At 61.6% G+C, this 56,811-nt stretch carries 52 protein-coding genes, 1 tRNA gene and 6 pseudogenes (1 of these 59 only partly in view); 28 read left to right on the top strand and 31 right to left on the bottom strand.

Annotation, left to right across the window (positions count from 1 at the left end; genetic code table 11):
- Nucleotides 1-120 precede the first annotated feature (120 nt).
- On the top strand, nt 121-1,326 hold the full coding sequence (locus HYG82_RS38865) for a mechanosensitive ion channel family protein (protein ID WP_179263225.1): 1,206 nt from the start codon (nt 121-123) through the stop codon (nt 1,324-1,326).
- Between the two features lie 84 nt (nt 1,327-1,410).
- Here HYG82_RS38865 and HYG82_RS38860 read toward each other — a convergent pair whose 3' ends face one another.
- Both HYG82_RS38860 and nadA read right to left on the bottom strand, forming a co-directional pair.
- The gene (locus HYG82_RS38860; protein WP_179263223.1) at nt 1,411-3,033 is read right to left on the bottom strand and encodes an L-aspartate oxidase; all 1,623 of its coding nucleotides are present in this window, start codon (nt 3,031-3,033) and stop codon (nt 1,411-1,413) included.
- A 2-nt stretch (nt 3,034-3,035) separates the two neighbouring features.
- Nucleotides 3,036-4,169 (bottom strand): quinolinate synthase NadA, encoded by a 1,134-nt coding sequence (gene nadA, locus HYG82_RS38855; protein ID WP_179263221.1) that lies wholly within the window; start codon nt 4,167-4,169, stop codon nt 3,036-3,038.
- Between the two features lie 205 nt (nt 4,170-4,374).
- On the opposite strand from nadA, the gene gfo6 reads away from it, so the two are divergent.
- Nucleotides 4,375-5,445, top strand: coding sequence for a D-xylose 1-dehydrogenase Gfo6 (gene gfo6 / locus HYG82_RS38850; protein ID WP_179263219.1), 1,071 nt, complete (start codon nt 4,375-4,377; stop codon nt 5,443-5,445).
- A gap of 377 nt (nt 5,446-5,822) precedes the next feature.
- Here the strand turns inward: gfo6 and HYG82_RS38845 are convergent, their stop codons facing one another.
- The gene (locus tag HYG82_RS38845) at nt 5,823-6,806 is read right to left on the bottom strand and encodes an LLM class flavin-dependent oxidoreductase (RefSeq protein WP_179263217.1); all 984 of its coding nucleotides are present in this window, start codon (nt 6,804-6,806) and stop codon (nt 5,823-5,825) included.
- Between the two features lie 311 nt (nt 6,807-7,117).
- On the opposite strand from HYG82_RS38845, the gene HYG82_RS38840 reads away from it, so the two are divergent.
- Both HYG82_RS38840 and hmgA read left to right on the top strand, forming a co-directional pair.
- Nucleotides 7,118-7,516, top strand: coding sequence for a hypothetical protein (locus tag HYG82_RS38840; RefSeq protein WP_179263215.1), 399 nt, complete (start codon nt 7,118-7,120; stop codon nt 7,514-7,516).
- A 113-nt stretch (nt 7,517-7,629) separates the two neighbouring features.
- Nucleotides 7,630-8,856, top strand: coding sequence for a hydroxymethylglutaryl-CoA reductase (NADPH) (hmgA, locus tag HYG82_RS38835; RefSeq protein WP_179263213.1), 1,227 nt, complete (start codon nt 7,630-7,632; stop codon nt 8,854-8,856).
- Nucleotides 8,857-8,992: 136 nt separating this feature from the next.
- Here hmgA and HYG82_RS38830 read toward each other — a convergent pair whose 3' ends face one another.
- Together HYG82_RS38830 and HYG82_RS38825 are read right to left on the bottom strand one after the other, a co-directional pair.
- A complete protein-coding gene (locus HYG82_RS38830; protein ID WP_179263211.1) occupies nt 8,993-9,517 on the bottom strand; it encodes a DUF5817 domain-containing protein in 525 nt (174 codons plus the stop codon).
- Between the two features lie 98 nt (nt 9,518-9,615).
- On the bottom strand, nt 9,616-9,948 hold the full coding sequence (locus HYG82_RS38825; RefSeq protein WP_179263209.1) for a DMT family transporter: 333 nt from the start codon (nt 9,946-9,948) through the stop codon (nt 9,616-9,618).
- A 130-nt stretch (nt 9,949-10,078) separates the two neighbouring features.
- Between HYG82_RS38825 and HYG82_RS38820 the strand changes: the two genes are divergently transcribed.
- Both HYG82_RS38820 and HYG82_RS38815 read left to right on the top strand, forming a co-directional pair.
- Nucleotides 10,079-10,420 carry a cupin domain-containing protein gene (locus HYG82_RS38820; protein WP_179263207.1) on the top strand — a complete coding sequence of 114 codons (342 nt, stop codon included), beginning with the start codon at nt 10,079-10,081 and terminating at the stop codon, nt 10,418-10,420.
- Nucleotides 10,421-10,493: 73 nt separating this feature from the next.
- Nucleotides 10,494-11,861: pseudogene (locus HYG82_RS38815) on the top strand (NRAMP family divalent metal transporter).
- Between the two features lie 57 nt (nt 11,862-11,918).
- On the opposite strand, the gene HYG82_RS38810 reads toward HYG82_RS38815, so the two are convergent.
- Both HYG82_RS38810 and HYG82_RS44365 read right to left on the bottom strand, forming a co-directional pair.
- Nucleotides 11,919-12,077, bottom strand: coding sequence for a hypothetical protein (locus HYG82_RS38810; protein ID WP_179263205.1), 159 nt, complete (start codon nt 12,075-12,077; stop codon nt 11,919-11,921).
- A 291-nt stretch (nt 12,078-12,368) separates the two neighbouring features.
- On the bottom strand, nt 12,369-12,497 hold the full coding sequence (locus HYG82_RS44365; protein ID WP_284145007.1) for a hypothetical protein: 129 nt from the start codon (nt 12,495-12,497) through the stop codon (nt 12,369-12,371).
- Nucleotides 12,498-12,673: 176 nt separating this feature from the next.
- Between HYG82_RS44365 and HYG82_RS44710 the strand changes: the two are divergent.
- Nucleotides 12,674-12,793: pseudogene (locus HYG82_RS44710) on the top strand (DUF7509 family protein); the annotation flags it as partial.
- Between the two features lie 20 nt (nt 12,794-12,813).
- Here HYG82_RS44710 and HYG82_RS38805 read toward each other — a convergent pair.
- Together HYG82_RS38805 and icd are read right to left on the bottom strand one after the other, a co-directional pair.
- Nucleotides 12,814-13,257: a GNAT family N-acetyltransferase gene (locus HYG82_RS38805; RefSeq protein ID WP_179263203.1), complete on the bottom strand. Its 444-nt coding sequence runs from the start codon at nt 13,255-13,257 to the stop codon at nt 12,814-12,816.
- 235 nt (nt 13,258-13,492) lie between these two features.
- Nucleotides 13,493-14,755 carry an isocitrate dehydrogenase (NADP(+)) gene (gene icd / locus HYG82_RS38800; protein WP_179263201.1) on the bottom strand — a complete coding sequence of 421 codons (1,263 nt, stop codon included), beginning with the start codon at nt 14,753-14,755 and terminating at the stop codon, nt 13,493-13,495.
- Nucleotides 14,756-15,624: 869 nt separating this feature from the next.
- On the opposite strand from icd, the gene map reads away from it, so the two are divergent.
- Nucleotides 15,625-16,521: a type II methionyl aminopeptidase gene (gene map, locus HYG82_RS38795; RefSeq protein WP_179263199.1), complete on the top strand. Its 897-nt coding sequence runs from the start codon at nt 15,625-15,627 to the stop codon at nt 16,519-16,521.
- A 124-nt stretch (nt 16,522-16,645) separates the two neighbouring features.
- On the opposite strand, the pseudogene HYG82_RS38790 reads toward map, so the two are convergent.
- Nucleotides 16,646-16,845, bottom strand: a pseudogene (locus tag HYG82_RS38790) (DUF7835 family putative zinc beta-ribbon protein).
- Nucleotides 16,846-17,098: 253 nt separating this feature from the next.
- Between HYG82_RS38790 and HYG82_RS38785 the strand changes: the two are divergent.
- A complete protein-coding gene (locus HYG82_RS38785) occupies nt 17,099-17,638 on the top strand; it encodes an HIT family protein (protein WP_179263197.1) in 540 nt (179 codons plus the stop codon).
- 136 nt (nt 17,639-17,774) lie between these two features.
- Complete coding sequence (locus tag HYG82_RS38780) at nt 17,775-18,185, top strand: cupin domain-containing protein (protein WP_179263195.1); 411 nt, start codon at nt 17,775-17,777, stop codon at nt 18,183-18,185.
- Between the two features lie 24 nt (nt 18,186-18,209).
- Here HYG82_RS38780 and HYG82_RS38775 read toward each other — a convergent pair whose 3' ends face one another.
- Entirely contained in the window at nt 18,210-18,446 is a 237-nt protein-coding gene (locus HYG82_RS38775) for a glutaredoxin family protein (RefSeq protein WP_179263193.1), read from the bottom strand.
- A 146-nt stretch (nt 18,447-18,592) separates the two neighbouring features.
- Between HYG82_RS38775 and HYG82_RS38770 the strand changes: the two genes are divergently transcribed.
- A complete protein-coding gene (locus tag HYG82_RS38770; RefSeq protein ID WP_179263191.1) occupies nt 18,593-19,072 on the top strand; it encodes a redoxin domain-containing protein in 480 nt (159 codons plus the stop codon).
- Between the two features lie 34 nt (nt 19,073-19,106).
- Here HYG82_RS38770 and HYG82_RS38765 read toward each other — a convergent pair whose 3' ends face one another.
- The 4 genes from HYG82_RS38765 to HYG82_RS38750 form a co-directional block, all read right to left on the bottom strand.
- Nucleotides 19,107-19,472 carry a helix-turn-helix domain-containing protein gene (locus HYG82_RS38765; protein WP_179263189.1) on the bottom strand — a complete coding sequence of 122 codons (366 nt, stop codon included), beginning with the start codon at nt 19,470-19,472 and terminating at the stop codon, nt 19,107-19,109.
- A 145-nt stretch (nt 19,473-19,617) separates the two neighbouring features.
- Entirely contained in the window at nt 19,618-20,871 is a 1,254-nt protein-coding gene (locus tag HYG82_RS38760; RefSeq protein WP_179263187.1) for a tRNA (N(6)-L-threonylcarbamoyladenosine(37)-C(2))-methylthiotransferase, read from the bottom strand.
- 132 nt (nt 20,872-21,003) lie between these two features.
- Nucleotides 21,004-21,351 (bottom strand): DUF7471 family protein, encoded by a 348-nt coding sequence (locus HYG82_RS38755; RefSeq protein ID WP_179263185.1) that lies wholly within the window; start codon nt 21,349-21,351, stop codon nt 21,004-21,006.
- Nucleotides 21,352-21,666: 315 nt separating this feature from the next.
- Nucleotides 21,667-21,822: a hypothetical protein gene (locus tag HYG82_RS38750; protein ID WP_179259078.1), complete on the bottom strand. Its 156-nt coding sequence runs from the start codon at nt 21,820-21,822 to the stop codon at nt 21,667-21,669.
- Between the two features lie 164 nt (nt 21,823-21,986).
- On the opposite strand from HYG82_RS38750, the gene HYG82_RS38745 reads away from it, so the two are divergent.
- Together HYG82_RS38745 and HYG82_RS38740 are read left to right on the top strand one after the other, a co-directional pair.
- Nucleotides 21,987-22,583 (top strand): HdeD family acid-resistance protein, encoded by a 597-nt coding sequence (locus tag HYG82_RS38745; RefSeq protein ID WP_179263183.1) that lies wholly within the window; start codon nt 21,987-21,989, stop codon nt 22,581-22,583.
- Between the two features lie 82 nt (nt 22,584-22,665).
- Nucleotides 22,666-23,685 carry an LLM class flavin-dependent oxidoreductase gene (locus HYG82_RS38740; RefSeq protein WP_179263181.1) on the top strand — a complete coding sequence of 340 codons (1,020 nt, stop codon included), beginning with the start codon at nt 22,666-22,668 and terminating at the stop codon, nt 23,683-23,685.
- An 11-nt stretch (nt 23,686-23,696) separates the two neighbouring features.
- Here the strand turns inward: HYG82_RS38740 and HYG82_RS38735 are convergent, their stop codons facing one another.
- The 7 genes from HYG82_RS38735 to HYG82_RS38705 form a co-directional block, all read right to left on the bottom strand.
- A complete protein-coding gene (locus HYG82_RS38735; protein ID WP_179263179.1) occupies nt 23,697-25,391 on the bottom strand; it encodes a bacterio-opsin activator domain-containing protein in 1,695 nt (564 codons plus the stop codon).
- A complete protein-coding gene (locus HYG82_RS38730; protein ID WP_179263177.1) occupies nt 25,388-25,852 on the bottom strand; it encodes a response regulator in 465 nt (154 codons plus the stop codon). The genes HYG82_RS38735 and HYG82_RS38730 overlap by 4 nt, the downstream gene beginning before the upstream one ends.
- A gap of 629 nt (nt 25,853-26,481) precedes the next feature.
- Nucleotides 26,482-28,686 carry a type B DNA-directed DNA polymerase gene (locus HYG82_RS38725; RefSeq protein ID WP_179263175.1) on the bottom strand — a complete coding sequence of 735 codons (2,205 nt, stop codon included), beginning with the start codon at nt 28,684-28,686 and terminating at the stop codon, nt 26,482-26,484.
- A complete protein-coding gene (locus HYG82_RS38720; protein WP_179263173.1) occupies nt 28,683-28,997 on the bottom strand; it encodes a DUF8156 family protein in 315 nt (104 codons plus the stop codon). Before HYG82_RS38720 ends, HYG82_RS38725 begins: the two co-directional genes overlap by 4 nt.
- A complete protein-coding gene (locus tag HYG82_RS38715) occupies nt 28,997-29,701 on the bottom strand; it encodes a hypothetical protein (protein WP_179263171.1) in 705 nt (234 codons plus the stop codon). Before HYG82_RS38715 ends, HYG82_RS38720 begins: the two co-directional genes overlap by 1 nt.
- 148 nt (nt 29,702-29,849) lie before the next feature.
- On the bottom strand, nt 29,850-30,029 hold the full coding sequence (locus tag HYG82_RS38710; protein ID WP_179263169.1) for a VOC family protein: 180 nt from the start codon (nt 30,027-30,029) through the stop codon (nt 29,850-29,852).
- 83 nt (nt 30,030-30,112) lie between these two features.
- Entirely contained in the window at nt 30,113-31,177 is a 1,065-nt protein-coding gene (locus HYG82_RS38705) for a Cdc6/Cdc18 family protein (RefSeq protein WP_179263167.1), read from the bottom strand.
- Between the two features lie 1,823 nt (nt 31,178-33,000).
- Here HYG82_RS38705 and HYG82_RS38700 point away from each other — a divergent pair.
- The 11 genes from HYG82_RS38700 to HYG82_RS38650 all read left to right on the top strand — a co-directional run bounded on the left by HYG82_RS38700 (nt 33,001) and on the right by HYG82_RS38650 (nt 45,070).
- Entirely contained in the window at nt 33,001-33,483 is a 483-nt protein-coding gene (locus HYG82_RS38700; protein WP_179263165.1) for a DUF6789 family protein, read from the top strand.
- A 120-nt stretch (nt 33,484-33,603) separates the two neighbouring features.
- Complete coding sequence (locus HYG82_RS38695; RefSeq protein WP_179263163.1) at nt 33,604-33,825, top strand: ZIP family metal transporter; 222 nt, start codon at nt 33,604-33,606, stop codon at nt 33,823-33,825.
- Nucleotides 33,826-34,034: 209 nt separating this feature from the next.
- Nucleotides 34,035-34,838 (top strand): chemotaxis protein CheW, encoded by an 804-nt coding sequence (locus HYG82_RS38690; protein ID WP_179263161.1) that lies wholly within the window; start codon nt 34,035-34,037, stop codon nt 34,836-34,838.
- Nucleotides 34,839-34,972: 134 nt separating this feature from the next.
- Nucleotides 34,973-35,335, top strand: a complete 363-nt coding sequence (gene cheY / locus HYG82_RS38685; RefSeq protein ID WP_179263159.1) for a chemotaxis protein CheY — start codon at nt 34,973-34,975, stop codon at nt 35,333-35,335.
- Nucleotides 35,332-36,573, top strand: coding sequence for a chemotaxis-specific protein-glutamate methyltransferase CheB (gene cheB / locus HYG82_RS38680; RefSeq protein WP_179263157.1), 1,242 nt, complete (start codon nt 35,332-35,334; stop codon nt 36,571-36,573). The genes cheY and cheB overlap by 4 nt, the downstream gene beginning before the upstream one ends.
- Complete coding sequence (locus HYG82_RS38675; protein ID WP_179263155.1) at nt 36,566-40,264, top strand: chemotaxis protein CheA; 3,699 nt, start codon at nt 36,566-36,568, stop codon at nt 40,262-40,264. The genes cheB and HYG82_RS38675 overlap by 8 nt, the downstream gene beginning before the upstream one ends.
- Before the next feature lie 34 nt (nt 40,265-40,298).
- Nucleotides 40,299-40,904, top strand: coding sequence for a chemotaxis protein CheC (locus tag HYG82_RS38670; protein WP_179263153.1), 606 nt, complete (start codon nt 40,299-40,301; stop codon nt 40,902-40,904).
- Nucleotides 40,901-42,160 carry a chemotaxis protein CheC gene (locus HYG82_RS38665; protein WP_179263151.1) on the top strand — a complete coding sequence of 420 codons (1,260 nt, stop codon included), beginning with the start codon at nt 40,901-40,903 and terminating at the stop codon, nt 42,158-42,160. Before HYG82_RS38670 ends, HYG82_RS38665 begins: the two co-directional genes overlap by 4 nt.
- Nucleotides 42,157-42,672: a chemotaxis protein CheD gene (locus HYG82_RS38660; RefSeq protein WP_179263149.1), complete on the top strand. Its 516-nt coding sequence runs from the start codon at nt 42,157-42,159 to the stop codon at nt 42,670-42,672. Before HYG82_RS38665 ends, HYG82_RS38660 begins: the two co-directional genes overlap by 4 nt.
- Complete coding sequence (locus HYG82_RS38655; protein WP_179263147.1) at nt 42,669-43,571, top strand: CheR family methyltransferase; 903 nt, start codon at nt 42,669-42,671, stop codon at nt 43,569-43,571. Before HYG82_RS38660 ends, HYG82_RS38655 begins: the two co-directional genes overlap by 4 nt.
- A 149-nt stretch (nt 43,572-43,720) precedes the next feature.
- Nucleotides 43,721-45,070 (top strand): putative sodium/potassium/calcium exchanger, encoded by a 1,350-nt coding sequence (locus HYG82_RS38650; protein ID WP_179263145.1) that lies wholly within the window; start codon nt 43,721-43,723, stop codon nt 45,068-45,070.
- A 47-nt stretch (nt 45,071-45,117) separates the two neighbouring features.
- Here HYG82_RS38650 and HYG82_RS38645 read toward each other — a convergent pair whose 3' ends face one another.
- From HYG82_RS38645 to HYG82_RS38615, 7 genes are read right to left on the bottom strand one after another with little or no spacing between them, the layout of a single operon-like run.
- Entirely contained in the window at nt 45,118-45,903 is a 786-nt protein-coding gene (locus HYG82_RS38645; protein ID WP_179263143.1) for a DUF7289 family protein, read from the bottom strand.
- The gene (locus HYG82_RS38640; RefSeq protein WP_425495366.1) at nt 45,900-46,388 is read right to left on the bottom strand and encodes a DUF7266 family protein; all 489 of its coding nucleotides are present in this window, start codon (nt 46,386-46,388) and stop codon (nt 45,900-45,902) included. Before HYG82_RS38640 ends, HYG82_RS38645 begins: the two co-directional genes overlap by 4 nt.
- Before the next feature lies 1 nt (nt 46,389).
- Complete coding sequence (locus HYG82_RS38635) at nt 46,390-46,818, bottom strand: hypothetical protein (RefSeq protein ID WP_179263141.1); 429 nt, start codon at nt 46,816-46,818, stop codon at nt 46,390-46,392.
- Nucleotides 46,812-47,453 carry a DUF7288 family protein gene (locus HYG82_RS38630; RefSeq protein ID WP_179263139.1) on the bottom strand — a complete coding sequence of 214 codons (642 nt, stop codon included), beginning with the start codon at nt 47,451-47,453 and terminating at the stop codon, nt 46,812-46,814. Before HYG82_RS38630 ends, HYG82_RS38635 begins: the two co-directional genes overlap by 7 nt.
- A 4-nt stretch (nt 47,454-47,457) precedes the next feature.
- Nucleotides 47,458-48,012, bottom strand: a complete 555-nt coding sequence (locus tag HYG82_RS38625; RefSeq protein ID WP_179263137.1) for a DUF7287 family protein — start codon at nt 48,010-48,012, stop codon at nt 47,458-47,460.
- A 1-nt stretch (nt 48,013) separates the two neighbouring features.
- Nucleotides 48,014-50,080, bottom strand: coding sequence for a type II secretion system F family protein (locus HYG82_RS38620; RefSeq protein WP_179263135.1), 2,067 nt, complete (start codon nt 50,078-50,080; stop codon nt 48,014-48,016).
- A complete protein-coding gene (locus HYG82_RS38615) occupies nt 50,077-54,066 on the bottom strand; it encodes an ATPase, T2SS/T4P/T4SS family (protein ID WP_179263133.1) in 3,990 nt (1,329 codons plus the stop codon). Before HYG82_RS38615 ends, HYG82_RS38620 begins: the two co-directional genes overlap by 4 nt.
- A gap of 465 nt (nt 54,067-54,531) precedes the next feature.
- Here HYG82_RS38615 and HYG82_RS38610 point away from each other — a divergent pair.
- The 3 pseudogenes from HYG82_RS38610 to HYG82_RS38600 form a co-directional block, all read left to right on the top strand.
- Nucleotides 54,532-54,915 (top strand): annotated as a pseudogene (locus HYG82_RS38610) (AMP-binding protein); the annotation flags it as partial.
- Between the two features lie 99 nt (nt 54,916-55,014).
- Nucleotides 55,015-55,224 (top strand): annotated as a pseudogene (locus tag HYG82_RS44705) (AMP-binding enzyme); the annotation flags it as partial.
- An 89-nt stretch (nt 55,225-55,313) separates the two neighbouring features.
- Nucleotides 55,314-55,631: pseudogene (locus HYG82_RS38600) on the top strand (acyl-CoA dehydrogenase family protein); the annotation flags it as partial.
- 484 nt (nt 55,632-56,115) lie between these two features.
- On the opposite strand, the gene HYG82_RS38595 reads toward HYG82_RS38600, so the two are convergent.
- Together HYG82_RS38595 and tatA are read right to left on the bottom strand one after the other, a co-directional pair.
- Nucleotides 56,116-56,188, bottom strand: a tRNA-Arg gene (locus HYG82_RS38595).
- A gap of 17 nt (nt 56,189-56,205) precedes the next feature.
- Nucleotides 56,206-56,505, bottom strand: coding sequence for a twin-arginine translocase TatA/TatE family subunit (gene tatA / locus HYG82_RS38590; RefSeq protein ID WP_179263131.1), 300 nt, complete (start codon nt 56,503-56,505; stop codon nt 56,206-56,208).
- Between the two features lie 284 nt (nt 56,506-56,789).
- On the opposite strand from tatA, the gene HYG82_RS38585 reads away from it, so the two are divergent.
- Nucleotides 56,790-56,811, top strand: partial view of a redoxin domain-containing protein gene (locus tag HYG82_RS38585; protein ID WP_179263129.1) — the 5' portion only. The gene runs 458 nt beyond the window's last position; 22 of the gene's 480 nt are visible here — the first part of the coding sequence; the start codon lies at nt 56,790-56,792; its stop codon lies off the right edge, out of view.

The raw sequence follows: 56,811 nt of genomic DNA, 5'->3' as shown, positions 1-56,811 counted from the left end.
CGAGAATAAAGGAACCGTTTGCGCTGACCCCAGACCCGCCTGTTCGATCCGGAGACAATCGTGTAATATTGACAGTTATTTTTCAGAAACTATTACTTCGTCCATCCGCCTTCTTCTGGTATGAATGCGGTTCTCCTCGACCTACTCACGCGGCTCTTCGATGGCGTCCCCGGCTGGCAGGCGACGATTTTGCTGGTCGGCATCTCCCTTACCATTGCGGTCGCGCTCGAGGTCGTCGTACTCCGAACGCTGCTTCGATACACCAGTCGGACGAAGACGCAGTACGATCACATCCTCGTCGAGGAGCTTCGGTTGCCGATCGTCGTGACGGCCGCGCTGACAGGCGTCTATCTGCTCACGCAGGTCCCCTCTATTACCGAAACCGTCCTCGTGACGGGCGATCAGCTCGAAATCTTCTTCGGAAAGCCCTCACTGTCCGTCATCATCATCGCGTGGGCGTTGGCCTCGAACCGGATCGTCAACCGATTCGTCGAGGAGGTAAAGGACAAGGGTTCGCGGTACGACTTCGCTCCCGTCTTCTCGAACGTCTGGACACTGATCGTCTTTGCGGGCACGATAGCCACCCTGCTGTCGCTGTGGGAATACAGCATCTCGCCGCTGCTCGGGGCTGCCGGCGTCGCTGGTATCGCGGTCGGATTCGCAGCCCGGGACACCGTGGCTAACTTCTTCGGCGGGATTGCGCTTTACTTCGACGATACCTACAAGCTGGGTGACTACATCGAACTGGATTCCGGCGAGGCGGGCACCGTCGTCGAGGTCGGTATCCGATCGACGACGCTCATGACGCGCGACGAAGTCCTCGTCACGGTCCCCAACTCTGTCCTGAACGCCGCGAAGGTGATCAACCAGTCCGCGCCCCAGCGCCGAAAACGCCTCGCGGTCCCGATCGGCGTCGGATACGGGACGGATATCGACGCATTCGAGGAACTCGTCCTGGAAATCGCGGCCGACGAATCGCTCGTTCTCGATTCACCGAAACCCCGGATGCGGTTTCGGGCGTTTGGCAACTCGGCACTCCAGTACGAACTCCTCTGCTGGGTGGCTGCGCCGACACGTGCGGCCAGAGCCACGCACGAACTCAACAGAGCGATGTACAAGACCCTGACTGGGGCGGAAATCGACATTCCGTTCCCCCAGCGCGAGATCCACATCTCGAGCGGGGAGGTGACCACCGAGTGGACGGACACGACCGCCGAAGAGGCGGACGTGACCACCGAGTGGACGGACACGACCGCCGAAGAGGCGGAGTCGACGCAGCCGATTCGCGGCGATGGAAACGAGCCACCGTCGGACCCGCGAGCGTGACGACGGACCGGATACCGTCTGCCACTGTCGAAACGGAAAACACGCAACCGACGGTCAGGATGCGAAAGGAGATCCCACCAGTCCCTAGGCGGGAGGCGCTTCGTCGTCGACGACGTAGTGACAGCCGACCGACTCCGTGTTCTCGCCGGCCGCACGCGCGATCAACAGCGCGGTGACGCTGGCGTTGCGAAGTTCGTAGAGGTCTCGAGCCGTTCTCGTGCGGATGTAGGCGTCGACCTCTCCCTTGAGCCGCCGGAGGACGGCGCTCGCTCGGGCGATGTCGTCGGGATTCCGCTCGAGACCGAGATGCTCGTCCATCGTCTGTGTCAGGCGCGTGAACTTCTCCGCCGCGAAGCGCTCGGGCAGTTCGGGATCGCGATCCAGGAGTTCGGGCGCTTCGACGACCCCGGGTTCGTAGCCAGTGGCATCCGCGCCCGCCCGGAGGCCCCAGACGAGCCCCTCGAGTAGACTGGTACTCGCTAGACGATTCGCGCCGTGGACGCCGGTTCGGGCGCACTCGCCGACGGCGTAGAGCCGATCGAGGCTCGTTCGCCCGCGGTCGTCGACGTCGATCCCGCCGCAGAGGAAGTGTTCGCAGGGAGCGACGGGGATTTCGTCGCTCTCGATGCCTCGGCTCCGGCATTTCTCGGCGATGGCGGGATAGTCAGCCTCGAACTCGAGGGGGCTCACGTCGAGGACGACCTCGCCGGTCCGTTCGCGCTCGGTCTCGACTGCGCGGGCGACGACGTCCCGTGGCGCGAGATCGCCCTGCGGGTGGTAGTCCTCCATGAACCGCTCGCCGTCGCCGTTTCGAAGGGCGGCCCCCTCGCCGCGCAGCGCCTCGGAGAGCAAGAACGGGTTCTCGCCGGCGTATGCAGTCGGATGAAACTGGATGTACTCGAGGTCCGCGACGTCCGCTCCGGCGAGGGCGGCCATGGCGATGCCGTCGCCGGTGGCGTCGTCGGGGTTGGTCGAGCAACCATAGAGCGCACCGATGCCGCCCGTCGCGAGGACGGTTGCACCGGCGTAAATCGGGTGGCCGTTCGGAGTTTTCTCTCCCGGGCGCTGCCCGTTCACGGCTTCGCCGTTCGCTTCATCGAGGCCCTCACTTCGGTCGCGCCTCTCACCGCTCGAGTCATCCGAGGGGCGTGACCCCTCGCGGTCACTGACCACGCCGTGAACGCGGCCCTCGGCGGTGATCAACTCGAGCGCGGCGGTATCCTGGCGAACCTCGATGCGGTCGTGGTCGTCGACGTAATTCAGGAACGGCCGCAGGATGTGCGTCCCGGTCGCGGCGTCGACGTGGAGAATGCGGTACTCGGAGTGGGCGGCCTCGCGCGTGTAGTCGAGGTCGCCGTCTGATTCGTCGAATCCCACATCGAGGGTGTCGATGAGCACGTCCTCGACCGCGTCGTCGGCATTCTCGACGAGGACGTCGACGGCATCCGGATCAGCGGTGCCATCGCTGGCGTCGATGATGTCTTCTTTCAGCGACTGCGGGTTCCCGCGAGTCGTCGAGATGCCGCCCTGGGCCCAGTCGGTGCTCGCGCCGTCGGGTTTCGTCGCTTTCGTCAATAGGAGGACGTCCGCACCCTCCCTGGCGGCCGCGAGCGCTGCTGCACAGCCTGCGATGCCGCTGCCGACGACGAGGACGTCGATCGTTTCGCCATCGGTCGTGGTCGCCGTGCCAGTATCGGTTTCGGTCATGATCAGATCTCGAGCATGCGATCGAGCGCGACGCCCGCGAGTTCCTTCTCTTCGGGCGCGACTTCGATCACGTTGTGTTCCCGACCCTCGACGAGTTCCTCGAGGACCCAGGCGAGGTAGTTGGGATCGATCTGTCGCATGGCGTTGCAGTCCATGCAGGCGTCGCCACAGAGCGGCAAGACGTTGACCTCGGGGTGCCAGCGCTGGAGGTGGTTCGTGAGGTGGATCTCGGTGCCGATCGCCCAGGTGTCGCCGGGATCTGCATTTTCGATCGTTTCGCAAATCGTCGCCGTCGATCCGGCTACGTCCGCCGCCTCGACGACTTCGCGGCGACACTCCGGGTGGACGATGACCTGTGCATCGGGGTGATCGTCGCGAATCGCTTCGATATGATCCTCGCGGAACCGCTCGTGGACCTGACAGTAGCCGTCCCAGAGGATGATGTCGCTGTTTGCGACCTCGTCGGCGTCCTTGCCTTCGGGGTCCCAGGGATCCCACTCGGCTATTTCGTCTTCCATGCCGAGGCGGTGGGCGGTGTTCTCCCCCAGGTGTTTGTCGGGCAGAAAGAGCACCTTGTCGCCCTTGTCGAAGGCGTACTCGAACGCTCTGTGCGCGTTCGAGGACGTACAGACGAGCCCGCCCTGGCTCGCACAGAACGCCTTCAGGTCCGCGTAGGAGTTCATGTATGTGATCGGGATGATATCCGCATCGGGCGCCGCATCGGTAATTTCGGCCCACGCGCTGTCGACCTGCAGCGCTTCGGCCATCCCTGCCATCGGACACGATGCCTCCATGCTCGGGAGGATAACGGACTGATCGTCGTCCGTGATGATGTCCGCGCTTTCAGCCATGAACGTCACGCCGCCGAAGATCACGTACTCGGCATCCGCCTCGGCTGCCTCCTTCGAAAGCTGATATGAGTCTCCGATGAAATCGGCGTGCTCGACGATCTCCCGTCGCTGATAGTTGTGCCCCAGGATGACGACATCGTCGCCGAGTTCAGAGAGCGCCGCCTCGATACGTTCGGTCCGTTCTTCCTCCTCGAGGTCCCGGTAACGGGGCGGCAGTTGCTCGAGATTGTCGTATTTGAACAGACTCAAATCGGTTTCCAGTTCCGCCGTTTCCATCTTGACCATCTTGCGTCACCTGTGATTGATCGTATGTCAGTCGCGGCTATTGAATAACTTTTTCCTTCGAAGAAGGAGTCTGGGCGAATACCATCGATTGATACGACGATCGAAACGTAGCGGATCGTCTACTACCGGCGACGACAGGTTCTCGTTGACGAGATTCAGGATCACGCTCACTGAGACACATTTTGGCAGAGGACCTACCAGGGGTATGGAACTCGAAGACGCGTTTTCGGACTTCATGCGTCGAGACTGGCAACGCAAGCAGGCTGACGGAACGATCCGACTCGCCGTTATCGGGATCGGTGAATTCGCACGTCAGCGCGCGTTGCCCGCGATCGCGGAGGGAAGCTATTGCGAAACGTCGATGCTGGTCACGGGATCGCCGGCCCGCGTATCGGACGTCGCCAGCACGTACGACGCCGAATACGTCGTCGGCTACGACGCTTTCCTCGCGGGCGATCACGTCGACGCCTACGACGCGATTTACGTCGCAGCCCCGAACGCTCTTCACGGACGGTACGCGACCGCCGCGGCCGAATTCGGAAAACACGTCCTCTGTGAGAAGCCCCTCGAGATCAGCGTCGACCGCGCTCGGAACGTCGTCGATGCCTGTAACGACGCCGGAGTGACGCTGATGACGGCCTACCGACTGCAGACGGAACCGACGGTTCGCCGCACTCGCGACCTCGTCCGCGATGGCGTGATCGGCGACGTCGTCCAGGTCCACGGCGGCTTCTCCCATCCGCTGCTCGAGCATTCGGACCCCGACACCTGGCGACTCGACCCCGAGCTCGCCGGCGGCGGCGCGCTGGTCGATCTCGGGATCTACCCGCTCAACACGATCCGATTCCTCCTCGAGTGCGAGCCGACGACCGTCTTCGCCACCACCCACTCGGCCGGCGGTCCGTTCGCGAACGTCGACGAACACGTCGCGTTCCAACTCGAGTACGAGACCGACGCGACGGCGTCGTGTACGGCGAGTTTCGACGCCCACGCGAGCAGCGCACTCGAACTCGTCGGCACCGAGGGGATGATCGACATCGAGTCGCCGTTCGGGGGCGTCGTTCCCCAGGAGATGACCGTCGAGAGCGGCGACGTACGGATGGAGTACACCGGTCCACGGATCGACGAGGTTCGCGAGGAGTTCGACTACTTCGGCTACTGCGTGCTGACGGGAACCGACCCCGAACCCGACGGCGAAGACGGGCTTGCGGACCTTCGCACCATCGAGGCCGCCTACGAGTCGGCCGATACGGGCCGTCGGATCGACCTCGAGTGAGCGGCCGTTCGAACCGGCCGTTCGAACCAGCCGTTCGAACCAGGTGGTCTCGAGGGAGTTCACGACGTTCTCAGTATCGGTACTGGAACCGCCGTCGGTGAGGCGGTGATCCCGCGGCCCGAACGGCAACTCGCCGAAGCGGGTCAGCGCCGCCCGAATCCAGTCGAACCGGCTACGTCCCAGCCCAGGGTTCGGCCTCGGCCCGTCGATCGGCCTCGATTCGGTGCTGTGTTTCGCCGATGAAATCCGCAAACGACGTACTCGTGGATGGTTCCTCGATGTCCCCCGAACTGTGTCGGGACGGACAAAAACACCGGCCGTGGATTCGCGAGGCCCACGCCCGGACGTGAGCTCGCGTGTTCGCATCGTTTCGGGTGCTAGAGCCGATCCGGTGCGAGCGCTTCGATCGTCATCTCAGTCACATCGTTCGAGGCTGGCTCCGGAACGACGACGATCGGGTGATCGATCCCCGTCTCATCGACGAGCGTCCGGAGTTGCTCGCGCGCTTTCTCGGGCGTTCCGGCGACTCCGAGATCGGTGAGCATGTCGTCGGTCACTGCACTCGCCGCATCCCGTTTATTACCGTCGCGCCAGGCCGCAGCGACTCGGTCCGCTGCATCCGGGAATTTCATCGCGACCGCCCGCCTATACCCCTCGCCGCTCCCGACGTAGTAGGCGATGTGACGGCGCAGGGTTTCGCGTGCCTCCTCTCGATCGTCGCTGACTGCGGACGGGACGTACGGCGCGATCGTAATCTCGGCCGGATCGCGGTCGCGTTCCCGAGCGGCCGCCACGACCTCCTCGAACGCCTCGTCGAGTCGGGAGAAGGGAATGTTGTGGGGAATCCACCCGTCACAGAGTCGGCCGACGACCCGACGGTTGGCCGGTCCGAGACCGGCGTGATAGATCGGTACCGAGACGTCGAGCGGCGGGAACGACGACGCCTCGAGCAACTCGCCCTCGTATTCGACCGGTTCGCCGTCGCCGGCGGTGAACGCGCGAACGAGTTCGATCGTTTCGTGAGCGCGTCGGACCGGCCGGTCGAACGACAACCCGTGGAGCCCTTCGACTGCAGTGGCCGTACTCGTCCCCAGACCGAGTGTGAACCGGCCATCCGACGCGTCCTCGAGCGAGGTCGCGGTCATCGCGAGGACTGCCGGCGAACGCGAATACACGTTCAAGATCGCCGTTCCGATACGGATCTCGTCGGTTCGACAGGCTATTTCCGTCGCCTGAACAGCGGCGTTCGCTCCCCAGAGTTCTCCAATCCAGATGGCGTCGTATCCGCTATCTTCGGCACGAACGGCGACATCTGCGAGAGATCTGTCGCCGAAGCCAGTCACCATGAGTCCGACATCCATACGCCGCCAGTGGATGTCCAGCGATAAAAATGGACTTGCTCGAATGAACAGTTCTCGAGACAGTGGGAACTTCGAACTCGGCGATCCAGCCTCAGCACTGACCGCTGCAATCGAGATGGCGTGACCTCGAGGAGAACCGTCTTTCGGAACCGATCCTGCTCGAGGCAACCCCGACGGTCGATGCGGCGGTGATCCGGGGGTTCCCGTCAAACGGACAGCGAAGACGGTTCGAAAGCACGAAATTCCTGGCACACGTCCGAGATACTGCAACGGAACGCAAGCTTGACCTGTCTGCTCGTTGGCCGACCCGTATGATCGACCGCGAGGGCCGAATCGTCTTCGGATCGTTCTTGCTGTTCGTACTCGTTCAAGCCGTCTCGATCGTCGTCGAACGCCAGTTCGGGTTCGCACGTTACGGCCGACCGCTCCCGTCGCTGTTCCTGTTTGCCGGCGTCGCTGTTGCGCTGCCGCAGCTCTATCTCGTGTTTTTCGAAGACGGTTCCAGTCCCACGCCCCGCAGTAGACTGCGGTTCGCTGCGATCGCGACGGCCGCGTTCGCCGCCGCCTTCGCCGATGGAACCGGCGGAACGCACTTCCCGTTGACTGCGGCGGTCGGAGCCGGCGCGATCCTCGGGCTGCTCTGTTACGAAACGCTCGAGGAATTTCGTTCGTCGGGTGCCGATTTCGCGTTCGAACTGGATGATCGATGATCGGTGATCGGTGATCGGTGATCGGTAATCGGGATTGCTGCACGATGGTCTGCGGTCGTGACCGTCCACGGAAATCAGCAACTGTTAGGGGTCCCCACTGTCTCGATCCATCCATGACAGACCCCGAGGATCTCGCCGAGCGGGTGCACGACGGCGACCTTCGACTTCACGAACTCGAGGAATATGCGGACCACGACGACGCTGCGAAAGCGCGCCGATTGCTCGTCGAACGCGAGACGGGAGCGGAACTCGATGCGATCGGCGACTACGCGTTTCCGGCCGAGCAGGCGGACCCGAACGTCGAGAACATGATCGGGGCGGCGCAGGTTCCGATGGGTGTCGTGGGGCCCGTCGACGTAGACGGCGGCGCGGCAGACGGCGAACACTACCTGCCGCTCGCGACGACCGAGGGAGCGCTCCTGGCGTCGGTCAACCGCGGGCTAGGAATAATACGTGCTGCGGGCGGGGCCGAGGCGCGCGTCACGAAAAACGGCATGACTCGCGCGCCCGTGTTTCGGGTCGACGGCGTCGCCGAGGCCGCCGACACCGTCGAGTGGGTCGCGGATAACCTCGAGGCGCTGCGGGAGGCCGCCGAATCGACGACCAGTCACGGCGAACTGCTCGACATCGAGCCGTACGTCGTCGGCGATTCCGTCTTCTTGCGCTTCGCCTACGACACCAAGGATGCGATGGGGATGAACATGGCGACGATCGCAACCGGCGAGGCCTGCGTACTGGTCGAGTCCGAAACCCCCGCTTCGCTCGTGGCCCTGTCGGGGAACCTCTGTTCGGACAAGAAGCCAGCCGCGGTCAACGCCGTCGAGGGACGGGGACGCTCCGTGACCGCCGACGTGTTGGTGCCCGGCGAGCTCGTCGAGAACCGACTCCACACAACCGCCGACGCTATCGCGGAGGCCAACACGCGCAAAAACCTGATCGGTAGCGCCAAGGCCGGCAGTCTCGGGTTCAACGCCCACGCCGCAAACGTCGTCGGGGCCGCCTTCCTCGCGACCGGGCAGGACGAAGCCCAGGTCGTCGAGGCCGCCAACACCATCACGACCATGGATGCCCGCAAACGCGCCGACGGCACGACCGACCTCTACGCCAGCGTCTCGCTCGCCTCGCTCGAGGTCGGGACCGTCGGCGGCGGGACGAAACTACCGACGCAGGCCGAAGCGCTCGAGATCCTCGGCCTCCGGGGCGGCGGCGATCCGCCGGGCTCGAACGCCGACGCGCTCGCGGAGATCATCGCCGTCGGCGCACTCGCCGGCGAACTCTCCCTGCTCGGCGCGCTCTCCTCGCGACATCTCGCCAGCGCACACGAGGATCTGGGCCGGTAAGTGCCAGTAGACGAGTAGACGATGAGTTCCACGTTTACAACACAGCTCCGCTCGATGCGAAAGTCGAGCGGTGACGTTCACCGAGACACAGTGAGCGACGAGCCGGGGGGAGACATCGACCTCGAGTTTCGTCGCCTCAGAGTAATCGATACCGACCACGGCTCTCACTGACGACCCCACGCCGCATCAGTTTCTCGAGCGCCGTCTCGACGTACTCGGGGGACACCCCGCGCTCGCCGGCGTACGCGACGATTTCGTCCTCGGTCGGCCGGTCGAGCGCCTCGAGAGATCCCTTCACGATTTCCTTTTTGCTTCCGCTGCGGGCGGGCCCCCGGGGGTCTCGATCGCCGGCGGCCTCGACTTCGTCGACGTCCAGTCCGGATTCCTCGAGATATTCCGCCTCGTCGACGACGCCGTCGGCGACGTCGTCCTCGAGTGCTGCGAAGGAATCGAGCCTGGCGAAGGCCTCGCCTTCACCCTGGCGGTTCGCGAGCATCGACGCCCGAACGTCGCGAGCGTGGGCGGCATCGTCGGTCTCGACGAATTTCTTGCGCTTCTCGTAGGGCCTGCGCGAACCGCAGCGGGGACACTGGGTCGTCTCCGAGCGCCCCTCGATGATCCAGAGGTTCGAGCACTCGCCACAGCCGACCACGGCGTACATGGCTCGCAGTGGGCCGTCCGAGTAGTTCAAGGTTCGGTAAGCGAGGCGGAAGTAGTCGTGTCGTCACGGGAAGCGTTCGCCACTCCAGCGGCGGCCCGTCAATGGGTCGAGACGTCGGAGACGATAGTGAGGCAGTACACGCCTGCGAGGATCAGCCCGACCCCGGCGACCGCTGGGGCATCGAGTCGCTCGTCGAACGCGACGACGCCGATCGACGCGACGCCGACGATGCCGAGTGCGGCCCACGTCGCGTAGACGATCCCGACCGGCAACTCCTCGAGCGTGAGCGAGAGGAGATAAAAGGCGACACCGTACCCGACGACGACGCCGAGACTCGGCAGCGGCCGAGAGAACCCGTCGGACAGTTTGAGCGCCGTCGTTCCGAACAGTTCCGATAAGATCGCGCCGCCGAGGATCACGTACGGATTCATACGAGACATTGCTCAACGAAAATTTATAGCGGCTTCGGCTCGCGACCGGCCCGATGCGACGGTGTGGGTGACCACCGGGACCGCCAGCGGTATCCGCGGAAATTTATGTTTCGCCGACGTGTTCCCGTTTATGGAACGCGTTTCCCTTGCCGACCTCGAGTCGTCCGAAGTCGCCGACGGCGTCCAACTTGCGCTGCTGGCCGGAACCGATTCGATGAACGTCCAGCACTTCGAAATCGAACCCGGGGCAGCGCTCGACGAACACAGCCATCCGCACGAGCAGACGGGATACATCGTGGAAGGCGAGTTGACGTTCACCGTCGACGGCGACGAAATCGTCTGCGGGCCCGGCGATTCCTACGGCATCCCCGGCAAACAGGCCCACGCTGCGGAGAACCGCGGCGACGAGACGGTCCGCGGTGTCGACATTTTTAGCCCACCGAGGGAGAACCCGAGCTGGGACGACGAGTGAGACCACCGACCTGATCACCCCTATTATCGAGAGATACCACGGAGTTATATAATGCCGTTCGAAAGGACGGGCGATGACAACCGAACGGCACATGCGAACAGTAGATCGGATCAAAACATCTCTCGAGCGTCTGGGGCCGACGTGGCTCGCCGGTGCGATCGCGGCGGGGCCAGCGACGCTCGCCAGCCTTCTAGTGGCTGGTGCGAGCTTCGGCTACGCCCTCCTGTGGGTCGTCGTCCTGTCGGCGGCGTTGGGAACGGTCGGACAGTACCTCGCGATGCGGCTCGGATTGCTCACCGAAGCTGGGATCGTCGCGGTCGTCGAACGCCGACTCGGTTCAGGCTGGGCCTGGATACTCGTCGCTGACGTCGTGCTGGCGGCAGGTCTAGCCCAGCTCGTCATCATGAAGACGGTGGCATCGGTCAGCGCAACCATCGTCGAAGCGACAGGAGTTGGCGTCGGCGTACTGGCCGACCCGCGACTCTGGGGAATCGCGTGGGCACTGATCCTCGCGCTGGGCCTCGCGGGCGGCGGTTACCGCGTCGCGGAAATCGGTGCGAAGCTCCTCGTCTCGACCGTCGTCTGCGCGTTCGTCGTTTCCGTGTTCATCGTTCCGATCGATCCCGCCGCTGCGGCGACCGGGCTCGTCCCCAAAATACCGGCCAGCGTCGACGGCGCGCTCGTGGCCGCAGGAATCCTCGGCGGTGCCGTCCACGTCACCCTCCTGACCATGCAAAGCTATACCATGCGTGCGCGCAACTGGACCAGCCGCGACGCGGACGTTGCGGTCGTCGACGACGGCAGTTCGATGCTCGTCGCGTTCGGGACTTTCAGCCTCGCTGTCTTTCTCGTCGCAGCGAGCGTCCTTCCTGCGGCCGACATCGATCCGGCGATGATCGGTGGGATACAGGCCGCCGAGACGCTCGGCCCGATCGCCGGCGAATACGCCACCTGGCTGTTCTTCGCCGGACTGCTTGGTGCAGCGGTGTCGACGCTCGGCGGCAATACGATCGTCCCACCGTACCTGCTCGCCGACTAACTCGGCTGGTCGCAATCCATCGAGGATTCCCGGTATCGAACCGCGATCGTTGGGGTCGCGCTCGCTTCGGCTATTGGCCCATTCCTCGCAGGGGCGTTCTTTCAGTTGCTCGTTCTCACGTTGGCGTTCGGACTCGTTGGGACGCCGTTCGCTATCGCGGTGATTCTTTACTTGTTGAACGACCCCGCTGTCGTTCCGGAGACGAACGCGTTGCCGGCGAATATCGGTGGTCTCGCGCTGTTCGCCGTCGCCGTCGTTCTCGCCGGCGAGTTCGTCCGCGGCGAACTCGAGACGATCACCGAACCACTCTCGGCGTTGGTCGTCGTCTTCGCCGCAGCGGTGGCGCTTGCGATTGTCGGGCTGGCCGGAAAATACGTACGCGATCGGGCTACCGCTCGCTGATTCGGTCGTCACGCCCGCGAAGCGAACGGTTCGATGACTGCTGGAGCGCTCGAGTCATCACCATCCGACGGCCGTGACTACCGTAAAGAAAACGAGGAGTCCCCCGCCAGTGATAGCAGCTGTAACCGCCAGCGAGAGCAGTAGACGGCTATCCGTCTGCAGCGTCCGTGCCGTGGGTGTTTCCGCATTCGATGGGACCTGAAGTTCCTGTTCCATATCAGTGACGCCCACGGCCTGTGCCTTGAAAGTCAGTCAGACATCCGAAAGACGCCAATCGCGGAGCCTGTCCTCTCGAGGATCAGCGACCCGTGCGCCGAGTGACCTGCTTTCTCGACCGGACCGATCCAACTACCGGACGAGTTTGCCACAGACTCCTCGATGAACCGTGCGTTGCTACTCGTCGTTGTCCTCGAGTGCATCTCACCCCTGTCACATCAGTTCGCGAATCCGTGTTCCAGAATACCCTCACCGAGCGAAGTCGCCAGATAAAAGGAATAGAGCCCGTCGCTATCGGGCGCTTTCCGTTTCCGATTCTCTCTCGAGTCGATCCCGCAACTCGCCTGCGCTCCGTGGGCCGTCTTCTACGCGCACGTCGAGAACGCGAAAATCCGTTTCGATGCCGATCGAGCGTTGCATCGCGAGGTACTCCTTGAGCGAGAGGATGCTCTCCTCGGACAGTATAGTCGACGGTGAACGTCATTGCACACCCCGCTCGCGAATTCGCGGCCAGCGAGTACTCGCTGGTCGCAGCAGTGCGAGCCGTGGGTACATCGTTTCAATGAGTACTACCTCGTCCCCCTGCCGTCCGCGACCGCTGGGATGCCCGTGTCTACTCCTCCGACGACCGCGAGGAATGGTGTAGACAGCTTCGACTGTTCGGTCGCGACCTGGTTCGCAGAGAACGGACGGGCGAACTGCCGCGACTCGGGTAATCGTCACGGCACGCTAGAGTTTACGGTCCCTCGAGCGGTTTCTGCATTTCGACGTGGGGGATGCCGGCTTCTTCGAACTCCGCGCCGCGTCGTTCGTAGCCGAGTTCGCGGTAGAACGGCGCCGCCCGCGTCTGCGAGTGTAGCTTCAGCGTCACGAATCCGAGCGCGTCGGCTCGCTCCTCGAGGGTCGCCATCAACGCACGACCGACCCCGTTTTCCCGCCACGACTCGCGGACTGCGACGCGTTCGACCGTCCCAACCCCCTCCCCGAGGTCGCGGAGCCGTGCGGCACCGATCGGCTCGTCCCCGCCGTATGCGACGAAGTGAATCGCCGTCTCGTCGTGCTCGTCGTACTCCAGTTCCTCGTCGACGCCCTGCTCTTCGACGAATACCTCGTGACGGACCGCGAAGGCATCCTCGCGCTCTCGGTCGGTGTCGGCGACGCGGATCTCGAGATCGTCCATCGTGGGTGCTTACGCGTGCCGTAAGTGAGTGCGTTACCCTTCCGAAGGGGAACCGATGTCGACCTATTCGTACCGCCACCTTGCACCGTGCCGTCACGATCGTATCGACGTCTCTGGAGGGGATTCCGGGATAGACGCCTCAGAGATACCTCGAAGAACGGCGATCCAAAGCGGGAGAAACGAAAACGGATCGAAAGAACGCACAAAGACGTCGGTTGACCGTCAGCAAAACGGCTTACGAAAGCTTCTCGATATTGTTGACGACTTCCTCGGCGTACTCGCTGGTGGCGAGTTTCTCGGCGTCATCGAGTTGGCGCTCGAGGTCGTACGTGACCTTCCCGGACGAAATCGTCTCCTCGACGGCGTCGCGGACGAGGTCGGCGGCGTCGTCCCAGCCCATGTACTCGAGCATCATGCGACCCGAGAGGATCATGGCGGTCGGGTTGACCTTGTCCTGGCCCTCGTACTTGGGTGCGGAACCGTGGACGGGTTCGGCGAGCAGGAGACCGTCACCGAAGTTCGAACCCGGGGCGATGCCGAGGCCACCGATCTGTGCACCGGCAGCGTCGGACATGTAGTCCCCGTTCAGGTTCATCGTCGCGATGACGTCGTACTGGTCGGTTCGGGTCAGCAGTTGCTGGAGCATGTTGTCGGCGATGCGGTCGTTGACGACGACCGCGTCCTCGGGCTGTTCGCCGTCGCGCTCCTCCCAGAGGGTGTCCTCGGTAATGACTTCGTCGCCGTACTCCTCTTCGGCGACCTCGTAGCCCCAGTCACGGAACTGGCCTTCGGTGAACTTCATGATGTTACCCTTGTGGACCAGCGTAACGGAGTCACGGTCGTGCTCGAGGGCGTAGTCGATCGCCCGGCGGATGAGACGCTTGGATCCGAACTCCGTGATCGGTTTGATACCGATACCGACGGGACCGTCGTGGATGACGCCCGTCGCGCCCATCTCGTCTTCGACGAACTCCTTGACCTGCTCGACTTCGTCCGTGCCTTCCTCCCACTCGATGCCGGCGTAGACGTCTTCCGTGTTCTCACGGAAGGTGACCATGTTCATCTGCTCCGGCTCTGACACCGGCGACGGAACGCCGTCGAGATAATATGTCGGACGGACGTTGGCGTAGAGGTCGAGTTTCTTTCGCAGGGCGACGTTGAGCGATCGGAAGCCGGCTCCGACCGGCGTCGTCAGCGGACCCTTGATCGCGACGCGGTGTTCCTTGATCGCTTCGACGGTCTCCTGCGGGAGGTTCTCGTCGTACTTCTCGCGGGCAGACTCGCCAGCGTAAACGCGCATCCAGTTAATATCGCGCCCGGTCGCCTCCGCAGCAGCCTCGAGAACGCTCTGTGCAGCGGGCCCGACGTCGCTTCCCACACCGTCGCCGTAAATAATCGGAATGATTGGGTTGTCAGGCACTTCGAGTTCGTCTTCGGCCCCCTCTTTTAGCGTTATCTTCTCCCCCGTCTCTGGTTGCTCAATCTTGTCGTAACTCATCTCGTCTACACGGTTCTTCGACGGGGGTAAAAGGTCTACCATTTCCGTTGCGGTTCGGCAAACGCCGAACGATAGCAATTCATCGCACCGGTGATGATCTCGCCGGAAACAAGGGTTCACCTCGCCACCGGCGAGATGGTTCTCGCCCGGTCGAACGGTGATTCGCCGGACGTACGGCCGATTGATCGGTCCAATCAGCACAATTCGGCCGAACGGGGAACTCCACGGCCGCCTTCCGTTTCGGTTCGCGACTCGGTCGACTCAGAGAAAACCGTTGACCGCTCGCGTCCGGCCTCGATCACGCGAACTGTCTGACGAGAAACCGCAGTGATTCCGCCATCCCGAACTCGACGAGTCCACCCGCCAGGTACGCCGTTCGCGTCGTCGACCTCGAGGATGACGGGCGTGGCCTTCGAATCGGGCCCGCGCTACTCGGATCGCTGGCGTCTCTCACGCCAGTCGAGGGGAGACGGTCGCGCGATATAACTCGCGGCCACCGTTTCACAGAATTGAGGGGCGTTAGTCGACATTTCTTCCGCGAACGGTCATACAGGCAATCATTCAGCCGGAGTCCCGCGAGCATCTCCACAGTGTCCGGTCTCGAACAACGCGTCTGTGTGTCGCGGGAGGCAGTCTCACGTCTTTCTATCGGGGCACACGTAAGAACGACGTGGCAAATCTGCACATCCCGTGCGCCGGTGGTCCCGCTGTGTCGCATCTCTGCCAAACGTACAGGGCAGTCCAACCCACCGTGAAGGGAGTGGAACCGACGGGAAGCGAGGATGGTAGCGGATAGCAATGGCAGGGGTCCATCGCCCCGACCGGCAAGAGACGGAACCTCTTTTTGTCGATCGGTCCAACCCGTGTACATGGCCGAATCTGAAGTGGACCTCGAGTCCGAGCAGTACGAGAAACACCGCGAAGCGGGAGCAATCCTCGCGCAAGTGCGTCGGGAAACAGCCGAGCGCGTCGAGGTCGGCGCCAGTCATCTGGAGATCGCCGAGTGGGCAGAAGATCGAATCCGCGAGCTCGGTGGCAAGCCCGCCTTCCCGGTCAACATCTCCGTCGACGAAGAAGCGGCTCACGCGACGCCGTCGATCGACGACGAGACGACGTTCGGCGAGGAGATGATCAACCTCGACATCGGCGTCCACATCGACGGCCGGCTGGCCGACACCGCAGTCACCGTCGATCTGTCCGGCAATCCGGAACTCGCCGAAGCATCCGAACAGGCGCTCGAGGCTGCTCTCGAGGTGATCGAACCGGGCGTCGACACCGGGGATATCGGTGCGGAGGTCGAAGACGTCATCGACGGCTACGGTTACAATCCCGTCGTCAACCTGACCGGCCACGGGCTCGGTCACTGGGAACAACACACAAGCCCCAACATCCCGAACCGTGCCGTCTCGCAAGGTACGACGCTCGAAGTCGGCGACGTCGTCGCGATCGAACCGTTCGCGACCGATGGCGGCGGGAAAGTCACCGAGGGCAGCAGTGCAGAAATATTCTCACTCGAGCGCGATGGAACCGTTCGCAACAGACAGGCTCGCGACGCATTAGAGCAGATCACGTCGGAGTTCCGCACGTTACCGTTCGCGACGCGCTGGCTCGAAACAGACCGCCCGCAAATGGCGCTACGACGACTCAAGCGCAACGATATCGTTCACAGTTATCCGGTTCTCAAGGAAGATGATGGGTTCCTCGTCAGTCAGAAGGAACACACGATCATCGTCACCGAGGATGGTTGTGAAGTGACGACGTCGTGATTTTATTGGAGATTCGATTTGGTAATTGGAAGGGAGTGTGGAGAGTTTTCGGCGGAGAGAAGGGAGGGGATTGAAGACGGGGGCAACGAGGGCTGTTCGTCGATCGATCGATAACTACCGATCGTCAGGCGTTGTTCATTCGTTGGCTCGTACGGTTCCCACATTGCTGGCATTCTGCCACCCGGTACGGTTCGGGGAAAACTGTGCGTTCTCTTTTTTCAGACTCTCGGTCCGTATCTGAACCGAGACTTCGTGAAGCGTATCCAGATCGCATTTCGGACAGTGTTCGGTCATCCCATTGAATGAGTTATCGGTCGTTGCCATTAGCAGATTACTTATCATAGCCACCTCTTAAACCCATGCTTCGTTTTGAGAACTGAGTTGTGAAAATCGCAATACAGTATTACCCATGGGCTAAAAACGCCTGAGAGAGTTTTATATCGTTTAATTTCTATTCTCATCCAGTTATGGTGCAACAGCTGGTTCGGACAGAACAGTTTCAAGCAGCCCTTGTCGGCGTACGTGCCTCGAGCAGACGAACTGAAATGCTTTAGGTGAGCCTCGAGTGGTAACGTGTATGGAGCAGGTGTTCGCACCGTGGCGGATCGATTGGATCAAGCGCGACGAGAAAAATCCGGACGTCGAAGAGTGCGTCTTCTGTGAACTACCCGAGCGGGATACCGACCGAGAGAATCTGATTGTTGCACGCAGCGAACACGCATTTGTCATGCTAAACAACTATCCATACAATCCGGGCCACACGATGGTCATTCCCCACGCCCATACTGGAGACTACACCGAACTCGAAGACGAGGTGCTCTTGGGTCACGCTCGACTGAAACAACGAACGTTCGAGGCGCTCGAGGTGACCTTCGAGCCGGACGGGTTCAATGCCGGTTTGAACATCGGCAGCGGGGCCGGCGGTTCGATAGCCGATCATCTTCACACCCACGTTGTCCCCCGCTGGCAGGGCGATACTAACTTTATGCCCGTGATAAGTGATACGACGGTGATCGTCGAGGCGCTCGATGCGACCTACGAACACCTCCGCGAAGCCTTTGTCGACCAGGATGGGACGACCGATCCCGGCGGACACAGCGCCGTCGAGTTCGCCTGAGAAATCGGCACCGAATTCGCTGTGTTCGGTTCGCGCTTCTTCGACATGTACAGAATGATTCCATTCCGTCGTAATCGGTAAATTGGGGCCGTCAACCGGTTATTTTTTGTCATCCGTTATCCTGGGAGACAGTAGCATGGATTACGAAGTAATCCACACCGACGACGTACCAATCACCGACCTCTCCACCGTCGATGAGATTCCACCGGATTTGCGAATTCGAGCGCTCGACGAAGTCCTCGATACCGACTCGCTCAACCTCAAACTCTGGTACTTCGAGCCCGGAGAGGAGATCGGGTACCACGCCCACAACGAACAGGAAGAGCTGTTCTACGTCATCGAGGGCGAGTTCTCGGTGAAAATCGGACGATCGGGCGAAGAAGAATACGTCGACGCCGGTCCGGGGACGTTCTGGATCGCAAAACCCGAAGTGGGTCACGGCCATCGCAACGTCGGCGACGACGAAGGCGTCGTCCTGGCAATCGGTGCACCCGCAGTCGAGGACCCCGGAATCGACCCGCACAGCCTCGACAACGGTGACGAATAATCGCTGCGGGGCCTCCGAGCGGCCTCAGGCGTATATCGTGTCGAGATAATCGAGGATGCGCTCGGATTCAGCCATCGTCACGCCCTGTTCGTCATCGATGACGACGGGGACTTGTCGCTGTCCCGAGACGCGTTTGACTTCGTTGCGTTTCGAATGGAGCCCCTCGACCCAGACGCTCTCGTAATCGATCTCGAGTGTCTCGAGGCGATCCACGACGTGTTCACAGAACGGACAGCCCTCCAGCCGGTAGATCGTGAGCATAAACGGTCGTATGGCCCAGACCGTCAAAAGAGTACATGTCGTTCGAACAGTGCCGAATCGAGGTAGGCCGTCCAGCGAGCTGACGCCACACGGACGCTCGTCACCGCGATACCGAGGTTTTTGTAGACGCGCGAGAGTCCACGAATATGCCACCGACCGAGGGAGAGACCATCGGCGATTTCGAGGCGGTTCTCTGTGACGGCGAGACGTTTCGCTCGGCGACGCTCTCCGACGTGCTCGGCTCTCGAGGAGGTATCGTCGTCTCTACCGGCTTCGCGTTCAGCGCGATTGCACAGAACTGGTGGAAACGGTTCGTTCGCGCCGGCTGGAACGAGTTCGAGGACGTCCCGGTACTTGGCGTGAGTCGCGACGGTCCGTATGCGCAAAACGAGTTCCTCCGCTGGCTGGATCAACCCGGGTTCAGATTCTTCGCGGACGTAAACGGCGTCGTAAGCGAGTCGCTAGATTTACTCGCCGACCGATCGCACATGGCCGGCGTGTCGACGCCCTGGCGGTCCGCATTCGTCCTCGGTCCCGATCGGACGGTCACGTACGCATTCGTCGCTGACGACTGGATCTCACCGCTTCCCCGCGAGGAGATCGAAGCCGCCGTCGCGGAGCTGTGACGGTCGCCGCGACCCGTTACGGTCACGGCGGGGGTCAGGGTTCGCAGTAGAGCGTCTTCCCGTGCTGGGCGCACTCGATCCGTAACGGGTCATCGTACGTCACCGACACGTGCTCGATCGCCTGGACGTAGTGTGCGGGCAATCCCCCCTGCGACCGCTGGTTGAGCTGCCGTATGAGCCCAGCCTCGCGGAGGTTTTCTACCTTCCTGTAGGCTGTCGACTGCGGAAGCTCGAGGGTGTCGGCGATCTCGCGGACCGTCGTCGGCTCCTCGACGGACAGGTACACCGATCGAGCGTCGTCATCGTTGAGCAAGTCCATGATCCGCCGGGGCTCACACCCGAGTTCTCCGTCCCGTTCGGCGCGCGGGCACCGGGTCGGCTCCTCGACTGTGTCGCTCATATCTGTCGATTTCCGGCGGACGGGCTTACGTTTACCTCCAATTCCCGACAACTGGCTCTCGGCGCATTCTTCAAGCGTCTCGAGGATGCCACACGAACGGACTCGAGACGTTCGAGAGCCCCATCACCGACATCGGCTTTCGGTCTCACACCGGCGTTCCGAACGCGTACATCGTCTCGTGGGCCGTGACCTCGAGGTCGACGAAGTCCCCGGGTTCGATGCCGTATTCGCTCGCGTTCTGTACGATGAGTTGACGGTACGCCGAATCGCGACATTTCACGGAGTCACCGGTACCCTCCTCGACGACGAGCACGTCCTCGCGGCGTTCGCCCACCATGTCCGCGTAGGCGTCGGCGACGATCTCGCGTTTGAGTTCGCTCATCGCTTTCGAACGCTCCTTTTTGATCGTGCCGCCGAGACCCTTCAGATCGGCGGCATCGGTGCCCGGTCGCTTGGAAAAGCGGGTGACGTTGATTTTCTCGGGGCGCGTCTCCCGAAGGAGCGCCATCGACTGTTCGTGGTCGTGGTCGGTCTCGGTCGGGAAGCCGACGATGAAATCCGTCGAAAGCGTCCAGTAATCGAGTGCCTCGTCGAATGTCTCGACGACTTCGAGATACTCCGCGACCTGGTGCTGTCGGCGCATGTCGCCGAGGACGTCGTCCGAACCGGACTGGACGGGCGCGTGCAAGAAGTCGTAGAGTTCGTCGTAGGCGGCAAAGACCGCTGCGAGTTCCCTCCGGATACCGTGGACACCTTTCGGATTCGCCATCCCGACTCGAACCCGGAAGTCGCCGTCGAGTTCGCAGATTCGCTCGAGCAATCGATGCAGTTTGCGCTCGCCGTCGTCCCAGCCGTAGACGCCGGTGTCCTGGCCGGTGATGCGGATCTCCTTCGCTCCGGCGTGGATTAACGCGCGGGCTTTTGCGACGTTTTCCTCGATCGACGGGGAATCGATCTTGCCGGTCGCGTGCTTCGTGATGCAGTACGAACAGTCGGACATGCAGCCCCGCGCGATCGGGAGGATGCCGACGACGCCGTCGAGGATGGGTTCGGCATCGGGCGTCGTCGTCGGACACTCGCCGTTGGTGACCGCTTCGGGTACCTCGTCCCAGTGAAGCACTCGACCGTCGATATCGGCCTGGGAAAACGCCTCGCCCTGGGCCAGCGCCATACAGCCGGTGATAAAGAGGTCCGCCGTCTCGTCGGCCAGTTCCTCGGCTCGTCGGAGCATATTGCGCTCCGTCTTCTCGACGACGGTACAGGTATTGAGAATGGCCACGTCCGCCTCGTCGACACCGTCGACCCGGTAGTGGCCCGCATCGCGGAGCCGTCGCTCGATCTCGCGACTCTCTCCGCGATTTGACGTACAGCCGTATGTTTCGATGTGGTACCGGGCCATTCGCTTGGAACTCTCTCGGGTCTCGCGAATCAAAAGCGCGACGGATCGCAGTCGGTTTCGGGGCCCGACTGACCGTCTCGCACTCGCCGTTCAGGACCTCGTGCGGCCAGCCTTCCGAGCGGCCGGCACGAATCAATCGTCGTACTCCGCAGCGGCGCCGTTGGACGTCGTGCCGCTCCGAAAGACCAGATAGAGGACCAGCACCGCGATCAAGAAGTCGAAGCCGTGTTCGACGAGATGGTGAATCGTCATCGGGACGAGACCCAGGACGGTTCCCAGCCCCGTTATCGACCGAACGACGAGCACGCCGAGGACGACGGTGATCAGGCAATACCGGGTCGTCCGTCGCCGGGCATACGCGACGAGTCCGACGACGAACAGGACTGTCGTCCCGAGCACCGCGAGCGTGATCACCGCGATGAGGACGGGGGCGAGCTGTGGGTCGAGCCATTCTCTGGCGACCGTCATTGCGACCACCATAGGATCGGTATTGCTACTCGGGCTGACATCCACCTATTCGCTTCGGTGTTTCCCGTGCTCCCGAAGCACGACTCCGGAACAGAGCAGTCGAGCGGCGACGGCGGGTCCGTCCCGTGATTTCTCGTCGATAGCCGCAGTTCGAGGACCCCCGTCCACATTGCGAGTGCCGCGTCTGGGGCCACACGATAGTGAATCCACTATCGACTTCGTCGTCCACGATGACGCCACGAGTCGGCCCCAATGCGGCTGGGGTCCGACGGAGCACTCTCGATGCGCGATTCACCGCCGATGCATCGTTCACCGTCGGTGCGCGGCCTAGCTGCCCGAGCACTCCTTGAGCAGGTGTTCGTGATAGACCGCCGCCGGGACGTGCTCCCCACAGAGGTCGCATTCGAGTCGGTCCTCGCCGGACTCGTTGCGCGTCTCGTCGGTCACGAGTTGCGCTGTCGCCGCCGACGTACTAATCCTCACGGTTCGACTGCGACGGACACGCCGCTCGAGAGTCGAATTCTCGCTCGAGATCGGCCAGAAACGCAGTTCGTCCGGCTTTCGGACTGGTCCGTTTCCGCGACCTACTATCAATCAGTATATATGTATTATATACGTACACGACCTACGTCCTAGCGGTGAAAGAAATGAACAGAATCACGGAAAACGTCGTTTCCGGCGGAAACTACTCTCTCGAGAACGAATGGCGGCCCCTCGCACTTACCGGCGGGATCATTGGCCTGATCGGTATTCTCGCGATGGTATTCCCGCTCGTCACGGGGCTTTCGGTATCGCTCGCGATCGGCGCGTTGCTCGTCCTCGGCGGAATCGTCCACGGCGCCCACGCGTTCACCGGACGCGGCTGGCGAGGGTCTGCCTGGCAGGCGGTTCTCGCGATCGTTTCGGTGATCGCCGGTCTCGCCGTCCTCGCGGCTCCCGCCGTCGCACTCGTCACTCTGACGCTTGCGCTCGTGGCCTACCTGATCGTCGACGGCGCGGCAGAACTGACGGCGGCGACACGGATGGACAGTTCTCCGGGTCGGACCGCGATCGCCCTCAGCGGCGTCATCTCGTTCGTCCTCGCCGGTCTCCTTTGGGTTGGCTTCCCGGCCACCGCGGCCTGGGCGATCGGCCTGCTCGTGGGAGTCAATCTCCTCGTGATCGGCCTCTCGATGGTGACCGTCGCCGTCACCGGCCGATCCGGCGACGTTGCGACCCCACCCGCGTCCGAACCCAGCGCGTAATCCATTTTTCGGAGATGGACTTCGGGTGCCATAGAGCGGCCGGATCGAACTGTTATTCAACGGCCTGTCTCGAACGCCAGGTGTGAACCTCTCGATCGTCGATCTCGCACCAGTACCTGACGGTGGAACTGCGACCGAGGCATACGAAAACACGGTCGAACTCGCTCGAACGGCCGAAGAGCTCGGTTACTCAAGATTCTGGATGGCCGAACACCACGGGATGGCGGATTCGATCGCCAGTACGACGCCGGAGGCCTTGATCGCGACTCTCGCAGCCGAAACTGACGAGATCCGGGTCGGTTCCGGGACGGTCCTGCTCAACCACTACCGGCCGTTCAAGGTGGCGGAGACGTTCGCCGCTCTCGACGCGCTGGCACCGGGCCGCGTCGACCTCGGACTCGGACGGGCGACCGGAATTCCGGCCGCCGATCGCGCCCTGGGGACCGAACGGCAGAAGCGGAATCCCGACGAAGACCACGCCGAGAAGATCGACGCGACGGTCAGCCACCTCTACGACGGGTTTCCGGACGACCATCCGTACGCCGAGTTGCGACTGCCACGCTCCGCCGACGACGTCCCCGAGGTGTGGGTCCTCGGCTCGAGCCCCTCGAGCGCCGAAATCGCCGGGTCATTCGGTCTTCGCTATTGCTTTGCCGGGTTCATCCGCCCGAGCCTCGCCGAGCGCGCGTTCGAGACGTACCGCGACGCCTTCGATCCCTCGCCCCTCGGAGCAGGACCGGACGAACCGAGCGGGATGCTCGCGGTGAACGTCGCCTGTGCCGAGACCGACCGCGAGGCTGCGCGACTTCGAGCGACCGCCGAGGCGTCGTACGAGCGGATGCGGCGCGGCGACGTCGGCTCGCCCCCGACCGTCGAGAACGCGATCGACGAACTCGGCGGCGTCCCTGAGCAAACGCCGAATCCGCTTCCCGACGGCGACTGGCCGCGTTCGATTTCGGGGAGCCCCGAGACGGTCGCAGCGCTGCTCGAGCAGCTGACGGATCGAGTCGGCGTCGACGACGTGGTCGTCCAGAATCTCATCGCCGATCACGACGACGTACTCCGTTCTCACGAACTCCTCGCGGCCGGCATCGGCCTCTGAAACGGCTACGGCTACCGGTCCCCGAGCACCGAACTGAAGAATTTCCGCTCTGCCGTGCGGAGATGCTGGTTGAAGGTCGCCGGCGCGATACCGAGTCGATCGGCGATTTCTTCGCCGGTACTCCCGCGGGGCCAGTCGAAGTAGCCCGCGAAGTAGGCAGTCTCGAGGGCTGCTCGTTGCTTGTCGGTCAGTTCTTCCTCGAGGACTGACGGCGAACCGGAATCGGTGCGCTCGCTTCGCTCGACTGTGCGCTGGGCGAGGTAGGTGACGTCGTCTCGTCTGTCCTTGATCAGTTCGATCATCCGGCGGGTGTCTCGACCGCGCGGGAGTTCGACGACGAAGCGAAACTCCCCGTCCTCGATCGTCGCCGACGCGACGCGGCCGCCGTGTGTGGCGATCGTCTCGAACAGGGAGACGGCTGCAGGCGCGACGAGTTCGAACTCGGACTCGTCGCGTCTGGTCGTGAGGAATCGAACGTCGCCGAGCCCGTCGGTTCGATCGATGGTATCGGTAAGCGCCTCTTGCGAGACGCCGCGTGCAGAACCGTAGGCCAGTAGCGTCTCGTCGCCGCCGACCAGTTGTTCGAATTCGATCGTACACGACTCGGCCGTCGAGAGTTCGACCAGCGGTTCGGCCATCGCATCGACGCGAAACTCGAGTTCGACGACGGCATCGCTGACCAGGGCGTCTCTGCGCTCGATTGCCGTGATCGCGTGGGCGACGACGTCGCCCACGCGGGCGAGGACGTTCGTCTCCGGCCCTGTGAACGCTCGCGGCGACGACGAATACACGCCCAGTACGCCGTAGACGAGGTCTTCGTGGATGATCGGAATCGCCGCCGACGACCGGTAGCCGCGGGCCTGTGCGGCCTCTCGCCACGGCTCGAAATTGGACGCGGATTCGGCGTCGTTCATGACCTGAACCCGACCGGTCCGAATCGCCGTTCCGGCCGGTCCCTGACCCGATTCGTGCTCGTCGTCGACCGTGATCTCGATCTCATCGAGATACCCGTCCTCGTCGCCGGCCGCCGCCTGCGGAATTACGGTGTCACTGCCCGGATTGACTCCACCGATCCACGCGAACCGGTAGGCGTCGGACTCGGCGAGTCGATCGCAGACTTGCTGTTCGAGTTCCGCCCGCGTTTCCGTCGTGATCACCGCGTGCGTGATGTCGTGGCCGATCCGATTGAGTCGGTTCAGCGCTTCGAGTTGCTCGCGCTGCTGGCGTCGCTCCTGCTCTTGATTGGCGCGTTCGATCGCGTGGTGAATCGTCCGCACCAGCAGTTCGCTCGTCACTTCGTCTTTGACGAGGAAGTCCTGGGCACCGCGCTGGAGCGCTTTGACGCCGACTTGCTGATCTCGGACGCCGGTCAGGACGACGATGGGCGTCTCCGCCGTTTCCGCGTGGACGGTCTCGAGCGTTTTGAGTCCCTCGCTGTCGGGGAGGTTGAGATCGAGAAGGACGATGTCGATGGAACTGGCTTCGACCGCTTCGAGCCCGTCCTCGAGGCGGGTTTTTCGGGAGATGTCCGGTCTCGTTCCCGCTTCGTCGGAGGGTTTGACTCGCTGTGCGAGTTCCTCGGTATCCCGGAGCATCTCCTGGATCAAGCGAGCGTCGCCGGGATTGTCCTCGATCAGGAGGATGCGAAGCGCGTCGGCCGTTTCCGGGTCCTCTTCACCGGCGGATTGGAAGTCCGTTTCGCTCATGGGTTATCGACCTCTGGCGGGAGCCGAACGACCGAAAACCAGAACTTCTCGAAGGCGCGGACAGTTTCGATGAACTCGTCGGGATCGACCGGCTTCGTGAGGTATGCGTTTGCGTGGAGTTCGTAGGACTTGACGACGTCTTCTTCCGCCCGCGAACTCGTCAGGACGATCACGGGAATCGATCGAAGTGCCGGATCGTCCTTGAGTTCCTCGAGGACGTCTTCGCCGTCCTTTCCCGGGAGGTTGAGATCTAGTAAGACGAGATCCGGACGCGGCGCATCGTGGTAGTCGTCGCGTCTGGCGAGAAAATCGAGCGCCTCGGCACCGTTCGAAACGACGTGTAGATCGTTCTCGATTCGGCCCTGTTTGAACGCCTCCTTGGTCAGGCGGACGTCGCCGGGGTTGTCCTCGACTAACAGGAGCTGTGCCGGTTCGGCTTGAAAGCTGTCTGAATTGCTCATTGGTCGTCAGGTATCCGTCTCCGGGGCTGTGGTGGCGGGCCTTCGTGGGTGGGGCGGTGATCCCGTCGATTACGGCCGGTCTTGCTGGTCGGTCCGCGGTCAGGTCTGCCAGTCGGTCTGAGGTCAGTTCCGATTCCGCGGCGTTCTCGAGAGCGGTGAGTCGACCGAGCGCTCGGGAAACGCGATCCGAGTCGTCCGGCTCGGATCCGATTCCTCGACTGCAAAGTGAAAGCGTCCATGTTGCTCTCTCTTTCTCGACGAATACGGATATACGTGGGGTTCCGCACCGACCGATAGAGCGGATCGTAATCGCCGGGGATCTTTGAGAGCGCATCTGCGTCGATCTCGGCGCACCCAACCTCGCGAACCGCTGTTGACTCGAGTGGCCGCCGCTCGAGTATCGCGATAGCCGTCCGTCGCTCGAGTATCGCGATAGCCGTCCGTCGCTCGAGTATCGCGATAGTCGTCCGCCACCGAGCGCGATCACGGTGCGGAACTGGTGACACCGAGGACGTCATAGTGTAACGTAAATCGCCGGCAAACCGTGTAAACCTGGCGCCGGTCTTCAATCTGGATGGACTCTCAGTTCGGCGTGATCGTTGCGACGGCGGACGGATCGGCTCCGGTCGTCAGTCGGTAAACGTCGACAGTCGGACCGTCCTGCCGTCGCGCAGCGAGTGCCGGATTCGGGATCGGTCCCAGCCCAGCGGCGACAGGACGCTCTCGCAGGCTCGAACCAGTAACGTCGCGTAGTAGTCGGCGTCGTACGTTCGCGGCTCCTCGAGCGCGAGTCGAACGCGCTCCGGACCGCGGGCGTCGTCGTCTGCAACGACGTACTCGACCGACTGACCGGGGTGACGGTCGATCCCCCGGCGCTCGTACCGCCGGAGTGCCGCGGCGGAATGAGTCTGCTGGCTGTAGTCGGCGAGGCGCCTCGAGACGCGTTTCGTAACGGTGAGATCGGCCGGATCGACGGTCCCCTCCCGAAGCTCGCTCAGCCGTCGGCCGAGAACGTCACAGACGGCCTCGGGATCGCGTTCGCGGTCGAGCGCCTCGATAAACGCGCGCTGACTGTCCGCGACGAAGGCCGGGGTACTCCGCTGGCGCAGTTCGATCCCCCGAAACTTGTATCCGCCACTCGAACGCTTGCCGAAATACTTCGTGAGCGCGCCTGCCGACGCGCTCCCCCCGGCACGACGACCACCAGCGCGACTCCCGCCGGAACCGCCGCTTCCGATCGAGTCGCGCAATGGAACAAAACACACCCACTCGTAGTTGCCGTCGTGCTCGAGCGGAATCCCCACGGTTTCGGAAATGTCAGCCGTCACCGTCTCGAGCGGCTCCGGCTCGTCACCCCGTGGCGTCACCCAGAGGCTGTCGACGATGCCGTGGACGATCCGCCAGCCTGCCTCTTCGAGTCGCCGTTTGGCCGTCAGGGCGATTTTGCGTGCGTACGCGTTGATCGCCTCGTGGCACTCGATCCTGCCGAACTTGGCGTTTCGGTACCCCTGGTAGCCGAACGAGGAGACGAGGACCCACTTGATCGCGCCCGATTCGGCCCGCAGCCTGGCGGCTTCGTCGTCGGATGGATCGTCGCCAAGCCGCCGCTTGATAGCAGCCCGGTCCGAGATCAGCGGCTCGAGGACGGCGGGGAGAAACCCGTCCGTTTCGCAGATCTCGTAGCCAATCTCGGGAACAGGATTCGTCTCAGCGTGGCCGATGTCGGCGCCGTCGCAGTCGCAGCCGACCGTTTCCGGACTCACGTTGTGCTCACAGATGATCCGCGGATACAGCGAGGCGAAGTCGATCTCGTGGACGTCCTCGTGAAAGCCGACCTCGGGCGAGAACGTAAAGCCGCCGCGGTCGGCCGCGTGCAGCGTCTCGACGTCAGTGAACCGCTCCGGCTCCCACTTGTTCCACGGGGCGAGGACGCCCTTCCGCCGGCGGGCGAGCCGAATCTGTCTCGAGGTCAACAGCGCCCCGATACTCCCCCAGGCGGCTTCCTGCAGCGGCCGACCCGTTCGCTCGACCATGTAACGGATCCCCGCCAGCCCCGACTGGTGCCAGAGGAAGCTGTTCGACGTATCGAGTATCGCTCGACCCGGCACGCGGTACCGTGCCGGTGAGTGGCCCACCTGTCCGTAGCTCGCGTACGTGTTCTCGCTCGCCAGTTTCGTCATCCCCGGCAGGCGGCCGAGGTGGAATTCGATTCCCAGCGTCTCGGCCCGCCGCTCGAGCGTCGGTACCAGCTCGGCGTGGCTCACCACGAGAACGTCTGGATCCCGCCGCTCGAGGTGGTGCCGGAGCGTTCGGAGCACCTGCGGTTCGTCGCCGTCGATCGGTTCGCCAGCACGCGCCAGCGCGGAGATATCGCCATCGGCCAGCGCAGCCTCGTCGAGGGAGAGTCGAAGCGTTCGCAGGTCCCGGTCCGGTGTCGGATCGATGTCCCGATCAAGACAGTAGCGAAAGCCCGGCGCGAGGTCCACGTCGAACAGCCGGAACGTTCCGGGAGCGTGCGTCTCGCGCTCGTGGATGCCCCGGATCTCTCGAGCCAGCGTCCGAACCTCATCGACGCGCCCTCCATCGACTCGCAGGACGCGGCTGCGATCGTCTGCGTGGGCTTCGTGGAGGCTCGTCGCCCACTGCTCGGTTCGGGTCCCGAGGACCTTCGGATCGGTCTCGAGACGGTCTTGGAGGTCCGCGAGCGCGGCGTCGGGTCCGGCGACGAACAGCGACGGCGCGTAGTCCGCGACGGTCGTCGGCTCGGCCCCCTCCTCGGTCAACGTCCACTCACGGACGACACCGTCCTCGAACTCGAACGTGTACGGGCTCATTCTCCTGCATCCGCGGCGGAATCGGCCGCATCCGCGGTGGAGCTGGTACAGCAGCCCTCATCCTCGAGTGCCGCGAGTTCCGCGCGCAGTCTGCGCAGTTCGACCTCGTGGGCGAGCAACAGCGACAGCACGAGCGCGCGCTCGGGCCGCGTCGGATTAGCGTACCCCGCCGCGTCGGCGAACTCCCGGGCCCGGTCGAACAGCCGATCGAAGTCGTCCTGGTACTCCCGCCGCAGCGCCCGGCGCATCGGCTCCCACTCCGACTCGAGGTCCCGAAGGGCGTCGCGGTAGGTCGGGTTCGTTCGGCCCATCAGCCGCTCACCTCGAGCAGCCCCCGGTCGTGGGCGGTGATGACGGGATCGATTGCATCGACGGCACCACAGCGTTCGACCCAGTAAGGGATGGTCGTCTGCCACACGGTTCCGTGCCAATACCCCGCCGTCGCGGTCGCCGAATCCGCGCCGTCACCCGCGGCCTCGAGTCGAAGTCCCTCGCGCGTGCGAACGCAATCGATGACCGTATCGGCGTAGTCGGAAGCTGCACCGGTTGCGGCGTCGGTGGTACGGTCGCACCCGTCACGGCCGCCGCGTCTGGCGCTCGAAAGCAACACCGGGCAGTCGAGTATCCCCCCCAGTTCGGACAGGATCTCGAGGGTCGCGGCCAGCAGGTCCTCGCGCTCCCAGGCCGTGAGGTCATCGTCCCGGTAGAGACTGGCGACGTTCGGCGCGACGAGCAACGCGGTCGTCGGCCCTGCCCGTCGGGCGACCGCCCGCACCAGCGAATGGTGCTGGTAGGCGGTAAACGCCCGCGCAATCCGCAGCCCCTCGAAAACACGCGGGCTCGAGGCACAGTCGTACAGGGCGTGAGTCGACGCCGCGTTTCGCGCATCGATCCAGTAGGCCGCCCCACCATCGCTGTCGGCGAGCCGATCACAGACCAGCCGATGAACGATTCCCGACCGCGGCGACGGAACGTTAAGCAGCGTTACTCCGGGCTCGAGTTCGAGTCGGTGCATACGTGAGGGCTAGAGCGAACGCCCATAAGCGGCGGAACCCGTTTTCCGATAATTCCGAAACTCAGTTAATCGCCGGGATAGGCGATTGTAGCGCTTCTCGGGGCCGATTTCGAGTTACCGATTCCGATTCCGAAACGCGCCCGTGTGATCACGCATCGGACCGAATCCGAATCCGAATCCGAATCCGAATCCTGTTCCCGTCGGGATCTGCGACCTCGAAGCCGCGTTCGGTCCCGATCTCGGAGATCGAAACACCGGCGTCAGCCAGCCTATTTCGGACCGCATCGACCGCCAGTTCGTCGGGAACGAGTAACTCGAACCATACCATCCCCAGCCCGACGATATCAGCCGGTTTCGATCGCTGATTCCACACGTTCACCCTTCGAACCGCTGCGATCCCGAACCGGCGAGCTACCGGCTGTCGCTTGCCGGATCGATCTCCGACTCTTCGTCCTGCCCGGTGATTTCGCTGTTTTCGTCGACGAGGCGGTACGTCCGTCCGCGCCGCTCGCCGACGGCTTCGATCAGGTCGTAGTGAACCATCTTCGTCAGGTAATTTCGCAGCGTCCGGTTCGTTTTCGGCTCCTCGACTCGCTTCTCGTACACGTCGTAGAGGTCGCCTGGCTCGATCTCGCCCGCCTCGGCGATCACGTCGTACAGCACTCGCTGGTGCTCGATCAGACCCTCGACGGTCTTCCGACGGATCGCCGTCCGGGCATCCGGAATTGCCGCCTCGAGTGCACTGGTGGTGATCGACGCGAGTCCCTGGCGCTCCGCACGGCGAGCGGCCGACCGGAGGATGCCGAGACCGACGCGCGCGTCGCCCGACGCGGCGTCGGCGATCGTTCGAAGCTGCGCGTCGGTTACGACACCCGGTTCGAGGGCCTTTTCGGATCGGTTCGCGAGGATCGCCGCGAGCTCGGCGGTGCCGTATCGGTCGAATCGGACTCGAGTGCCGGCGTGGAACCGCGATCTCACTCGATCGTCGAAGCTCGCGAATAGCTCTTCCTCGCGATTGGCGATCAAAACGGGCGAGACGTGCGGTAACCGGTGAAGATCGTACAGCGCGCTCGTTTCCTCCAGTTGATCGACCTCGTCGAGAATGACGACGATCGATCCATCATCCGCCCGGGAGAGTCGGTCGAATAGTTCGTCTTTCGGCGTCGACCGGTGGACGTCGACCGCACGGTCGACCGCTTCGAGGATGCTGTACAGAACCCGAAAGCGCGTGTACTCCTGCCAGCAGTTGACGTACGCGACCCGCACCGTCGGCTCCTGTTCGCGCAACTGTGCGAGCGTGTAGCGAGCGATACAGGTCTTGCCGACGCCCGTCGGCCCGAAGAGGAAGGCGGGATCCGGCCTCTCATCGTACAGCAGTGGCTCGAGGGCCTCCGAGAGGAGGTTCACCTCGTCGTGGCGGTGGACCACCTCGCTGGGCACGAAATCCTCGCGCAAGACGCGGCCGTCGACGATCACACCCGACCGGTTCGGCCTCGAGGCTCTTAAACGACGCCGGGGTAGTTCCGAAATTTCCGATATCGAACGGAGATTCGGTATACCATTATACGATTTATTAGCGCCGATGCGGAGGGACATATTCTCTCCGGCGGCCGATCGGTGATTCTATGTTTCGGCCGGAGACGATCTCGAGCGCACAGCACCAGTTAGTAACGGGTAGCGGAACCGTGAGGCTGGGCACAGCTACCGACGTGGTCGGCCGCTCAGTCCGATCGGCACCCGACCGGCGTTCTATCGTCGTCCGACCGGGGAGATGTCGATGCCGGTCGGTGTCCTATCGACACCCGGATTTCGAATCGGCGGCAGGTATACGGCGATCCCGTCACCGTAATCAGAGCCAGGTGCTATCGAATGCCGTGGCCGGAGAGAACGAGAAAGAGCGGCCGCTCCGGCCCCCAGTCAGCGGACCGATCCGACTCAGGCAATCGAAACGCCGAGGTTGGCAGCCCAGTACAGTTCCCAGGAAGGGTAGTCGAAAGCCACACTCTGTGCCGACTATTTTGCACATCGGCCGGTCACGAAGATGTCTAATCGATCTCATTGTGTGGATGGGCGTCGACCGCGCGTCTGATCGTAAACGGGTCGATGACGAGGCTACACCCGGGGTTTACGGTCCCGGAAGAGACGGATCAAACTATAATTCGCTATTCCTCGAGAACCACGTCCTGATGGGCAAATGGGTAGTCCCAAGTGAAACACACGGTATTAGGCATATCCGTGTCGTCAAGCGCGAATCGAGGGGAAGGCCAGAGTCGACAAACAGCACCTGCGGGCAAGCGGCCCGCCGTAGTTACCGAGCGGCGTGCCAGAGAAGCCGCCCCCGATGTCGAGAAAATCGGAGATTTCCAAGAGCCCTGCTGGAGGGAGTCATCCGAGAGACTTCGTCTCTCCCGATCACGGAATTCCTCAGTTTTCGGACGACTTCGTCGATCGCCGTAGCCCTCCCGATGGAGTCAAATCGAGTTGATTCTCCGGAATGCTGGCGGTTCTGTCGGAACTGCGGGCTCCAACCTCGAAGGCTGCACCAGCCGATCCCATGATGGGGGTCCACGACGGGTACGGCGTGGAGAGGGCCAATACCGTTTGTCCTCGACTGATACTCGAGAGATGTCCGATTACAGCGGACGGCCAACGGCGTCGTTCGTGACGGAGCGAGGGGGCAGCTTCCACAGATACCCAACGTCACCTGTCCCGACACCCACCTCCAGTCGCTGATCGCGACCGGTGAGAATGTTCCTCCTCCCACACCAACACCGAACGGTCTCGATTGATACCGCCGGTCGGTCATTCGGCGTTCGTTGTTGGGGGTATCACTGGAACGATTCGGCCGCGTTCTTCTCCGGCACAAATCAGACGGCTGCTATCGCGTCGTCACCGACGAGAGCGGCCAGCGGAACGTGGCGAGAGGGCGCATCGATCACTATCCGGCCACCGTATATCGAATATCGCTATACGAAATCCGAGATCACAGCCGCTTGCTCTCTCGTCTCGCCTGAGTCGTCGTTTTCGTGCTCGACCGTGACGCCTTTGCGATCGAACCCGACGGGTTGACGCGAGTCGGATATCACCAGCGGGCGTCAGTTAGACAGCGAGACGGTGAGTTCGCGTTCACCGACAGAATAACAACAAAAAGACACGATCACCGCAAGGGACGTCAGTCCAGTAGAGGACCGGCTATCAGTCGAAGATTGAGCGGCTGCAGTTGTCACGGTTTTTTCTGTGTGACGATAAGCTATCAATCCGCTGTGGTTTTATAGCGTTTGGCGGCGCAGTCTGTTGCTATGGGGCCCATCAGAAGCAGTATCGGCGGCGGCCTGGCTGCCACGGTTGTCCTCACGATATTTTTACTCGGCGTGGACGCGCTGCTCCGTGGTTCCGACCTCTTCGTATTCGTTACGTTTACGAGTTTCTGTGCGATCGGCGGACCGCCGTACTGTGAGGGAGGGAGTCCGATGGCAGCGGGACTGCTGTTCGTTTCGTATAGCGGACTCTTTGCCCTTGCCTGGCCGCTCCTCTTCGGTGGGTTTACCTGGGCGATCCCCGGCGAAACGGGTGCCGCCCACGGCGTGGTCTTCGGTTTCGTCCTGTGGACGGGTTACGTCGTCGTCCTCTCTGGAAGCCCCGTCGCTGATCGGACGATTGTCGAAACCGTCACGCTATCAGCCATCACGTTAGCCGCATATCTCGTCTACGGTCTAACACTTGGGGCCGTATACGATTACCTCACAAACGACAGAACCGTCCGCAGCGCCGGAACTGCCTGAGCGACCTGTGACCAATGTCTATCGATCGTGGGTCCGCTGATCTGGATCATCGAATCGACGTTCTTGATCAATCTTCTCGCCTGGATCGGTACCGTGGCGTATTTGTGAACGAGGAATCGCTTGATCAGGCCCTTTCGGTACTGGTCGCTCTCGCCGCAGGGGCTGATCGGTGGGGCGTTTCTCCACCACCTCCCGCGTGCTATCGAAGTGCCGGGGACCGCGGACACCGTACCGCTGTTTCTCGTTCTCATCACCGGATTCTGTTTCTTTTACGCGCTTGAGCAGTTCATCCACTGGCATCACCATCGCGGGACGACCGATGAGCACGAGCCGGTATCGTGATCGAAGGGATTGCTTTCCGAAACGGAACGAGACACGTGCGCGTGCGATTCAAATTGTATGTCAGGACAAACAAAGCGACACACCAAAACGGTGGATAGCGGTTCGTTCTCGCACAGGCAAACGACGCCCTCCCGAGATGACGGACCAACGTATCACTTGAGGAGGGGAGTCAACGTTTTATTGATGGAACTTGATACACGAACAGGACTATGGCCCCGGACCTCTCTGAAAAGCTCCTCGGAATCGATATCGACAACGCAAACCGTACCCCGGACGGGGACGGGAACGGGGGCGGAGACGATGAGGAAGGCAAGCACGAGGAACTCGCTCAATTCGTCTTCGTCGGCGTGGGCGAACACCGACTCGCACTCCCGGTCGACGAAGTCCGGACCCTCACGGAACCGCCGGCAACGTTGACGCGAGTACCGCGGTCGCCACCCGCTATCGAGGGGCTGATGGACCTTCGAGGCGAGATTACTGCAGTAATCGATCCACAGGTCCACTTCCCGGTGAACGAGTCCCGAGCAGGACGGGAACAGCTGCTCGTCCTGGATCGGCCGAACGACCAGCAATCGGCCGCGATTCGGGTCGACGAAGTCATCGGCGTCGAAACGATCCCAGAGAGCAACGTGATCGACGACGACTCGCTCGACGACAGCGAACTCACCGGCCACGCGCTCGAGCACCCGCTCGTCGTCGCACTCGTGACGCAGGAACGAGAGGGTCGCACCGAGATCGACAACGCGGTGACGGACGAACCGGACGAACGGAGTGCAGGCGTCGAAAGTACCAATGAGGTTTCCAGTAGCATGGCCGGAGTCAGTGGGTCGGCGGCATTGACACCGGCTCGGGAAGCAGAAAGCGAGTTCGACAGGTCGATGGGCGAAACGTTCGAGATGGAATCGACCGAAGAGGACGGTCAGGAATCAGACGACACACCACAGGAAATCATCGTCGAGGCGACCGCGTTGATAGACGTCGACCGGCTACTGCTGGCATCAGGCCAGGCCTGAGTACCGGTCACATACATTCCCGATTGGCCGTTTTGAGCGGGTCTCCGGGGAATATTCGACGTTTATCATGTCTGATAATCGAGAGACAGCATTTATGGTAGTTGTATCTCTACCAAAATTTGGTGTACTACTGAATGTCGACAGGGGTGCTCATCGTGGACGACTCTCATTTTATGCGGAATCTACTGCGACAGATCATGGAGCAGGATTACCGCATTCTCGGAGAGGCGTCCAACGGAGCAGAAGCCGTTAAACTGTACAAAGAACACGATCCCGATATCGTCATGATGGACATCGTGATGCCGAAATGTAACGGTATCAAGGCGACCGCGGCGATCAAAAAGATCGATCCGGACGCTCGCGTCATCATGTGTACGAGTGTCGGACAGCGTGAGAAAATGAAACTCGCCGTGAAGGCTGGCGCAGACGGCTACGTCACGAAACCGTTCGAGGAACCCAGCGTCAGAAAGGCCCTTTCAGACGTCGTTGCGGCATGACGCGAGTACTCGTTGTCGACGACTCGAGATTTATGCGGACAGTCATCGGCAACGCGCTCACCGAGGCTGGCTACGACGTCGAAACGGCCGAAAACGGATCTGAAGGCGTCAAACTCGCCACCACGTTCGAGCCGGATGTCGTAACGATGGATGTCGAAATGCCGGAAATGGACGGTATCGATGCCGTCGAACGAATCATGGCGAGGAATCCGACCGTGATCCTCATGCTCAGTGCCCACACTGAACGCGGTACCGAGGCCACGCTCGACGCACTGGAGCGAGGCGCCGTGGATTTCATCAAGAAGCCCGACGGCTCCGGGTCACGAAACATCGCACATCTAGTCGACGAGGTCGTCGAAACGGTCGACGACCTCGCGGAAGCAGACGTCTCCTCCGTAGCGCTCGCTCATGCCGCCGCGACAGCCTACGCAACGAGGACAGACCAGCCCGAGAACGCTGGCCAAGCGACTATGAGTACGGCCGGTGCCGAGGCTGGGGCTGGGAACGCCGTCGCCGGAGGCAGTTCCGACGCCCCACTGGCCCGTGATCGCGGAACGAGCGAGCCAGACACGACCCCCGGAATCGCACCGGCAGTCGAATTCGACGAACACGCGACTCCAGTTACCGTCGACGGCAACTGTGCAGACGCACCGACTATCATCCTCGGTGCGTCGACCGGCGGGCCGAAAATCGTCGAACAACTGTTCGAACGGCTACCCGCCGACCTCGAGGCCAAGGTACTGGTCGTCCAGCACATGCCCCCGGAATTCACGACGCGTCTGGCCACGCGTCTCGACTCGTTGAGCGCATACGACGTTAGCGAAGCAACGGACCGACAACGACTCCGGCCCGGCGAAGCAGCGGTTGCACCGGGTAACTTCCACCTCGAGGTCGCGAGCAACGTCGGCGACGCGCTTCGTCTAAAACTCGACGACGACGACCGGCTCCACGGCGTCCGACCGGCGATCGACGTTACGATGATCAGTGCTGCCGAGCGGGTTTCTGACGCGCTCTGTGGCGTCGTCTTGACCGGTATGGGCCGCGATGGCGCAGCCGGGATCGAGGCGATAAAAGCTGCTGGCGGCCAGACGATCGCACAGGACGAAGAGACGAGTCCGGTCTTTGGCATCCCCTGTCAGGCAATCGAAACGGGCTGTGTAGATACGGTCGCACCCGCAAACGGAATCGTCGACGCGATCGTCGACGCGTTCAGGACGGACGGTGAGAACGATGACTGACTATCTGACAGATTTCGTTCAGGAGAGCGAAGAACGGATCACAGAACTGAACCACGCGTTGCTCACTCTCGAGCAGGATCCGAACGACGAGGAGGCGATGGAGAGCATTTTTCGGATCGCCCATACGCTCAAGGGTAACTGCGGGGCGATGGGCCTGGAGTCGGCCAGCGAACTCGCCCACGCGATAGAAGATTTGCTCGATGCCGTCCGCGCGGACGAACTCGACGTCGAGCCAGAACTGATGGACGTCGTCTTCGATGCCATCGACGTACTCGAGACGATGATCAGCGAGGTCGCAGCCACCGGGGAAATCGAAACTGATCCGACGGCGACGATCGACGCGCTTCGGATCTACCTCGAGGATGCGACGGACGAAGCGGCGACAGGGCACGTCTCCATATCGGCCGCCGAGATAGACGACGTTTGCTCGCGGTTCGATCCGCCAGCCGACGATACACACGACGTCTATCTCGCCCGTCTGGCGATCGCCGACCGTGAGGGCGTCAATAACGGAAAATTAGTCGTCGACGCCTTGATCGATGCGTTCGATCTGATCGGCACCGTCCCGTCTCAGAAGCGAATCGAAGCCGCTGACTACGACGGTCGATTCGACGCCGTCTTCGCCACCGCAGTCGGCAAGGCAGCGATCGCGTCCGGCCTCGAGCCGGTCGAGGAAGTCGAGAATTTCGAAATCGTCGACGTAACGGATCGATTCGATGGTGACGATGGGGAATCGGCTGCGGAACGTGCTGTGGACGCGGCCGTATCAGGTGAAGGAATTTCGTCCGAAGACGCCCAAAACCTCGAGGTCGACGATCTCCTCGACGAATTCTCCGAATTCGACGACCTAGACGAGATGGTCGAAGAGGTCGACGACGACGAGCTCGCGGCCTTCGAGAACATGGGTGAGGCCGGTTCCTTCGACGATCTCCTCGACGGGGAAGCCGTCGACGATCTCGAGTCCGGACCGGGCGAACCGCCGGATGCCGCAGAGACAACGTCCGAGTCGGACACGGGGACAGCAGACGCCGATGCGGCATCCGACGACGGGACCGCGGCCGATGCGAAACAGGCGGCCGAGGACGCCGACGAAGTCGAAGACGCCAGCGCGGTCTTCAACGAGCTCAAAGACGAGGTCGAAATGGTCGGCTTCGACGAGCTACAGGACGAACTCGCGGAACTCGAATTCGACGAGTTCGACGACGAAGAGGAAGTCGACATGGACGAACTCCTCGGCGATGACGCCGACGACTCGTTCCTCGATGACGGGGAACCGCCCGAAAGCGACGTCGACGACGTTCTCGTGGACGCAGGGGCTGACGATGACGTCACTGCCGACGAAACTGACGATGGCCACGACGCCGATGTCGACACGGTAGCAACGAGTGGCACTGACGTCACTCCCGAGGATACCAAAGATGACCTCGAGACGCCTGCCGATGCCGCTTCGGCAGCGTCGGAAACCGGGACCGACGATACAGTCGAGACAGCACCGGACAGCGACATTGTCGACGCTGCATCATCGACCCACCCAACTGACGAATCCGAGGAGCCAGACTCGACCTCCGTAATGCCCGGCGACGAGACGACCGAATCGACGGCGGGTACCGAGACTGCAAATACGGCCGAACTCCCTGGCCTCGAGCTCGACGACGAAGTGACAGCCGAAACAGGCCCGGACGGAGCGTCTGTAGATGAGACGGCTGTCGCCGAAAATAACGACGAGACGACAACCGACGACACCTCTGTAACTGACGACGGTGTCGACGAGGCTGACGGTGCCGACGACCTCGAAGTTGTCGAGCCGATCGACGATGAAGTCACAGCGACGCCCGATGACGAGCCGATCGATGACGCTGCTGAGTTCGACACGGTTGACGACGAGCCGATCGATGACGCTGCTGAGTTCGACACGGTTGACGACGAGCCGATCGATGACGCTGCTGAGTTCGACACGGTTGACGACGAGCCGATCGATGACGCTGCTGCGTTCGGGACGACTGATGAGATGGACCTCGAGATCGACGAGACGATGGGGTCCGAGGAGACGGAAGACGCTGCGGCAAGCGACTCGTTCGGAGCGAACGTCGACGACGAATTCGATCCGACGGCGGGCTTCAGCGATATGTCTGTCTCCTCGGCTGACGATGAGGACGGATTCGACGATGATGAGGGCGACTTCGCCACGTTCGACGACGACGCGTTCGACGACGACGCGTTCGACGAGTCAACAGCGGACTCCGTCGATTCCGATGCTGAACCGGCAGACGACGGCTTCGAGAGCGACTTCGACGAGCAACTCGACGACGAGGTGTTCGAGGGAACCGACGAGTTCGACATAGGTAGCGGCGGACTCGACGCGCCGACGCAAGATTCGAGCGTAGACGATGACTCGAGTGCCGAGTCTGCGCCGTCGTTCGACGACCACTCGGCCGGTGCAGACGAGGGCGACGAGGACGATGCCGTACGGATCATCGAGGAGCCCGAACTGGAGATTCCGGATCTCACCATCCCCGAGACGGGCGACCGGCCGGACACCGACGCCGAGACCGACGAGATTCAGTCGGTACGAGTCGACGTCGAGCAGATCGACTCGCTGCTCACTCTCGTCGAGGGGCTGGTGACGAGTCGCGTTCGCCTCCGCCATGCGGCCGAGGCCGACGACGATGGGGAAGCGCTCGAGACCGAACTCGGCTCGCTGACGGATCTGACGACGGACCTTCAGGAAACGGTCATGAACATCCGTCTGGTACCGTTGCGGACGGTAACGAACCGTCTACCGCGAGTCGTTCGCGACATCGCCCGTGAGCAAGACAAGGAAGTCTCCTTCCAGATGGTCGGCGAAGACGTCGAACTCGACCGGAGTATCCTCGATCGGATCGGAGACCCGTTGATCCATCTGGTTCGTAACGCCGTCGATCACGGAATCGAACCCCCCGAAGCGCGCGAGAACGCAAATAAGCCCCGAGAGGGAACCGTCGAGGTTCACGCCGAACGGTCGCGTGACCGCGCCACCATCACCGTCAAAGATGACGGGGGCGGGCTCGACCCCGACCGACTCCGAACCGAGGCCGTCGAGGCTGACATCCTCGACGAGGACGAGGCTGCCGAGATGACCGACGAGGACGCGTACGACCTCATCTTCCACGCAGGTCTGTCGACGGCCGACGAGGTGACCGACGTAAGCGGCCGGGGGGTCGGGATGGACGTCGTTAAACGGACGATCGAAGATCTCGATGGGACGGTCTCGATCGACAGCACAGAAGGCGAGGGAACGACCGTTACGATGCAACTCCCCGTCTCGGTCGCGATCGACGAAATTCTGTTCGTCGAATGCGGCGGCGAGGAGTTCGGCGTTCCGGCAAAGGCCGTTCGCGAAATCGAAGGTGCCGCGGCTCTCGAGACGGCAGACGGTGAATCCGTCCTCCCCAGGGACGACGGCGACTACCCCGTCATCCAACTGGCCGACGTCCTCGAGACGCCGGCTCCCGCTGCGAACGGCGACGGAATGGTCGTTCGAATCCGCGGAGAAGTCCGTGAAGTAGCCTTGCACTGCGATCGCGTCCGCGGCCAACAGGAAGTCGTCGTCAAACCCTTCGAGGGGTTCATGAGCGACATTCCGGGGCTCAGCGGTGCGACGGTACGGGGACGAGGGGAAGTAGTCAACATACTGGATGTGACGACACTATGAACGAACGTGAACACCAACACAGACGGAGGAATCTATGACGATGATGGTCGACATTCGAAAGTTGAGCTTTATAAACGAAATGGCGAAGGTCGGAACGAACGGCGTCGCCGACAACATGAGCAAGCTGACAGGCGAAGACGCCCAGATGGAGGTGACAAAGACCAATTTCATCGACGTCGAGGACATCGAGTCACAACTCGACGGCGGAAAGCGGGTCGGCGTCCGCGTCCGATTGCTAGACCCGCCTCACGGACACATCCTCATCCTCTTCCCCGAAGCGAGCGCAAAGAAGATCACGGCGATCATGTTGCGCGACGTAGTCGACGACATGGGAGACGTCTCCGGCAAGATGGCCCGCAGCGCCGTCGAGGAGATGGGGAACATGATGGCCAGTGGGTTTATCGACGGCTGGGCCGACGTCCTCGGACGGGCGATCGATATCGCCGCGCCGCAACTCGTCTATGCGCCGACTGGGGACATCGTCACTCGAACAGCAAGCCTTGGTGGCGACGACCTCGCCCTCTTTTTCGACTCCGACCTGTCTGTTCCTAGCTACCAGATCGAAGCCGAAATTTATGCCTTCCCCGACCTCGAAGAGTTCGTCGAAATGGTCAACGGGATCGAAGTCCAACCTGCATGAAACTCGACGTTAACGCACTCGGTACGTTCTACCAGATGGCTCGAGAAGGAGCCGGACTCGCAGCGGGGCGGCTCACCCATATGTTGGGCGTCGAGACGCAGGTGGGCGTGACGAAACTCAACTTCATGCGGGGCCAGGAGATCCGTCGCGACTTCGAGGATTCGACGGAAAAAGTCGGCGTGCGGGTCAAACTGACCGGCGCGATCGAGGGCTATTCCGTCGTCGTCTTCGAACGTGAGAACGCGCTCAGAGTCGTCGAAACGCTGCTCGCCGAAGCCGGTCCGGACGCTGACGATGCGTCCGACATCGACGAATTCGACGAGATGACGCGAAGCGCTGCGACGGAAGTCGGCCATATCATGAACAGCGGGTTCATCGACGGCTGGGCCGACGTCCTCGAGGCGGTCATCGACGTTTCCACGCCCGAGTTCGTCGAGGGCAAAACCGCCGAGCCGTTTTTCGGCGACATCGACGAAGCACCGGCCGCAGACGACCTCGCCTTGCTCTTCCAGAGCCAGATCGAAACCGTCGGCACCGAAGTCGGCTTCAGCCACTATCTCTTTCCGAAACGCGAGTCGATGTCGACGCTCCTGGAGCGATTACGTACCAGCGACGGCATCGAGTACGACAAACTCGACGGCTACGACCGGATGGCCGAACGCGGCGCCGAAGAGATTGCCAAGACCGCGACCACGCTTACAGGGATCGATACAAGCGTCGAAATACGCCGATTGAACTTCGTTTCGCTCGAAGCAATCCCGGAACAGGTGGCCAACGAAAAACTCGTCGGGGTCGCGTTCGAATTCGACGGAATGCCGAGTGGATACCTCCTCTTCCTGTTCGACGAGGAATCGGCCCACGAAATCGTCGACGCGATGGTTCCAATGGAGGTCGAAGAAGACGGCTTCGGCGAGATGGGAACGAGTGCGATCACGGAATTAGGCAACATCATGGCCAGCGGATTTCTCGACGGTTGGGCGAACGTCCTCGATACGACGATCGACCACTCGACGCCGGAATTTATCCACGATATCGGCGCTGCAGCCGTCGATCCGGTCATCATTCAACTCGGCGAAAATCAGGATTTCGCGTTCGTTTTCGACACGGTCGTCATGGCAGACGGACGCGAGTTCGACTGTGAAGTGTACGCGATTCCCGACGAGTCGGATCTGGAACGCGCGTTGAATAACCTAGACGTCGATCGGATCGAGGAAACGCCGACGACGGCGGAGTTTCAGGAAGTCGATAACGCATGAAAACGTACGGAACCGAACCAGGCGCACCGACGCCCGTCCAGGTCGGTATCTCCGAACTGGTCGTCAGTGACGGCGACGACACGCTCAAATCCTACGGGCTCGGCTCGTGTCTCGCCATTGCGCTGTACGATCCCGAGTCCGAGATCGGTGGGTTGGCACACGTCATGCTTCCCGACGGCGACGCCGCGGACAACAGCGATCGCAAACCCGGAAAATACGCCGATACGGCGATCCGTGCACTTCTCCGTCGCATGGTCGAGCAAGGTGCCAACTACACAACCGTCGAAGCGAAAATAGCCGGCGGCAGCGATATGTTCGAGTTCGAAAGCTTCGGCGACGGCGTCGGACAACGAAACATCGCCGCGGCGAAAGAAGAACTCGAGAAGCTCGGTGTCCCGCTCGAGGCAGAGGACGTCGGAGGCGAACACGGTCGAACCGTCGAGTTCACGCCCGGATCGGGGTCACTCGTGGTGAAGACCTCGAACGGCGAAACGGGAGTGACGGAACTGTGATCGGCGGCAACGCTGGCGACGCCGGTACCGCTCACAACGGTACCGACGGCGATACCGACGACAGCGACGGATCCGAAGCGTTCGACGACCTCCTCGCGTTCGTCGAGGACGAACTGGCTTTTGCAACGAGCCACTACAACGACAGCTACCTCGACCGGCGCGTTTCCTCGCGGATGCGGCGCACACAAAACGACACGTACGACGCCTATTTCGAAACGCTGCGATCTGAACCGGACGAGCAGGAGGCGCTACTCGAGGCGTTGAGCATCAACGTCACCGGGTTCTTTCGGAATCCCGACGTCTGGTCGGGAATCCGAGTCGTCCTTCGAAGGCTCTCCGCGAACAGTCCCCCCGTTCGAGTCTGGAGCGCGGCGTGTGCCGACGGCCGAGAACCGTACTCGCTGGCGATGCTCGCACACGACGATCCCCAGATCGACGAATCCAACGTCTATATTCTTGGAACCGATATCAGCGCACCGGCACTCGAGACTGCCCGAGCGGGCGTCTACGAGGAGTCTCGAACCGTCGACCTGGACGATCAACTCTCCTTTCTCGATAACTACAGCCAGTACGTAGATGTCGACGGGCGGACGTATCGGATCGATAACGATGTGAAACGGAACGTTCGATTCAAGCGTCACGACCTGATCAACGACGAACCACAGTCCGGATTCGATCTCGTCATCTGTCGCAACCTGTTCATCTACATCGACAATGCGTACAAGGAGCCGATGCTCGAGACCATCGCGCGATCGCTTCGGACGAACGGCTATCTCGTCATCGGCAAAGCCGAGACCATTCCGCCAAATCTCCAGTCGTCGTTCACCGTTCGTGAGGCCCGCCTGCGTATTTACCAGCGCGAAGCCCCGAGAACCGATATCGAGAGCCCCAGTCGGTAGGCAAACTCGAGCCCCGAATCGTAAAGCGCCCGTACGAAGTCTGAGAGGCCGTTACCATACCGATCACTCCATTTTGACACCGCCACGGCATCGATTCTCGACCGAGACGACCGTGTGTTACATACTAGTTCGGTACAAACTCTCACTGAATGCCATCGATCGACCTCGCCCCCTTCGTCGACCGCGTCGCGGCGCTGGTCGACTCCTCGCCGCCAACGGACGGACGGGAGACCCGTACCTGGCTCGTCGAGCCCTTTCTCGAGGCGCTCGGCTGGGACCCCCGCGCCGACGCGTGCGTGGTGGAACGAACCGTAGACGATACCCATCTCGAGTACGTCCCGACAATCGACTCGGTCCCGGCGTTGTTCGTGGCCGTCGAGGCGTACGACGAATCCCTGGAGAAGCCCCGAGCGAACGCGCTCCGGCAGGCGATGGCGTGGACGGGGGTCGACCGGGCGATCTACACGAACGGTCGAGAGTATCTGCTGCTGGCCGGGACGACGGACATCGAGTATCACGTGCTCGAGGTCGCCGAACTCGCCGACAGCCAGCAGGTGATCGCCACCTACTCGCGGGACGCTTGCAGCCGGCGACTCGAGCAGCACGCGCGAGACCACGTTGCCAGACAACTCGCCGTCGAACGATCGCAACTCATCGAATCGATCGTCGACCGACTTACGGCTGCAACTGTCCAGGGGGAAATATACGCCGGCGAGTTCGAATCCGCCACCGACCGATTTCTCGACCGACTCGTGGTGGCGTTCGCCAAGAACCGAGAGGAACGCCCAGATTCCGCGACGGACGTAGCGATCCGGTTCGACGAGTCGACGATCACGGACGACGGGCGATCGCCGACCACCGACGGAAAGACGTCGGGTCGGTCGGGCGAGAACGGTGACGCACGACGCACCGACGATCCTGTCGAGACCGGAGAACCGAACTCATCCGGACGAAAGGACGATGAGGAGCAGCGCAACGGCACCCGATTCCAGCAGACGGAAGGTGAAGCGGAACCGACAGCCGCGGACGAGCAGTCGGGCTCCGATAGCCGGGACGACGACTCGAGCGGAACCGCCGGTGACACCGATCTCGAGGGACGTCCTGAAGGGAAGGAAAACGAAGCAGGCGAGGGTACGGAAACCGAACCGGACGAGGGTGGGGAATACATCGTTCGCTTCTTCAACGACCGCGGCTCCATCGGCGCAATCGGCCACTCGACGTCCCGAGGGGCGCTCGTCGAGGCAACCGAGTATCTCCTCGGGCGCGGACTCGCCGGTGTCGAGGTTCCATGGAGTCCGGACGACGCAACCGTCACTGTGTTGAACGACGAACCTGCTCGGTCCGATGGTTCGCCAATGGCGGAGCCGGAACGACTCTCGAACGGCCTCTATCTCGACACTGCGGGCGATGACGACGACCGAGCCGACCGCGTCGAGGCGCTGTCCGCTCGAGTCGGGCTACGAGCGATGGTATCGGGAGGCTGGGATTCCGAAGACTGAGAACGAACCGTTTCAACTCTGAACGGTTGTACCCGGCCACAGCAGGCTCAGTATTCGACGTCTGCTTCGACGACCGTGATTGCGACGCTGTTTACCGGGTTGTCAGGGTCGTCTTCACAGGTGGCGAGCAAGTCCGAGCTAGTCGATTTCGTCGTCTCCCAGCCGGATCGCTCGAACGACATCTCCCACGCTCGGACGTAGGACGTGTTCATCCGTATCGAGACGTTCGTAACCCCGTCCTCGAACTGGGTTTCGCGATCACGTTCGGTCATCGTAAAGCCGAGTCCGTCGGTGCTCCTGATCGACCGGTCGGTCGCGTTGATCGCGGTCAGCGAAATAACGGCCGTCTCGGCCTCGGGATGACACATCAACTGTGGTCGTTTGACGACAGCACTGCCGGTTTCGCCGGCCCGAACGACACCGCCGCCTTCGTACGCGATGGTATCGGAGCCGGCTTCGTACGTGAATGCCCCGAGTTCGATGGGGTTTGCGGAGACGTTGCTCGAGTTGCCGTTGAGCAGGATCGTGACGTTCGTCCCCCCTGATCCGGTCGAAACCGATCCATCTCGGAGCGCTAGTTCTCCGTACCGGCGATCGATGCCGTCGTGTCGCATGACCGCATTGAAGTTCACCGCGAGTGACTCCATCGCCCGTTCTGCGTTGCGTAGTTTCTCGCCGTCCTGATAGTCAGCCATCGTCTGAAATCCGACCGTCGACAGGAGCGCAACGGAGCCGATGATCGTCGCAAAGACCAGAATGAACGCGATCATATCCGTGACTGCCCGGTCGTCGGTTCGCCCTCGCTTCGTCGTCTCGTGGCGTCTCCGTCTCATTGAGTCCCGTCCTCGATCGATATCGTGTCGCTTTCGTAAACGATCGTAATCGTCCCGCCAGTCGTCGAACTCCCGCCGTCGACGGACGCGTTGGTCTTGATCGGGACGTACGCGACGGCGTCGGTAGCATGTGCCGTCAACCTCACACAGTCAGTGGAGCCATCGAGTAGCGGCGCCTCACAGTCCTCACGCAACGTCACGGTGTATCTGGAGTTCGCCACCGTCCGCGGATGGTCGGTCCTGATGGTTACGTTGTCCGTGGTCTGTGCCCCGATCTGGTCTGCGTTTCCGATCTCGTCTGCCAGTCGCTCGCCGATCGTCTCGAGCGACGCCTCGGCGCTGCGGTCTTTCTGGGTGTCGAGCATCGTTCCGGCGTTGGTTAGTAACATCGCGATGAGGATCGTCGTGATACCGACGGTCATGACGTGCGTGATCGATATCGAGACCGCACGATCTCTTTCGGCATTGTTCTCGATTCGAGTCACGTCACGGACACCCCGCTTCGATCGTTTGATTCCGTTCGTAACTGAGCTCGGCCGAGTCGTATGTAATCGTGACGGTAGCCTGCGTTGTCCCACCACCAACGGTGACGTTGATACTGGTGATGTTTACCGCCGCCGTCGTCGACTCGAGCTTGCTGTTTCGATAGGCGTCTCGAAAGACAGTGATGTTATCCTCTGCATTGTCTACGAGCCCGCCCGACTCGTCGACCTTTGTGAGCAAACAGCCGATGCTTTGCTCGACTTCGTGTTCGACCACGTCGGCGTTGCTCGCACTCTGACTTGCACTCCCCGAAGACAGCGTCTCGGTATAGAGAACGCCGTTGAAGACGACGACGATTCCCAGAATGATGAACGCAAGGGCGATCGCGCCGATGAGGATCACCTGTGCGCGCTCACGACGTTCGCTTACCATAGTATCACCCGAACTTCCACGACGTTGTAGATGGGCGTCTCGTCGCTCCCATTCCGTAGCGGGATGGTTTCTTCATCGGCTTCCGCCGCCGCTTCTAGCGTTCCCGATTTACTGCTCGTTAAGGTCTGATTGTCGTACAGCACGACGGTGTAACTCGCCGCCAGGGAACTCGAAGGTGGGCTCCCCTGATAGACCAGCGTCTTCCGCTCGCCGGTCTCCGGATAGAGGTGGACGTTGTAACTCCAGCCACGGTCGGTGAATCGCTCGTTCAATATCCGTCCGAGTTCCGATTCGCCGCCGAAGTCCGTCGCGGAGTAGGTTTGATGGCTTTCATTGGGCGCGAACGGCTCGCTTGCGTTCTCGAACCCGCCCTCACTGTCCCAGTTTCGAATCGTTTCGGAGAGGTTCCCGTCCTGGTTCGACACGAGTAGCGCATCCTGTGCCTCCTGGTGAATCTGTGCCTGGACCGACCGATCGGTTAATCCCCCCGTCGTCGGCGTGAGCACGACCGACTGCAACGCAAACAGGACGGCCATCAAAACCACCATCGCACCGATGAATCCCTCGAGGGTGTAGGCCTGTCCGCGATCCGTTTCAGCGTTCGATTCGGTCTCTCGAGTGGTAGATCCAGTCATGGTGTCACCACACCCGTACGACGAGTCTACAAGCGGGATCGCATTCGGCCGGATCTCCCTCTATCGTGACGATGCGTGCGGCGCTCGCTGCCGACTGGTTGTCGTAGACATCCCCTCCTGACAGCGTACTGGTATTGACGTCTTCGCCCTGGAACGTTTCGACGGTTACGTTTACGTGGTCGTAGACGGCATCGCCGCTGTCACTCGCCCGAAGCCCGAGTTCCGTACTCAGATCTGCATTCGAATACCTGGCGTCGAAATCCGACTCGTTGATCCGATTAGCAGACTCATTCGGCGTCGATAAATTGTGAACCAGTAGATCGGCGATCCGGTCTGCCTGTGCCGTCTCCGCTCCGCCGACCGACGAATCGAACGGGGTGATGACCGACGGAAGAAACGAGAAGACGAAGGCGATCGCGAGCAGGAAAATGCCAATTCCGATGGCGAAATCCTGTGTTGTTTGACCGCGGGTATCGAAGCAAACCGAGATCGTCCGTCGTCGGTGGCCCCCCGACCGTCGCGTCCCTCGACCATGGTCGTGCGTTCGTTTCCGACTCATGTTATGCCACCAGCGTCCACCCGATGAGGGCGACCGACGAGAGACCGATCGTGTACTTCAATCCACTCAGCAGGTCGGCATCCCGAATGTAGCCGCAGATGAACCCGGAGATGATCGCCTGAAGCGTCACCGCGTGGAAGAACAATACAGATAGCATATCCACGTCGACGTTCTCGCTGAGGTTCGCCTGGCCCATTCCACTCCCGCCTGCTGCAGCGGAACTCGCTTCAGCACTCCCGCCGCCGCTGAGGCCGGACATCGTATCGATGAACTGCGTCTTGAGAATCGCAATCACCGCGAGAACAGTCATGAAGGTCATGATGATAATCACGATTTGCATTCGAGTCCTGGATTTTCGTTCTCGTTCGATGTCGTCGTGATTCTCACTCGCACGCGCCGCCGTCCTGAGAACGTTCGAAATCTGGTTCGACGCTTCCTGGGCTTCGGTGATCAGACGGGTCGTACGGGCTAGCCTCGGGATGTGGTACTTGTTATTGAATTCGACGAGCGCTTCCTTCAGACTCATTCCGTAATTGACCTTCGTGTGCATCATCTCGAACTCGCGAGCCAGGGTCCCGCTCGTGGTATCGGACACGGACTTGAGCGACTCGAGCAACGTCAGCCCGGTGTCGTTCGAACTGGAGAGTTTTCGTAAGTCCTCCGAGAGCTTATTAACGACGGAGTTTCGGTACCGGACGTTCCACTCTCGGAAGATCGACAGCGGAACTGCCGTGATGTACAGTGGCAGATATACGTAGAGAAACGTCCCCCAGATCGGCCGCTCGAGGAGTTGACCCCAGGACGTCGGTGCCGCCCCGGACACCATAGCCGTCACCACGATCACCAGAGCGATCGGAACGGTCACCACGAGAGTAACCAGCGGGTGGTCGCGAAAGAAAATATGTGGTTCCCTGAGAACCACCATCGTCTCGTGGGTCCCCTCCCGATTCTTGATCCGGTCGAAGACGCTGTAGTCACCGGTGAACTGCTCGACGAGTCCGAGGCTCAGCAACCCACCTTCCTGACCGGTTTCCGTCCGCTGATCGGAGTTCCCCATCGAGAGATAGCCGTCGCCGGGTTCGTCGTGTTTGACGGTCGAGACGAGAACGAGAAAGCCAACTCCAACCAGTGGGATCAGCCCATAAACGGTCATATAGAGCATCTCGTTGGTGACGTCCGCGTTCGGGATCATCTGCATGATGACCATGATGATGATCAAAAGCAACGGGAACAGCGACAGCGTCATGTACATCTCCCCGAATAGCTCGAGCGTTTCGAGCGTGAGTTCCTGTTCCTGCTTTGCGGTACGCATGTGCTTTTCTTTCTTGTCCTCGAGGAAGCTCTCCATATTGCCGCCGCTGTTGACGATAGAGAGCATATCGGTCAGGAACTGTGAGAGATCGGAGCTCGGCGTCTCGAGGGCCTGATTCCGGATTGCCGTTCGATAGTCGGTGTCGAAGTACTCCGTCTCTTTGACGATGCTCTGAAATTCGTTTGCGACCTCACCGTAGGTATCGTCGGCCTGAGCCATCGCCTCGATTATCTCGAGTTGGTTCAGACCTCCGACCGACAGTGCATACATAAACGAAACGGAATCGGTTAGCAGCATGTTGATTTCGCGCTTGCGAGCGGACGCTCGCGAGTAGGGGATAGCGACCATCGATCCGAATCCCATCGCGAAACCGAGCGTCCCGAACAGGAGGCCTGTGGAGAGTATTATGGCCGGCATGCGAAGCATTTCGATGATTTCGAGGACGAGTCCGTGGCCGACCGGAATGCCGATGAGCGCTTCGTTCGAGAGGAGGCCGATCGCGAAGATGCCGTAGCCGAGCATCAACCCGATAATCCAGAGGGTCAGACCGCTAATAAAACCGATTCCGAGCGCTCGAGAGAGATATAATTCGACCGTATCGGTCATCCGGGCCTGGGCGAGTTTCGTTTCGACGTCGGCGACGAAATCGCTATCGTCGCCGAACAGCCGATCGTACAGCGGATAGAACCGGTCACCAAGCGCATCGGAACTGGCCGACACGCCCGCGCCGCTGGCGTTGTCGGTCTGGAGGCTCATTGTTCGTCTTCCTCCTCAGTCCCATCGTTGTTGTCACTTTCCGCGTCGAAGATTCTGTCGTTGCTCTCGGTTGTGTCGTCGCTCCTGAATATTGACTCCTCATCACTGCTCGAGTCGCGATTGTCGAAGAGCGATCCACCATCGTCGGCCGCTTCTTCGTCATCTTCGCTGAAAATCGACCCTGACTCGTTGCCAAATATGGATTCACCGTCGTCGGGCGCGGAATTGTCAGTGGACGCCGCATCGCTCGTCGACGGGGCGTCGTCCCGTTCCTGGTCGGTTTCGGATTGCGACCAACTGTCCGTCTCCGGCGCTTGTTCGGATACCGGTTCGTGATCGGAATCGCCATCGTCCGGTGGGTCCACAGCACGCTCGTCGATATCGATCGTCGGCGGCTCGTTGTCTGGAGACGAGTCGTCTGAATCGCCATCGTCCGGTGGGTCCACAGCACGCTCGTCGATATCGATCGTCGGTGGCTCGTTGTCTGGAGACGAGTCGTCGGAAGCATCGACCTGTTCGGACTCCGGAGATTTGCCGGGTGACGACCCAGCGTCGTGGGGTGGTTCGCCCCGCTCTGATTCGTGCTCGGTCCCAGTGCTGGAACCGGAAGCCGTCGGCGAATCGTCCGACGCGTCCGTTGGTGGCTCGAACTCGTCATCTCTCTTCCCCGAAGCTTGACCAGCGTCGTCGTCCGTCTGGACGTCGAAGTCGCTCGACGGATCGGAGTCGGCCGACTCTGGATTGAAGATCGAATCGAGATCGTTTTCCGGGAACATGGCGTCGAAACCGGAGGTATCCGGTTGGTGGTTCGCTCCCGAGTCAACGGGTTCGTTCGTTTGCCCGGAGCCGTTCGGATCGTCGAGTTCCTCGATCGTCTCACCCATGTCGGCGAACAGCCCGCCAAGATCCCCATCCCCTGCATCGTCCGACGGGAACACCGTCGATTCGTCCGCAATCGGTTCCGCAGTCTGTCCTGCATCGGTTCCTGCCGATCCTGCAGCCTGACTCGCGGCCGGCGTCTGACTGTCACCTGTCGTCGAGGTTCGATCGGCCGTTGCCTCGGCATCCGTCTCTACAGAGACGACCGATGTCTCACCGTCGGGCTCCGATTTTGCCGTCGCTGTGTCCGTGCCGGCAGCGGCGGCGGGCGGACTATCAGTTCCCGAACCGGCTGCGGCGTCGGCAGCGCCGATGCCGCTTCTCTCACTCCTGTCGATATCGAACCCGGTGTCGTCGCTGAGCCACGCTGGCCCGTCGTCACCGTCGTCGCCATCGACGGCGAAGCTGGTCGATCCGTCACCCAATTCCCAGTCTTCCTCGTCGGCACCGTCGTCGATATCACCGCCGAAATCGAACTCGTCGGCATCGGCGCGGTCGACTTCGATCGTGCTCTCGGTTTCGACGTCGCCGAGCGCACTCGCAAGCCCGCTCGGAACCTTCCCGCGGTACTCCTCGAACAGCGATTCCTCGGCGCGCTCCAAGAGGTCCATCGAGAGATTGTACGTCTCACTCGTCGACTCGGGCCGCGGAACGAGTTCCTCTTTTTCCTGGTCGACGTCGATCAGAACGCTCTCCATCTCGCGGAGGTCTTCGAGACTGTCTTCGAGTTGGCCGTTCGCGATGAGTGTAAGTATCGTATCGGGATCGTTGATAAACGCCTGGACCGTCGCGGCGACCTGTGCGTACGTATTGAGATCGTTTTTGATGAGGTACGCGAGGATGACTTCCCGCTTGAACAATTCATCCTCGAGTTTTTCGTTGTTCCAGCCGCGGTCGAACTGGATCTCCTCTAAGGTGTTCGAATCACCCATCTTGAGGTACTCGTCGGTTTCGGCCTGCCACTGATAGACGTCTTGAACGTTAATCTCGTCGTGTTCGGCCTCGTAGTGGTTGATTTCGGTCAGGGACTTGTTTCGGCGGACTTTCCGGCCCTGTACGCGCGTCTGGGTCTGGATCGAAACCAGGTCCAGCGCCGTAAACATCGTCTTCGAGACGTTGATCGGATCCGTGGTGAATCGTTTGAGGACTTCGTCGACGGAGTCGGCGTGAAACGTCGTATAGGTGGTGTGGCCGGTCGACATGACCTGGAACAGCGTCCGGCCCTCCTCGCCACGGATCTCGCCCATCACGATGTAATCGGGTCGCTGCCGGAGTGCGGCCTCGAGCAGATCGAATTCGTCGACGTCTCCCTGTTCGTCGTCGGCGAACGAGGGACGAGTGACGCTGGCGATCCAGTTTCGTTGAGGGAGTTCGACTTCCCGAGTATCCTCGATCGAGACGATCTTCGCGTTCGAGGGGATGAAAAGCGAGACGGCGTTCAGCGAGGTCGTCTTCCCGGATGCGGTCCCCCCGGCGAAAATCAGGCTCTTGTGATTTTCGATGGCAAGCCAGAGGAACGCCATCTCGTCCAGACTGAAGGTATTCCAGTTGATGAGGTCGATCGGCGTAAACGGGACGTCCTTGAACTGGCGGATGGTGTAGTTCGTCCCGTGGTCGGACACTTCTTTGCCGAGCGTGAGCTGCGCTCGTGACCCGTCGGGCAACGTCGCGTCGACCTGTGGGAGGCGCTTACTGATCCCTTTTCCGGAGCGCTGTGCGAGCTTGACGACGAAATCGTCGAGTTCGTCCTCGCCGTGATAGATGTTCGTGATGATCTGTTCGTACTCCGAATGATAGACGAACACCGGCGAGTTGTAGCCGTCGACGGAGATGTCCTCGACGTTGATATCGTGTTTGATGCCGTCGATTCGCTCGTACCCGATGAAGTCACGTTTGAGAAGATAGAGGAGCTTTTCGACCTGATACTCGTTTAACGTGTCCGGATCCTCCGCGAGGATAACCGGCTCTGGCCGAACTTCGATCCCCTCGAGTTGACTCGGGACGCTTTCCGCGATATCGTCGTCCTCGTCGTCGTCGAGCAATCCTCGAAGCGTCTCCAGAATACCTTTCGACGTCGTTCCAGAAGTCGCCTCGAAGAGGTCGTACCGTTTCAACAAGCCGCGAGTTTCGTCCTCGATGACCGTCCGACGGCCGTCCTCTGTTGCTTTCTCCTTGATTCCGTCCTCGGAATATTTGATCGCCGTCCTGAGTTTGCCGGAGAGAAATTCCTGTAATTCGATCTCGATTTCGTTCTGGTACGGCTCGATCATGTAGTACTTCTTCTCGTTTTCCTTCTCCGAATGGAAGATGACGACGTAAGCGTAGGGTTTGTTTACCCAGTAGCGCTCGACCTCGCGGAAGTGCGTCTTTTTCTCGAGCGGGACCGCCTTCTCGAGGTCGTAGCGGTTGGAAACGGTGGTATTCCCGGCCGCAGTGGAGAAGAATTCGTCTTCGTCTAAGTCGTCCTGGACGTTGACGGTTCGTTCTTCGACGAGGTCGTCGAGTTCTAACGCGGCGTCCTTACCGGCTGCGAGTCGTCCCTCGAGCGTCTCGGGATCGAATCCGAGGGCGTCTTCCTCGTCGTGATGGACGATCTCTCCGTCGGAGTCCCGTGGTCGGCTCCCGTCGTCCTCGTAGTAATACTCCCATTTGTAGTGTTCCCAGGTCCAGGTATCTTTGACGACGGGCGTCGTCTCCGGATCGACGTACTCGAGAAAGATCTCCCAGAGCGCATCAGCGTTGTCGCCGGCGGTCGGGAGAACAGTATCAACGAGGTCGTCCGGGTGGTGGCCGAGATACGCCGTCGGATCGAACTCGACGTTAGTCCAGTCATCGCCGCTCGGGACTCTCGAATGACCCTCGTTCGTATCGAGTCCAAGTTGGTCGTCCGCCTCGGCGGGTTCGGGATCGTCCGGATAGAGGACGGAAACCTCGTCGCTGTACCCGTATTCGTCCATGAACTCCTCCCACGAGTATTCGCCGACCCGAACGGCCGAATTTGACACGGGATCTTCCTTCTGGGACCGTTCCTCCTCCGACACTGAGTCGGACTCTTCCCCCTCAGAAAAGTCTCCGGTATCCGACTGGTCGGCCTCGTCAATAGCCATTACATACATCCTAACCCTCACCCCTCAAAAAATTCATCCGCCCATTACCATTTCTGATAATCCTGTTTGTTCGAGGATCTATCGAATCGAGAACTAGTTCGCTGTCTGAATAGAACGGGCGAAATTCGGAGGCGAAACCGATCGAAACAGGGGTAACGATCGACCACCCCTGCGTCACGGAACGATCGACTCGATGTCCGACCGGTCCGCGTTAGAATTCGAAGGGGCGATCGTCGAATCACCGTCTGAAGTCTTCCTGCAGGTAATTCGATGCGAGATTTAATCGAATTTTCACATCGCGCTTTTGGTCGCACTTTCCGCTGGCTTTCACTGTGAAGAACAATACCACACAACGTAATCGAACGTCGACTGGAATTTCACCAGACGAAACGTTCACTGGAGTAGTTCGCCGTTTCCTCGACGGAGGGCGCGTACCGTGATCGTCGGTACCGGTGGCGATCGGCGATGACAGACCTGACGCTCCGGCCGTTCTTCTGGCGGCCGACGAACCTGTTTCCCGAGACGCGGCTCGTCTCGCGAACACGCGACGGCATCGTGGACCTGACGTACGACGAGTTCGGCGAACGCGTCCGTTCACTGGTGGCCGCATTCGCGGGCCACGGCTTCGGTCCCGCCGATCGATTCGGAACGTTCGGGTGGAATCATCACCGTCATCTCGAGATGTATTACGCCGCGCCGCTGTCGGGCGCACAGTTGCACACGATCAACGTTCAGTTGGGCGACGAGGATATCGTCTACCTCGTCGAAGACGCAGACGACGACGTCCTGTTCGTCGACCCCGGCGAGCCGTTCGAGACGATCGAGCGGCTCTGGTCGGACCGCCCGGTAGACGAAGTCATCGTGATGGATGAAACGGTTCCCGAAACCGACATCGCCGCCGTTTCCGCCGAGGAGCTGATCGACGAGTACGACCCGTCATCCGGGAAGTGGCTCAAGACCGGCGATATCGTCACCGTCGACGAGGACGGCTACGTCGCGATCGTCGACCGCGCCAAGGACGTCATCAACAGCGGCGGCGAGTGGATTTCGTCGATCGCGCTCGAGAACGCCCTGATGGCCGATTCGGACGTGGTCGAGGCGGCGGTGATCGGCGTCCCACACGTGAAGTGGCAAGAATACCGCTGGCGACCGTCGTCGCGGACGAGGACAGCGATCCCGACAGGGAGGAACTTCAGTCCCGCCCGCAGGAGACGCTCGACCAACCGGACTGGTGGCTCCCCGACGAGATCCGCGACGCTGCCGACCGGATCGCCGGCGGTGACGAGGCCCGAATTCCGGTCTCGATGTGCAAAGTGGTCACCGCAACCGTCACCCAGGACGCCATCGATCTCGCCGTCCAGTCGTGTGGCGCAAACGGTATCGGAAAAGACCTGCCGCTCTCGGATTTCTATGAGTCAGTTCGGCAGTTCCGCATCGTCGACGGGGCAGACGAAGTCCACCGACGAGTCATTGCCCGCTCCGCCTTCGATGACGTCGCGACCGAGGAACTCGAACCAGTGACCCGGTTCGGAGAGCCAAATCGAGCGCGAACTGTGAGCGACTGACGACAGGATGCGGTGTGTCCTGTCGGTCCGCCCGTCTTTGGAGTGCCGTCCCGATTGCAGCGTTCGTCGAACGATCGTCTAGATCTTCGGAACGCGACGAAGCGGCACAACCGAACGCGAGATCGATTACCCGACCGGACACGACAGGAAAGGCGAGAATGCTATCACACTGTCTCCCCACGCGACTCGAGTCTCGTGTGCGTACGGGTCGCGAAAAGCGACGGGTATCGCGGTCAGACCGTTCGCGACGCTCACCGCCTCACTGGACTAGCGTGGCAAATTCGACCTGCAGACCGGACGTGCTCGCACCGCTTTGAGCGACTGGGGGGCGAACCTGTCAGTACCGGTTTTGCTGCCCGCGTTCGCTCCTCGCAGAACGGGCGTGGCGGGATTCGAACCACGCGAATAGCTCGCTCGCTTCGCTCGCCGTTCCCTAATTCGAATCGCCGTGGCCCGTTCGCCGTCGCGTTCGCTCCTCGCAGAACGGGCGTGGCGGGATTCGAACCCACGATCAGAAGGTTAGGAACCTCCTGCCCTCTCCGCTAGGCCACACGCCCCACCGTGAAAAGAACCGTCAGTTGGTTTCCCTGGTCGATTCCTCTTCGGTGGTAACCGGTTCCGTGTCGACGAAATCATCGTTCTGCTGGTTGCCGCCGTCGTAATTGCCAGATTGGCCACCGTCACGCATCTCCTCGAGTTCCGATTCGACTTTTTCGCGCCCCTTCTGGAATTCGCCCATGGCCTCGCCGGTCGATCGTGCCAGCTTCGGGATCTTGTTCGCCCCGAAAAGCAAAATCGCGATGATGAGGATAATTGCGAGCTCCGGGGGGCCCATGCCGCCGGGAATGAACAGCGGTGCGATTTCGACTACCATCTCTATACGTGGCTTACCCGCTGGCAATTATAACCTTTTTGGACCAATAAGGCAAGCAAGCGGCCGTGATAGTACATCTGAAGAAGAGATTCGTCGAGAGCGACCGACGCCCTCGATGATCCCCTCGGGGGCCGACTACGATTCTCCCTACTACCGACCGGACGGGCATGATTCGAGGATTTGCTATCGATAGCGCATCGAACTGGCACCGTCGACGGGTGCACTGCCCGCACGTCATTCCGCGAACGAAACTGTCTTTCCTGTTTATACACAACGGGCAGACGATGGTAGCAACCGGAGACGCCG

It is taken from the genome of Natrinema halophilum (assembly GCF_013402815.2).
GTDB lineage: Archaea > Halobacteriota > Halobacteria > Halobacteriales > Natrialbaceae > Natrinema > Natrinema halophilum.
This window is presented reverse-complemented; position numbering and strand designations above follow the sequence as displayed.

Coding starts and splice junctions, on each gene's coding strand:
- HYG82_RS38865 (WP_179263225.1), top strand. CDS start 121: ATGAATGCGGTTCTCCTCGACCTACTCACGCGGCTCTTCGATGGCGTC.
- HYG82_RS38860 (WP_179263223.1), bottom strand. CDS start 3,033: ATGACCGAAACCGATACTGGCACGGCGACCACGACCGATGGCGAAACG.
- nadA (WP_179263221.1), bottom strand. CDS start 4,169: ATGGTCAAGATGGAAACGGCGGAACTGGAAACCGATTTGAGTCTGTTC.
- gfo6 (WP_179263219.1), top strand. CDS start 4,375: ATGGAACTCGAAGACGCGTTTTCGGACTTCATGCGTCGAGACTGGCAA.
- HYG82_RS38845 (WP_179263217.1), bottom strand. CDS start 6,806: ATGGATGTCGGACTCATGGTGACTGGCTTCGGCGACAGATCTCTCGCA.
- HYG82_RS38840 (WP_179263215.1), top strand. CDS start 7,118: ATGATCGACCGCGAGGGCCGAATCGTCTTCGGATCGTTCTTGCTGTTC.
- hmgA (WP_179263213.1), top strand. CDS start 7,630: ATGACAGACCCCGAGGATCTCGCCGAGCGGGTGCACGACGGCGACCTT.
- HYG82_RS38830 (WP_179263211.1), bottom strand. CDS start 9,517: ATGTACGCCGTGGTCGGCTGTGGCGAGTGCTCGAACCTCTGGATCATC.
- HYG82_RS38825 (WP_179263209.1), bottom strand. CDS start 9,948: ATGAATCCGTACGTGATCCTCGGCGGCGCGATCTTATCGGAACTGTTC.
- HYG82_RS38820 (WP_179263207.1), top strand. CDS start 10,079: ATGGAACGCGTTTCCCTTGCCGACCTCGAGTCGTCCGAAGTCGCCGAC.
- HYG82_RS38810 (WP_179263205.1), bottom strand. CDS start 12,077: ATGGAACAGGAACTTCAGGTCCCATCGAATGCGGAAACACCCACGGCA.
- HYG82_RS44365 (WP_284145007.1), bottom strand. CDS start 12,497: ATGCAACGCTCGATCGGCATCGAAACGGATTTTCGCGTTCTCGACGTG.
- HYG82_RS38805 (WP_179263203.1), bottom strand. CDS start 13,257: ATGGACGATCTCGAGATCCGCGTCGCCGACACCGACCGAGAGCGCGAG.
- icd (WP_179263201.1), bottom strand. CDS start 14,755: ATGAGTTACGACAAGATTGAGCAACCAGAGACGGGGGAGAAGATAACG.
- map (WP_179263199.1), top strand. CDS start 15,625: ATGGCCGAATCTGAAGTGGACCTCGAGTCCGAGCAGTACGAGAAACAC.
- HYG82_RS38785 (WP_179263197.1), top strand. CDS start 17,099: ATGGAGCAGGTGTTCGCACCGTGGCGGATCGATTGGATCAAGCGCGAC.
- HYG82_RS38780 (WP_179263195.1), top strand. CDS start 17,775: ATGGATTACGAAGTAATCCACACCGACGACGTACCAATCACCGACCTC.
- HYG82_RS38775 (WP_179263193.1), bottom strand. CDS start 18,446: ATGCTCACGATCTACCGGCTGGAGGGCTGTCCGTTCTGTGAACACGTC.
- HYG82_RS38770 (WP_179263191.1), top strand. CDS start 18,593: ATGCCACCGACCGAGGGAGAGACCATCGGCGATTTCGAGGCGGTTCTC.
- HYG82_RS38765 (WP_179263189.1), bottom strand. CDS start 19,472: ATGAGCGACACAGTCGAGGAGCCGACCCGGTGCCCGCGCGCCGAACGG.
- HYG82_RS38760 (WP_179263187.1), bottom strand. CDS start 20,871: ATGGCCCGGTACCACATCGAAACATACGGCTGTACGTCAAATCGCGGA.
- HYG82_RS38755 (WP_179263185.1), bottom strand. CDS start 21,351: ATGGTGGTCGCAATGACGGTCGCCAGAGAATGGCTCGACCCACAGCTC.
- HYG82_RS38745 (WP_179263183.1), top strand. CDS start 21,987: ATGAACAGAATCACGGAAAACGTCGTTTCCGGCGGAAACTACTCTCTC.
- HYG82_RS38735 (WP_179263179.1), bottom strand. CDS start 25,391: ATGAGCGAAACGGACTTCCAATCCGCCGGTGAAGAGGACCCGGAAACG.
- HYG82_RS38730 (WP_179263177.1), bottom strand. CDS start 25,852: ATGAGCAATTCAGACAGCTTTCAAGCCGAACCGGCACAGCTCCTGTTA.
- HYG82_RS38725 (WP_179263175.1), bottom strand. CDS start 28,686: ATGAGCCCGTACACGTTCGAGTTCGAGGACGGTGTCGTCCGTGAGTGG.
- HYG82_RS38720 (WP_179263173.1), bottom strand. CDS start 28,997: ATGGGCCGAACGAACCCGACCTACCGCGACGCCCTTCGGGACCTCGAG.
- HYG82_RS38715 (WP_179263171.1), bottom strand. CDS start 29,701: ATGCACCGACTCGAACTCGAGCCCGGAGTAACGCTGCTTAACGTTCCG.
- HYG82_RS38710 (WP_179263169.1), bottom strand. CDS start 30,029: ATGGTATGGTTCGAGTTACTCGTTCCCGACGAACTGGCGGTCGATGCG.
- HYG82_RS38700 (WP_179263165.1), top strand. CDS start 33,001: ATGGGGCCCATCAGAAGCAGTATCGGCGGCGGCCTGGCTGCCACGGTT.
- HYG82_RS38690 (WP_179263161.1), top strand. CDS start 34,035: ATGGCCCCGGACCTCTCTGAAAAGCTCCTCGGAATCGATATCGACAAC.
- cheY (WP_179263159.1), top strand. CDS start 34,973: ATGTCGACAGGGGTGCTCATCGTGGACGACTCTCATTTTATGCGGAAT.
- cheB (WP_179263157.1), top strand. CDS start 35,332: ATGACGCGAGTACTCGTTGTCGACGACTCGAGATTTATGCGGACAGTC.
- HYG82_RS38675 (WP_179263155.1), top strand. CDS start 36,566: ATGACTGACTATCTGACAGATTTCGTTCAGGAGAGCGAAGAACGGATC.
- HYG82_RS38670 (WP_179263153.1), top strand. CDS start 40,299: ATGACGATGATGGTCGACATTCGAAAGTTGAGCTTTATAAACGAAATG.
- HYG82_RS38665 (WP_179263151.1), top strand. CDS start 40,901: ATGAAACTCGACGTTAACGCACTCGGTACGTTCTACCAGATGGCTCGA.
- HYG82_RS38660 (WP_179263149.1), top strand. CDS start 42,157: ATGAAAACGTACGGAACCGAACCAGGCGCACCGACGCCCGTCCAGGTC.
- HYG82_RS38650 (WP_179263145.1), top strand. CDS start 43,721: ATGCCATCGATCGACCTCGCCCCCTTCGTCGACCGCGTCGCGGCGCTG.
- HYG82_RS38645 (WP_179263143.1), bottom strand. CDS start 45,903: ATGAGACGGAGACGCCACGAGACGACGAAGCGAGGGCGAACCGACGAC.
- HYG82_RS38635 (WP_179263141.1), bottom strand. CDS start 46,818: ATGGTAAGCGAACGTCGTGAGCGCGCACAGGTGATCCTCATCGGCGCG.
- HYG82_RS38630 (WP_179263139.1), bottom strand. CDS start 47,453: ATGACTGGATCTACCACTCGAGAGACCGAATCGAACGCTGAAACGGAT.
- HYG82_RS38625 (WP_179263137.1), bottom strand. CDS start 48,012: ATGAGTCGGAAACGAACGCACGACCATGGTCGAGGGACGCGACGGTCG.
- HYG82_RS38620 (WP_179263135.1), bottom strand. CDS start 50,080: ATGAGCCTCCAGACCGACAACGCCAGCGGCGCGGGCGTGTCGGCCAGT.
- HYG82_RS38615 (WP_179263133.1), bottom strand. CDS start 54,066: ATGGCTATTGACGAGGCCGACCAGTCGGATACCGGAGACTTTTCTGAG.
- tatA (WP_179263131.1), bottom strand. CDS start 56,505: ATGGTAGTCGAAATCGCACCGCTGTTCATTCCCGGCGGCATGGGCCCC.